This window comes from Novosphingobium sp. B 225 (genome assembly GCF_002198665.1).
In the GTDB taxonomy this organism is placed as follows: Bacteria; Pseudomonadota; Alphaproteobacteria; order Sphingomonadales; family Sphingomonadaceae; genus Novosphingobium.
In genome coordinates, this window is record NZ_MWLM01000039.1 from 1 (window position 1) to 54,436 (window position 54,436).

Here is a 54,436-nt window from a genome sequence, read left to right on the forward strand (position 1 = left end):
CGAAGGCGCGGTTAATAGGTCCTGACCCTAGGCCCTGACCCTAAATCCCGTCGACGCTCTTGCTGACCAGGATGTTCACCGAAACCCGGCGGTTCTGGGCTTTGCCCTCTGGCGTGTCGTTGCTGGCCAGCGGGTCGGCCTTGGCCATGCCGGTGGGGGTCAGCATGCGATAGGGTTTCCAGCGACAGGCCTGCTGCAGATAGTTGATCACGCTGCCGGCGCGCTTTTCGCTGAGGGTCTGGTTGTATTCATCGCTGCCAACCGAATCGGTGTAGCCCACTACCAGCATCAGCGCGTTGTCGGTCGCCTCGGCCATGCTGGCGGTGCTGCACAATTCGGCTTTGGCCTGAGGCGATAGCAAGGCCTTGCCGGTGTCGAAATAAACGTTGGTTGTGCTCTTGATATTGTACTTGTCGATATCGCCCATCCGGCCGCGCAGCGCCTCGGTCGCCGCGGTCTGCTCGGCAAAGCCTTGCGCGGTGGCGTTGCGGATCATGCTGGCGGTCTTGAAATCGCCGTTACGGAAAGTGACCTGACTGGCGATCAGCCCGTCCGGGGCCTGCAAGGTCTTGATCGTCACCGGCAGGCCATTGAGCAAGGCGTCGGTGCCCAGCTTGTTCTTGCCACTGCCAAACAGGCCGCCGCTGGTTTTGACCAGGGTTGTTTCGGTAAGGGCGATCGGCATGCTGGTGCCATCGGCAGTGGTGACCCGCAGCCGGGTGCCGGTGCGGGCGGAAATCACGCCTTTAACTTCGGGCCCGGCGGCCAGCTGAGCCAGATCAAGTGGCCGTTCGCCATTCACGATGATGCTGGGATCAGTCTGCGGCTGGGCGGCCAGTTGGGCCGATAGAGGCAGGGAAAGCATGGCCAGCAGGAACAGGGTTCCGGGCCGGGCGGGAATAGTACGCATCTGGTTCCTCCTTCAAGCTGCCCCTGCGGATTGCCTGTTCAGACAAACCTTGCTGGCAGATGAACAGCATGGGGCAGGGCCGGTCAAGAGCGGGCGGTTGGAGCGCGCCTTGCGGTGAACCGAACCGGGACAAACCCGCGTGTATACGTATACCCGGCGCTTGCCGAGCAGCCCGTCTGGTCTAGCCTGCCAGCAATCCGGTATCCGGAGCAGAGGGAGAGTTTGAAATGCAGCAGCGCAGAATATGGGCAGGCGCGGCGGCGGCGTTGCTGGCACTGGTCGCCGCAGGCACCGCTCTGGCTGCGCCAGCGGGCCGGTTCCAGTCCGAAACCCCGGCCCCGCGGGTTGATTACTGGCAAAAGCGTGCGGCGGACATTTCAAAGGAACTGGCTGCAAAGAAAAGCCTGCGGCCGGTGCGGATCCTGTTCGTCGGGGATTCGATCACCGATTTCTGGCACCTTGATGCCAACCCGTGGTTCCCTGGCCTCTATTGCGGCCGGGCGATCTGGGATGAAAGCTTTGGCGGCAAAGTGCCGGAAATGACCGCGCTCAACCTGGGGGTGTCGGGCGACCGGATCGAACATGTCCTGCACCGCCTGTTGCCAGCGGCCAAAGGCGGTCAGGGCTGGCTGGACCGGCGTGATCTGGCGCCTGACACGGTGTTCCTGATGCTGGGGATCAACAATTCGTTCGATGCCGAGGCGCCGGCGACTGACAGTATCTATCAGGGCGTGCTGGCCGTGGTTGCGCGCATTCAGGAACGCAAGCCCGGTGCGCGGATTGTGATCCAGTCGCTGTTGCCTACCGAGGACCCGGCCAAGAACCGCGATCTGGTGCAGCCCGTCAACGCGCGGCTGCAGGCCTATGTTGCCGCGAACAAGGGGCTGCGGTTTCTCAACCTCTATCCCGCGTTCACCGACGATCAGGGTTTGCAGCGGCGGGATCTGTTCAACGACGCCTTGCATCCCAGCCGTGCGGGCTACCGCGTCTGGCGGGACCGGCTGGTTGAATTCCTGAAGGACAAACCGGCCTGAACCGGGTCAGGCCAGCCCATAGCGTTCCAGCGCCAGCTGCGCCTTGAGCGCAAGTTCCGCGCCGCCTGGCCACAGGCGCAGCAGCGGCAGGGTAACGCCGCCCAGCGTGCAATGGTCCGCCGCTTGGATAAAGCGCGGGGCATCCCGATCCAGTCGCAGCACCAGCGCCGCCGGCACGTCCTGAGTGGTGGGGAAGGGCAGCAGGCCCAGGTTGCGCACTTCCAGCAGGCCGGTGATGCGGGGCGGGGGGCTGGCGTAAAGCCGGTCAGCGCGCCGTTCCAGCGTTACCCCGTCATCCCCCACCAGAGTGGCGCCGCGATCGATCAGGGCCAGCGCAAGCGTGCTCTTGCCGCTACCACTGGGCCCTTCGATCAATATGGCGCGGCCGCCAATCGCAACGCAGCTGGCCGCATGGACCAGGCTCATTCCTCGTCCTCTTCATCGGCCACGGTTGGCAAATTCAGCACCAGCCGCGCACCGCTCTGGCCATCGCGGCGATCGGTCGCGGTCAGGGTGCCGTCATGCGCTTCGGCGATGGTCCGGGCGATAGCCAGGCCAAGGCCGGAATGACTGCCGAAATCCTCTTCGCTGGGGCGCAGTGAATGGAAGCGTTCGAACACCTGTTCGCGTGCTTCGATGGGAATGCCGGGGCCCTGGTCGATGACTGCAAGCAGAACCCGGCCGTCGCGCCGTTCCAGCTCTACCCTGACTTCGCCCCCTGATGGGGAGAAGGACACCGCATTGTCGAGCAGGTTTTCCAGTACCCGTTCGAGCCGCGCGGCATCGCCTGGCACTTCAAACGGGCCGGGGCCCTGCGGCGCGACGGCGACTGTGCAGGTGCTGCCGGTCGCCCGTTCCGCCCGGGCGCGGACCAGCATGGTGGCGAGCGCACCAAGATCCACGGGGACAAACTGGGTGCGGCTCAATTCCGCGTCGATCCGGCTGGCTTCGGCGATCTCGGTTACCAGTCGGTCGATCCGGCGAACATCGTGGGCAGCGATCCGGGTCAATTCCTGGCGCAGCGCCGGGTCCTGCACTTTCTCAAGCGTTTCAAGTGCGCTGCGCAGTGATGCCAGCGGGTTCTTGATTTCGTGCGCGACATCGGCGGCAAAACTTTCGACCCCGTCGATATGGCGGCGCAAGGCGGCGGTCATATCGGAAATCGCGCGGGCGAGCAGGCCGATCTCATCACGGCGTTCGGGCAGGCGGGGCACTACCACGGCGCGGTCTCGCCCCAGGCGCACCCGCACCGCTGCCCGAACCAGCGTGCGCAAGGGCTGGACGATGGTTCGCGCCAGGAACAGCGAAAGCTGGATCGAGATGATCAGCGTAACCCCCAGCACGATTGCCAGCGTCTGGCGCGCATCGCGCACCGATTGGGTAATGTCGGTGGCGTTGCGGGTGGTCAGCAGCAACTCTCCCCGCACGCCCACCGGTGCGGCGGCGTTGATTACCGGGGTTTCGTCTGGCGCGGCGCGCTGCACCACCACGGCCTTTCCGCTGGCCATGGCCTGCGCCAGTTCGGGCCAGGCAGAGGAGCTTTCTTGCGGCGGATCGCGGTAGGGGGGCAGCGGCGGCGTGCCGAGCAGGAAATTCATCCCCCGGTCAAGCACGCGGCCACCCTTGAGGTACAGGCTTTCCCCCTCAGGATCGATGAAAGTAAAGGTCGGCCCGGCGATCTGGAAACTGTCGAGCAGCAGCTCGCCCTTGGAATTGTAGAGCCGCAGCCGCAATTTCTGTTCGCGCGCCACCCGGTCAATCAGGGCGCGGCGGCCGGATATCGGGGTTTCGGACAGGCCATCAGCGGTGATCGCCGCCTCGGCCTGGGCCAGCCGGAACCGCTCTGCCAGCAGCTGCTTGCGGTAGCTGTCGAGGTAAAACAGGCTTCCCGCCATCAGTCCCAGCGCGATGATGTTGACCGCCAGAATCCGCGCGGTGAGCGAAGTGCGGCGAGTCCAGAACAGCTGGATCGGGCCGTCGCGCGGTTCGGCCGGATCAGCCATCGGTAAAGGAATAGCCCGCGCCATACAGCGTTTCGATCGCCGAAAATTCGGGATCGGCGGCGCGGAATTTGCGGCGCAGGCGCTTGATGTGACTGTCAATCGTGCGATCATCGACGAACACGTCGTCACTGTAGGCTGCGTCCATCAGCTGGTTGCGGCTCTTGATCACGCCGGGGCGCGCGGCCAAAGCTTCCAGGATCAGGAATTCGGTGACGGTCAGCGATACCGGCTGTCCGGACCAGGTCACGTGGTGGCGGGCCGGATCCATCGCCAGCCGCCCGCGTTCCAGCGCGTCGCTCGGCGGCTCGCTGGGGGTTAGTTCCACTTCGCCGCGGATCAGTTCGGCCCGGCGCAGGATCGCACGGATCCGGGCGACGAGCAGGCGCTGGCTGAACGGCTTGGTGATGTAGTCATCCGCGCCCATGGCCAGGCCCAGCGCTTCGTCCGGTTCCTCGTCCTTGCTGGTCAGGAAGATCACCGGCAGGCCGCTCTTCTCGCGCAGCTGGCGCAGCAGTTCCAGTCCGTCCATCCGCGGCATCTTGATGTCGAACACGGCGAGGTCTGGCGGGTTTTCAAGCAGCGCCTTGAGCGCGGTTGCCCCGTCCGAATAGACCCGCGTGGCGAATCCTTCGGCCTGCAGGCCAATCGAGACCGTGGTCAGGATGTTGCGATCGTCATCAACCAGCGCGATCGTCTGCTGCGGAGTGGGGGCACTGTCGGCCATACGGCTCTTGGCATTGTTGTGCGGGGTGAACGGGTTAGCCTGTCTGGGGGCATGTGGCAAATGGCCATGCTGACATCGATGTAAACGATTGATTGACAGCCTTTTTGCCGGAATAGCCAAGCTTGTTTGACGGAATCGCCGCGCTCGACTATGCGCCCCTCGACTCTTCTGCATTCGTATGCAGCGGCCGGGCGCGCGGCGGTGTGCGCTCACAACCTGATTGACGGAGATGACCTTGACCGGTGCGCTTTCCTATCCGCTTGAAAAGCAGGGCATTTCAACCAACGCGAAGCTACTCGCCAACCTCGGCACCGCGCCGCTGGTGGAACATGCGTTGCAGCGCGGCGAAGGCCGACTGACCAAGGACGGTGCGCTGCTGGTCGATACCGGCAAGTTCACCGGGCGCAGCGTGAAGGACAAATTCGTTGTCCGCGACGATGCCACCGAAAGCACGATCAACTGGGGCAAGATCAACCAGCCGATGTCGGGTGAGCACTGGGCGAACCTCAAGGCCGATTTCCTCGCCGCGATCAAGGACAAGGACGAACTCTTTGTTGCCGACCTGTTCGGCGGCAGCCAGCCGGAATACCGTGTCGCCGTGCGCGTCATCACCCAGATGGCCTGGCACAGCCTGTTCGTGCGCACCCTGCTGGTGCGCCCGACGGCGGAAGAACTGGCCAGCTTTGCGCCCGAATACACCATTCTCAACCTGCCCAGCTTCAAGGCTGATCCGGAGCGTCACGGCTGCCGCAGCGACACGGTGATCGCGGTCAACTTTACCGAAAAGCTGATCCTGATTGGCAACACCGAATATTCGGGCGAAATGAAGAAGGGCGTGTTCGGCCTGCTCAACTTCCTGCTGCCAGCACAGGGCGTGATGCCGATGCATTGCAGCGCCAACATTGGCCCGGACGGCACCAGCGCGATCTTCTTTGGCTTGTCGGGCACCGGCAAGACCACGCTTTCGGCTGACGCCAGCCGCACGCTGATTGGCGATGACGAGCATGGCTGGTCGGATCAGGCCGTGTTCAATTTCGAAGGCGGCTGCTATGCCAAGATGATCAACCTTTCGGCCGAGGGCGAGCCGGAAATCTACGCCACCACCAAGATGTTCGGCACGATCCTTGAAAACGTGGCGATGGATGAGGCGACGCGCGATCTGGACTTCACTGACGCCAGCAAGACCGAGAATACCCGCGGCGCCTATCCGATCGAATTCATCCCCAACACCAGCGATGAAAACCTCGGCCCGCCGCCGTCGAACATCATTTTCCTAACAGCAGACGCCTTCGGTGTGCTGCCTCCGATCGCGCGGCTCACGCCCGAACAGGCGATGTACCACTTCCTGTCGGGCTACACCGCCAAGGTGGCCGGCACCGAAATCGGCGTGACCGAACCGGAAGCGACCTTCAGCACCTGCTTCGGCGCTGCCTTCATGCCGCGCCACCCCTCGGTCTATGGCAACCTGCTGAAGGAACGCATCGCCAAGGGCGGGGCGCAATGCTGGCTGGTCAACACTGGCTGGTCGGGCGGCAAGGCCACCATGCCGGGGATCAAGCGCATGCCGATCAAGGCCACCCGTGCGCTGCTCAACGCTGCGCTCGATGGCAGCCTGAACGAGGTTGAATTCCGCAAGGACCCGAACTTCGGCTTTGAAGTGCCGGTTTCGGTGCCGGGTGTGGACACCAAGCTGCTCGATCCGCGCGGCGCCTGGGCCGATGCTGCGGAATACGACAAGACGGCGCGTGAACTTGTCCGCCTGTTCGCGGATAACTTCCTCCAATTCGTTGATTACGTTGACGATAATGTAAAGGCAGCGGCACTGGTCGCTGCCTGACCTGACCCGGAAGCTGCCGGGTCGATAATGACCCGGAGCTTCCGATCATGTCCGACCATCCAATCCGATTTTTTGAAACCGCCGGTGCCATTCGCCATGTCGGCGAAGGCTTGCTCGCGCGCACCTTGCCCAAGGCCGAATGGACCCATGAAGCGCATCTGGCCGCCTGCCTGTGGCTGCTGCTCGAACGTCCTGACGTCCACCCCGAAGCCGATTTGCCCGGCATCATCCGCAGCTACAACGCAGCCGTGGGCGGCGTGAACGATGATACCCAGGGCTATCACGAAACGCTGACCCAGCTGTACATCACGGGCACACGGCGCTTCCTGGCGGGACTGGTAGAGCGCGACTTGCTGAGTTCTGTCAATATGTTGCTGGCCAGTCCGATGGCGCACCGCAACTGGCCGCTCAGCTTCTATTCACCCGATCTGCTGTTTTCGGTGCCCGCGCGGCGGGGCTGGGTGGAACCTGATCTGGCCGCGATTTGACTTGGAACTGCCATCTCGGGGGCGCATGATCGCGCCTTCCACTTTTCAGGAGTCGCAACATGGGTATTTTTGACAGCATCCTTGGCCAGGTTGGCCAGCACGCCGACGTTGGCAACCTTGCCAGCAAGCTGGGGATTGATCCGGCAATGGCCGAAAAGGCGATCGCCGCACTGGGCCAGTCGCATGAAGAGCCGGGCGATACGGTCGAAGCCGCTGCCGCCAAGACCGGGCTTGATGCCGGCATGCTCAACCAGATCGTTGAGCAGATCGGTGGCACCGGTTCGCTGGGTCAGTACGCGCAGATGCTGAAGGACAGCCCGATCGCTTCGGGGCTGCTGGGCCAGCTTGACCGTGACGGCGATGGCAATCCGCTCAACGACATTGCCGGCATGGCTGCCGGACTGTTCGGCAAGAAATAAGCGTGGGCCAGCGGCTGCTCCGCTGGTTTCTGGTTGCATTCGGGGCGGTGTGCGCAGCCATCGCCCTGGTGCACATTGCATTCGGACCGGCATCGATCCCCGGATCGGTGCCGGTCAACGCCATTATGGACAGCGAAGACCGGTTCTATGCCACGCTGTTCCTGGGGTTTGGCCTGGCCCACATCTGGGCCGCGCAGGACTTGTCGCAGCGTTCCGGCCTGGTGCTGGCGATGCAGGCCGTGTTCTTTGCGGGCGGTCTCGCGCGGCTGATTTCAGTCGTGGCGGTGGGCTGGCCGAGCGGGCTGTTCATCTTTCTTGGCGGGCTGGAACTGGTGATCCCGGTGGGGGTCTGGTGGGGGCTGAAAGGCAAGCCCTTCGTCTCAGACCCATAACCAACTGGGAAGGAAGGATTGATTTGTTTGCCCTCTCCGCTTGAGGGGAGAGGGTTGGGAGAGGGGAGTGCGCGGCGCTGCCCCTCTCAACTCCGGCCAGGCAGACAAGCTGCCAAGCCTGCGTATCTCTCACCCAAAGGGGAGAGAGCCACTTTCCCGACCAAACAAAAAAAGGCCGCCACGGTTTCCCGCAGCGGCCTTTCCTTTTGCTGTAATCGCGATCAGTCAAGCATGCTGGCGGGCACGCGGCCACCGTTGGCGGCCAAAGCGTTCATCACTGCCTTGTGCAGCGCGATATTTTCTTCGGCCGAACCCGAATAGTCGGCATCGCCAAGTTCGTGGGCCAGTGATTTGCGGTTTTCAAAGCTGGCATCGATGCCGAGCAGCTTCATCAGGTCAACAATCGAGCTCTGCCAGTTGAGATCGGCCGCGCCGGTCATGGCGTTGAGGCTGGCTTCAACGTCCACTTCCGCCATAGCGGCGGGAGCGGCCGGGGCAGCTTCAGGTGTGGTCATCGGGATCGCCGGGGCTTCTGCGGCCGGGGCGGGCGCTTCTTCCTTGTGGCCGAAGATGGCGTTCTTGATCTTGCTGAAAATCGACATGGGATGCGACTCCTAAGGCTGGGCGGCGAATCGGGATTGATCCGCCGGTTCCCCCTGATGGCAACTATTTAGCAGCAATTGGATGACAGCAAAGCGCTTCAACCAAGCTGTCCCGCGATGTAACGCGATACGTTCTGCGCCAGCACGTCCAGCGGCACATTCCCGCCGGTTACCACCGCATCGTTGAAATCGCGCAGGTCATATTTCGCACCCAGCGCTGCCCTGGCGCGTTCGCGCTGGGCCAGGATTTCGCTGTGTCCCATCTTGTAGCCGCAGGCCTGACCGGGCCAGGAACAATAGCGATCAACCTCTGGCGCGACCTCGCTCAGACCCGATCCATTGGTGCTGGCAAACCACTGCACCGCCTGATCGCGGGTCCAGCGCTTGGCGTGGAGCCCGGTATCCACCACCATCCGGCAGGCGCGGAAAGCGATCGATTGCAGATAGCCAAGCTGACCCACCGGATCGCCATCATAGGTGCCCAGTTCATCCCCCAGCGTTTCGGAATAGAGTGCCCAGCCTTCGCTATAGGCGTTAAAGGCGAGGATCGAGCGGATCAGCGGCAGGCTGTTGGCATATTCGCCCTGCCAGACGTGGCCGGGAATGCCTTCGTGAAACGCCAAAGTCGGCAGGCTGTAGCGGCTATGGCGATCGACATCACCAAGATTGAGCCAGATCTTGCCCGGGATCGTCCCGTCGATCGATCCCGCCCCGCCATAAGCCCCGGGCGCGCCGGCTTCTTCCGCCGGAGGCAGGCGGCGGATTTCCAGATTGCCCTTCATCAACGTGCGGAAGGCATCGGGCAGGCGGGTGCGGATAAAGGCAATCTTGCTTTGCATCAGCGCGATGATTTCGGCGCGGCCCTTGTCATCGTTGCTGAAGCTGAACCGTGGGTCCTTGCCCAGCGCGGTCATCCGATCGCCCACTGTGCCGCTGGTAAAGCCCAGCCCGCGCAGCAGGGGATCCATTCGGGCGTGGAGCAGATCGAGCTGTTCCAGTCCCATCTTGTGCACTTCGTCCGGGGTGCGGCGCGTAGTGGTGCTGGCACGCAGGCCCCAGGCGTACCATTCATCGCCGCGCGGGCGCGCCCACATGCCGGCATCGTCGCTGGCCTTGGCGCGCTGAGCCTTGAGCTCGGCCAGCTGGCGGGCCAGCGCGGCGGCGACCGGGCCTTTGGCAAGTTCGCTCGCGCGGCGCTCCCAATCACCAGGAATCGCCGTGCTGCGGCGGACCAGCGATTGCACGATATCCCCGCACGCGGCCGCATCGCCCTGGGCCAGCCCCAGTTGGCGGATCGCCTTGTCGAGCAGGAACGATGGCGCGATTGCACCGATCCGACCGGCTTCGATCAGCCGTTCCAGTTCACCATCAAGCTGCGCGGGCATGGCGCTGAGCCGCGACAGGTAAGCCTCGGCATCGGCCGCATCGCGCACCGGATGATCGCCATCGAGGAAGCGCGGAGTATCGAGATAGGCGCCGACGTTCTGGATCACCACATAGGGCGTGTTGCGCCACCCCCCGATTGCGACATCGCCATAGGGCAGGGCAAAGCCATCGAGGGCGACCGAAAACGCGCTGTTGACCACGGCCAGGCTGGTCTGGGTGGCAGGATCGAGCGCGCCGGGATCGACCGCTGCGACCTGTTTTAGCGCTTTGCGCAGCAGGGCCACAAGCTGAGCCTGCCCGGCCTTTGAGCGGTCCCCCAACTTGCCACGCAATGCCGCATGGGTGCCGGTATCGACGCCAAGGCTGGTCGCCTGTTCAGGGCTTGCTTCCAGCAATTGCCAGGCAATGCCATCAAGCAGAGCGGCAGCATCGCGCGGTGCAGGGGTTGAATGCGCGGTGGCCGCGCAGCCATCGAGCAGCATGGCGGCGCTGCCTGCGCCAAGCAGGGCAAGCGTATCGCGCCGGGTGGTGGTGAATTGCCTCGTCATGACGTCAGACTGCTGGCAGCTGTGCGGTGTGTCAAACCCTGCTCGACAAGCGCCGGTGTAAATGTCTAGATCACAGGCACATTGGCCACTCCCGGCCGCGAAAGGGTTCGCAGAACATGGCAGCTTCCGATCTTATCAACATCCTGCAACAGACCGGCGGGATTGGCGCAATCGCCGAACAACTCGGCATTCCCCCGGCCATGGCAGAGGCTGGAGCAGGCGCGTTGCTGCCGGCCGTGGTCGGCGGGTTCAACAAGACCGCACAGGCGCAGGGCGGCGGCGAAAGCGGATTGGGCGGCCTGATCAATATCCTCGGCTCGCTTGGCGGAGCAGGGCTCGCCACCAACGTGCTCGGGCCCGAACCGACCAATGTCGATGCTGGCAATTCCGTGCTGGGGCAGATCTTTGGTTCGAAGGATGTCAGCCGCACCGTGGCCGATCACGCCAGCGGGCAGACCGGGATTGATCCCGCGATTCTCAAAAAGATGCTGCCGCTGCTGGCGATGCTGGTGGCAGGCTACCTTTCGCACCAGGGCGGCGGTGCGCAGCAGGATCAGCAAGGCGGCGGGGGTCTAGGCGGGATGCTCGGCTCGGTGCTCGGCTCGGTCATGGGCGGCGGGCAGCAGGGCGGCGCGGGCGGAATGCTCGGTTCCGTGCTGGGTTCGGTGCTGGGCGGTGGGCAGCAACAGTCTGCCCCGGCAGGCGGCGGCGCGCTGGGCGGGCTTGGTTCGCTGCTCGATCTGGATGGAGACGGCAATCCGCTTGACGACATTATCGGCATGGCGGGCAAACTGGCGCGCTAAGCCATGTTGAGCACGGTCCTGTCGGTGGTGATGTTGGCGGTGCTGGGATTGCCGATTCTGGCAATTACCATGTGGCGCAAGGGCAATCGCCGTCAGGCCGTGCTGATGCTGATACTGGCCGTGGTTGCAGCGGTGAATCTGGCAATCTGGACGCTGCCTGACGCCACCGGGTCCAGCCCGGTGGCGCAGCAGCTGACGCGGTAGTTACCGGATCGGGCAATCCGGCGACAGGCGCATGTCGAGGTAATTGTCCACCGAACGCATCAGATCTTCCTGTTCGTTTTCGAAGAAGTGGTTCGCACGGGGGATTTCTTCGTGGTGGATGGTGATGTGCTTTTGCGTGCGCAGCTTGTCGACCAGCTTTTGCACCGCGTTCGGCGTCACCACCGTGTCCGCCGCGCCCTGAACGATGATCCCGCTGGCCGGGCATGGGGCCAGAAAGCTGAAATCATACATGTTGGCTGGCGGCGCGACCGAGATGAAGCCTCGGATTTCCGGGCGGCGCATCAGCAATTGCATGCCGATCAGCGCGCCAAAGCTGTAGCCCGCGATCCAGGTGGTGCTGGCTTCGGGGTGGATCGACTGCACCCAGTCAAGCGCGGCTGCGGCATCGCTCAGTTCGCCAATGCCGTTGTCAAAGCTGCCCTGGCTGCGGCCCACGCCGCGAAAGTTGAAGCGCAGCGTGGCAAACCCGCGCGCCTGGAACGTCTTGTACATCGCCATGGTGATCCGGTCGTTCATCGTGCCTCCGGCCTGCGGGTGCGGATGAAGGATCATGGCGACGGGCGCACGGGCGCGCGAAGCGGGTTGGAAGCGGCCTTCGAGGCGGCCTTCGGGTCCGGGGAAAATCACGGAAGGCATGAATTGCGTACCTGTTCCTGCTGGCGCCCCAGTCGCGGCGGGCGGTTATTCGCCATGCCGGGCCGGTTGGGGCTATGATCGGAAAGCAGGCGCTATATAGAAACGCAGGTCCGAAAAGCAACGATTGCGAACATGTCCGCGAAATTCATCTACCTTGACCACCAGGCGACCACGCCGCTGGCCCCCGAAGCCCGCGCGGCAATGCTGCCGTGGATGGGCGGGGCAGAGGGGATGGGCTTTGCCAATCCGCACTCGATGCACCGTGCGGGTCGCGCGGCTGCGGCGGCGGTAGAAGTGGCGCGAGAACAGGTCGCGGGGCTGTTGCCCAAGGGCGGCCGGGTAATCTTCACCAGCGGCGCGACCGAGGCGCTCAACCAGGCGATCCGCACTATGGCGCACACCCGCATCGCCTATTCCGCGATCGAGCATTCGGCAGTGGTCAACCCGGCGGTTTCGACCGGGGCGGAATTGCAGGAACTGCCAGTCGGGCCGGATGGGCTGGTCGATCCGGAGGTTGAGATTGCTACGGGCACCAGCCTCGTCGCGGTGATGCAGGTCAATAACGAGATCGGCACGGTGCAGCCCGTGGCCCGCCTGGCCGAACGCGCGCACGATCTGGGCGCGCTGTTCCTGTGCGACGGTGTGCAGGGCGCGGGCAAGCTGGCTCCACCGGAAGGGGCGGACCTGATCGCGGTCACCGCGCACAAGCTCTATGGCCCCAAAGGGATCGGCGCGCTGTGGGTGCGCGACGGGGTCAAAGTGGGGGAGCTGATCCACGGCGGCGGGCAGGAAGGGGGGCTGCGGTCCGGCACACTGTCACCCGCACTCTGCGCCGGGTTCGGCGCGGCGGCGGCCTTGGCGAAAGAGCGTATGGAGGCGGATTTTCGGCACCTGTCGGGGTTGGCGGAGCTCGCCCGGTCGATCCTCTCGCGCTGGTCTGTCAACGGCAGCGAGACCGCGCGCTGGCCCGGCAACCTCAATCTGCGGCTGGAGGGAGTGAATTTTCCCCGGCTGATGAGCGATTGCCGCGACGTGGCCTTTTCCGCCGGCTCCGCCTGCGGCAGCGGCACCGGTGCGCCCAGCCGGGTGCTCAGCGCGATCGGTCTGGAGCCAAAGGCCGCGCGCAATTCGATCCGGCTGGGGTTCGGGCGCTATACCACGCGCGAAGAAGTAGAAACGGCCTGCATGGCAATCGAAGCCGCAGTGCAAGCGCAGGGAATATGATGGTCAAGGTCACTTTCATTACCGCCAAGGGTGAACGCGTGGAAGCCGCGGCGGAGCCGGGCGCGCGCCTGCTCGAAGTGGCGCAGAGCGCCGACATGCCGTTGGAAGGGACTTGTGAAGGACAGATGGCCTGCTCCACCTGCCACGTCATCGTCACGCCCGACTGGTTTGGCAAATTGCCCCGCGCCAGCGAGGATGAGGAAGACATGCTTGATCTTGCCGCCGGGGTTACCCGCACCAGCCGTCTGGCCTGCCAGATCGTGCTGGACGCAGCGCTTGACGGGCTGGAGGTGCGGATTCCGGGTGAGAGCCGGGATATGCAGCGACGGTAGGTCCGGGCGCTTGATCGCCCTCGTTGGGCAGGATCAAGGTGGAACTACGCATTTGACCCTAACTCTCGCGCAGCCTCGCGCTAACCTTGATCGCCTATTCACCTTGGCCAACCGCGCAGTTCCGCGCCGTGGGGCCTGGCGATGGCAAAGACAAAACCGCAAGCCGATGAAGGGCTCGACAGCCTGCTGGGCGAACTCGATGCCATGTCCGCGCCGGCCGAAGCGCCAGCGGATGATCTGGACAGTCTGCTCGATGAATTGGGCGATCTTGACCTCGACACCATCGAAGTGCCTGAAGCCGAGGCAGACGTGGGCGTTGATTCCGCGCCGCCCGCACCCCTGCCGCCTGCCGCCAAGGCCAGGCCTGCCCGCCGTCGTCTGGCCCTGATCGCGGCCGCCATGCTCGCCAGCCATGGCGCGGTGTTTGGGCTTGGCTATTGGCTTGGTACCAGCAATGCGCCGCACCAGGAAGCGGCGGCCCACGGCGGCGAGGCTGCTCCGCTTGAAGGCGTGCTGCGCCATGTCGGCCATCCTGCGGATCTGCGGGTCGATGGCCACCTGATCTTCACAACCCCCGAAGTGCGCGATGCGGTGCTTGAACTGGCTGGGGGGCAATCATTGGCCGATGCTCTCGCCAAATTCTCGCGCCGGATCAAATCGCTTGGCCCGGTTACCCGCAATGGTGACCTGATCGAGGCCAAGGCATGCAACCCAGCGGCTTGCGCGGCCGAGGCGTTCAGCTTGCGCTATGACACCCACACTCGCCAGGTCTGGGTCTGCCAGACCGCACCTTATGCGGGCGGTGCCAGCCTTTCGTATCTGTATGGCGAGGAAGGCATGGAAGAGGTCGCGCGCTGCGTTGATGCCGGACCCATGCCGACCCAGCGGGTTCCGGCGGAGGATGCCGCTGAACCGGCACCGCAGGAAACGTCGGCCGAGCCCGAATCCGGCCACGCTGCCACGCATGAAACCAGCCTTGAACCGGCGCACCCACCGGCCCATTCACCAGGTCACTCACCGGCCGAACAGCCGCGACAGCTGGCCCGTCCGGGGCGCGCTCCGCCCGTTGCGGATCATTCCGCCGTGGATTGATCGGCTTGGGGGCTTGAACCGGCAGGGCCACTTGCTACGTGCTCTGCCGCAATGGCCGCTTCCGATATCACCGATCCCGATCCGTTTGACTCGATTGTCGACGCTCCGTTCGATGCGGCGCTGTCGGAGCGCTATCTGGTCTATGCGCTGTCCACGATCACCGCGCGCTCGCTGCCGGATCTGCGAGACGGGTTGAAGCCAGTCCACCGCCGTCTGTTGTGGGCGATGCGGCAGCTCAAGCTCAACCCGACCGATGCCTTCAAAAAATCGGCCCGCGTGGTCGGTGACGTGATCGGCAAATACCACCCGCACGGTGACCAGTCGGTCTATGACGCGATGGTCCGTCTCGCTCAGGATTTCAGCCTGCGCTATCCGTTGGTCGAAGGTCAGGGCAATTTTGGCAATATCGACGGCGATAACGCCGCCGCCTATCGCTACACTGAAGCCCGGCTGACAAAGACCGCGATCCAGTTGATGGCCGGGCTGGATGAAGGCACGGTCAATTTCAACCCGACCTACAATGGGGAAGAGGAAGAGCCGGAAATCTTCCCGGGGTTGTTTCCCAATCTTCTCGCCAATGGTTCCAGCGGGATCGCGGTGGGCATGGCCACCAATATCCCCAGCCACAACGTAGCCGAAATCATCGACGCGACGCTCCTGCTGATCGACAATCCCCATGTCGAACACGCGCAGTTGATGGAGGTTTTCAAAGGACCGGATTTCCCCACGGGCGGGGTAGTGGTCGATAGTGAAGCGGTGATCAGCGCGGCCTATGCCAGCGGCAAGGGTGCTTTCCGGTTGCGCGGGCGATTCTCCACCGGGCGCGAAGCCGATGGCAGCTGGGAAGAGAGCGGCGTAGAAAAGCTTGGCGGGGGGCAGTGGCAGCTGGTGATCAGCGAGATCCCGTACCAGTTGCAAAAGGGCAAATTGATCGAGCAGGTCGCGCAGCTGATTGCCGACAAAAAACTGCCGATCCTGGAAGACATTCGCGACGAATCCGATGAACAGATCCGCATCGTCTTCGTTCCCAAAAGCCGGAACGTCGATCCGGAATTGCTCAAGGAAAGCCTGTTCAAGCTGACCGATCTGGAAACGCGGTTCAGCCTCAACCTCAATGTGCTCGATGCCCATCGCACACCAGGGGTGCTGGGGCTGAAACTGCTGCTGCAGGAATGGACCCTCGCCCAGATCGACATCATGCTGCGCCGGGCGCAGCACCGGCTGGACAAGATTGCCGGGCGGCTAGAACTGCTTGATGGCTACATTATTGCCTACCTCAACCTTGACCGGATCATCGAGATCATCCGGACTGAGGATGAGCCCAAGCCGGTAATGATGGCCGAATTTCTGCTGACCGACCGCCAGGCCGAAGCGATCCTCAACATGCGGCTGCGCAGCTTGCGCAAGCTGGAGGAAATGGAGCTGCGGCGCGAGCGGGACGAGCTGATCGCCGAGCAGGAAGAGCTGCAGAAGCTGCTCGACAGTCCGGCCCGCCAGCGCACCCGGTTGAAGCGGGATCTGGGCAATCTGCGCAAGGATTACGCCGAAGACACGTTGCTAGGCCGCCGCCGCACCACGATTGCCGAAGCTGCCCCGACGGTCGAATTTTCGATGGATGCGATGATCGAAAAGGCGCCGGTTACCGTGATCCTTTCGGCCAAGGGCTGGGTGCGCGGCGCGAGCGGGCACGAGGCGTTGGACAAGGAATTCAAGTTCAAGGACGGTGATGGCCCCGCCTTTGCGCTCCACGCGCAAACCACCGACAAGTTGCTGATCGCCTGCGATAACGGGCGGTTCTACACTCTGGGCGCAGACAAGCTGCCCAGCGCGCGTGGATTTGGCGAACCGATCCGGACGATGCTGGATATCGATGCTGAAGCAGCGATCGTGACCTTGCTGGTCTATCGTCCCAAGGCGCAACTGTTGCTGGCCAGCAATGTCGGGCGCGGGTTCGCGGCAGAAGCTGACGAATTGCTCGCCGAAACCCGCAAGGGACGCGGCGTGATGAACACCAAGACGGGGGTCAAGTTGGCGGTGGTCCGCGAAATTCCGCCCGAACATGATCACATCGCCGTGGTGGGCGACAACCGCAAGCTGGTGCTGTTCAGCCTGGAAGAACTGCCAGTGCTGGCCAAGGGGCAGGGCGTGACCCTGCAACGCTACCGCGATGGCGGGCTGGCCGATGCCACCACGCTGAAGCTGGAAGACGGGCTTAGCTGGAAGATGGGCGGAGACACCGGCCGCACCCGCACCGAGAGTGACATGCGGATGTGGAAAGTGGCGCGCGGCGCGGCCGGCCGGATGCCGCCAACCGGCTTCCCGCGGGATAACAAGTTCTAAGGCTTTCGGCGCGCCTGCCTGTGCCGCAGCCAAGCCCCAAGGCTCATGCCGCCGAGCCATAGCGGGGTGATTCCGACGACCAGGAATACGAAGGCCAGCGTCCAGCCCACACACTGTGCAGGGGGACTGGCAGAAGTGCAGCCATCCTTGATCCCGGCCAGCATCAGCAAGGCATAAGGCACAGTGCCCAGTAGCAGGATCAGCGCCACTTTCAGGCCGGTGTGGCGCAAGCGCCAGACCAGCCAGCCAAGCGGCAGTCCGATGAGCGGCCAGATCCACGGGTTGTCAAAAGCCCAGGGGAAGATCAGTTTGATCATGAGCGCCAAACTCCGCTCATTGCGTGGCGGGGATCAGGTGCAGGTTACCATTTTCGACCCGCCAGGATTGCAATCTGGAAAGCAGGTCCATTCCGATAACGGCCTGCGGGCTTTCGGTATCGGGTATGACAGCCAGTTCGAGACCCTGCACGTTGATCGAACCGAGTTTGACCTGGTCGGCCAATGCGAACCGGGCCTGAATTACGCCATTGGCAGTTGCCAGATCAGCAGGCAGCCGGGATTGGCTGGGCCGCAGGTCAAGCGGTCTGGCTGTCGCAGCTTCCAGGGTGGTGAACGATGCGCCGGTATCGATCAGCATCGATACCGGATGCCCGTTGATTTCCGCCATGGCCCGGTAATGCCCGTCCGGGCCGAGCGGAATGACGGTTTCCTGCCCGACGATCCGCGCTTCGGTGCGGTCAACCAGTTCCAGTACGAAATCGGAATCCTTGGTGCGCCGGGTCACATCGATCACGATCAGCAGCGCCGAAACGCCAAGGGCAAGATAGCCGGCCGACAGCAGGTGCCCGCCCAGCCGGGCGCCCTGCCGCTCAAGACGCCAGCCTGACCCGGCAAGCACCAGTCCGGCCAGCGCGACCGCCACCAATGGCTGGCTTATCAGGTAGGCAAAGATTGAGCCCTGGTCAGTCACGCCTGTGCCTTCAGCTCCGTGTCCAGCAAGGTGGCGACGCGCGATTGATCCGGAAATCCTTCCGCGACCCAGCGGGCCTCCACCGCCTGCAGGATCCGCGCCACTTGCGGTCCGGCGCTCACGCCGCGCGCCACGATCTCTCCGCCTTTGAGTGGGAAGGTCGGAATTTGCCAATCCGTCAGCGCGGCGGTTTCGGCGCCGGTCAGCAACAGCCGGTCCAATGCCGCTTCACGGCCCAGCCGGTAGGCGAGCGCGCGGGAATCCCCAGGTACGGCGGAGCGCCCGGCGGCCATCGCCAGCCGTTTCTTCTGCGCCCCGGAAAGCCGGAACCGGCTGGCTACTCCTTCGGCCAACGGCACCTCGGCAGGCAGCAAGGCGGCCAGCCGCCGCAGGGCATCCGGCTTTGCCGCCTGGCGGTGTTCTTCCGCGATCAACCGGGCCAGTGCTGCCACATCCGCCTCGGGCAGAACCACCGCCAGCACGCCAAGCTCTGCCATCCGCGCCACGGTCGGTGCCGGATCGGGCAAGCCCAGGAGGTTCATCATCTCCATGCCCACCCGCTCACGCGACAGGCCTTTCAGCGTTGCGGCCAGTTCGGCGCAGGCCGCTTCGGCTTCCGGATCAGCCAGTTGGCTGCCAAATCTCGCCTGAAAGCGGAAGTAGCGCAGGATCCGCAAGTGATCCTCGCGGATGCGTTGGCGGGCATCGCCGATGAAGCGCAGACGCCGCGCGGTGAGGTCGTCGCGGCCGCCGAACCAGTCAAAAATCTCGCCGCTGGCAGGATCGGCATAGAGCGCGTTGATCGTGAAATCGCGCCGCGCGGCATCGTCCTGCCACTCGCTGGCGAAAGCCACCGTGGCGCGGCGACCGTCGGTTGAAACATCGTGGCGCAGGGTGGTGATTTCCACCGGCCCTTCGGCCAGCAGCGCGGTGACAGTGCCGTGCTCAATGCCGGTGGGAACCGAGCGGATCTGTGTGGCATTGAGGCGCGTGACAACCTGATCAGGCAGCAAGGGCGTCGCAATATCCACGTCCTTGACCTCGATCCCGAGCAGGGTGTCGCGCACCGCTCCGCCCACGTACCGTGCGTTTCCGGCCCCCAGGGCGGCAATGAGCGCGCGCAAGTCCTCGCGTTCCATCCATGGGGCACTAAGGCGCTCAGTCATGCCATGCGATCCGCCGTGCCAGGTTGCTGATGATCCCGGCGGTTACTCCCCAGATGCGATGTTGCTGCCATAGGATCTCAATGTAGCGCCTTTCGCGGCCCTGCCAAAACCCGGAATGCACGGTGTGGTTATCGCGATCAAACACGAAGTCGACCGGGGCTTCGAACCACTGGGCCACTTCGGTGGGGTTTGGGTTCAGGGTAAGATCGGGCGGAACCACGGCGATTACCGGAGTGATCTCGTATCCGCTGCCGGTGCGATAGATGTCGCTGGTGCCGATCACCTGGACGTCGCGTTCGTGGATGCCCAGTTCCTCCCAGGCTTCGCGCAAGGCGGCTTCGACCGGGGTTTCGCCGGGATCGATCTTCCCGCCGGGGAAGGCTACTTGCCCGGGGTGAGAGCGCATGTTGGAGGGGCGATGGATCAGCAGAAAGCCGGGACGTTCGCGCTCAGTCACTGCGGCTAGCACTGCGGCGGGGCGTAGGTCCTTGGTGGCGAAATCCACCTCGTCGCGGTGCTCTATTTCGCGCGCGTGGCCTTCGGTGTGGAGCCGGGTGAGGCGCTGAACCAGGCTCATGCCGGAACCAGCGAAAAGCGCTGCCCCTGGCTGGTCACACCCAGATCGGCATCGGCCAGTTCGACCAGTTGCAGCCATGTGCTGCGATTGATCCGCGCCTCGGTGCCGTGGCGGACCGCCAGGTATAGCGCCGGCAGCTCTGGATCACCGCGCGCAATCAGCGGGTGCTGCGCCCCTGCCAACACCAGTTCGTCGGTATTGAGCTGGAACGCCAGTGTGCCATCCTGCCGGACCACATCGATGGCGATGAACGCCGCATCCTCAACCGCGATCGATTGTTTTTCATGCGGGGTAACCAGCCAGTGCTGCCCCGCCGGGTCGCGCCACAACAGGCTGGCAAAGGCGCGGATCATCGCCGGGCGCTTGATCTCACCACCGTCATGGAGCCAGCGGCCGTCAGACCGGATCGTCATCAGGCTATCGCTGATGGTCTCTGGCCGCCACTGTTCCACCGGCGGCAATTTGCGCGCAGCGACCAGTTCGGCAATCTCGGCCAGTGACAGTGCGGCAAGATCGGGGGGGACGTCGTAAGGCACCAGACCGCGATGCCAGATCGGTTCAGGCTTTCCAAGGCCCCAGCATGCCTTCGCGGGGCAGCACGGCGGGATTGTCGGTACGAACCAGCAGGCGGCGCTGCTCGAACGGGCCGGGCAGGTCCCATTGGCCGGTCCAGTCATTGGTGAACTGCCAGAACCGCCCGTAGTATTCCGGATCGCCGATCATCACCTGTGGCAGCGGCGCTTGCGGGCTGAGTGCGGACAGGGCTGCGGTCATCAAGGCCTGGCCATAGCCCATGCCCTGCGCCGCCGGTTCGACCGCGACCGGACCGACCATGATCATCGGATGCCGCCGCCCAGACTGATCGGTCAGCGCGACCGGCCAGCACTGAATCGTGCCGACCAGATGCTCTTGTTCGTCCAGCGCGGCAAAGGACAGGGCTGGCAGCCAGTCCATCCCGTCGCGCACTTTGTAAGCAGTGCGGCTCTGCCGGCCCGGCTCGAACGCACGGTCGAGCAGCGCTTCGGTCAGCGCGGGATCGACATTGTCGAGCGGGATGAGTGTGGCCTGAGACATAGGCCGCGCCCGTTAGGGCAGGGGGGGAGGAATGTCGATGCTATTTGCGTGTCAGGCGCAGCAATCGCGCGTCCTTGCCGTCTTCCAGCGCATAGAGCGAACCGTCACTCGCTTCGCGCAGATCGCGGATGCGGTTGCCCAGCGGATAGCGCGCTTCCTCCCGCATGGTCTCACCTTGAACTGAAACGCGGACGAGCCCGGCACTGCCCAGTCCCGTGATCAGGGCCTGATCCTTCCATTCCGGCCAGAGCTTGCCCGAATAGAACAGGAAATTGCCCGGCGCGATCACCGGGGTCCAGCTGATTGCCGGAGCAGCCAGATCCGGGCGGGTCGAATGGCGCGGGATTGCCCGGCCATCATAGTGGTCACCGTTCGAAACCAGCGGCCAGCCATAGTTTTGCCCCGGCTTGACCAGGTTGATTTCATCCCCGCCGGCCGGGCCATGCTCCAGGTCCCACAGCCGCCCCCTGGCATCAAAGGCGAGGCCCAGCACGTTGCGATGGCCATAGGACCAGATCTCTGCGCCGACCCCGCCTTTGTCAGCAAAGGGATTGCCGGGGGCAGGGGTGCCATCCAGGTTCAACCGCAGCACCTTGCCCAAATTGACTGTCAGGTCCTGCGCCGGGGTGAATTTCTGCCGCTCACCAGAGGCCAGGAACAGAAACTTGCCGTCCGGTGAAAAGGCGATGCGGTGCGAATAGTGCCCGCGCCCGCTGACCTTGGGGAACTGCCGCCAGATCACCTGCAGATCGCGCAGGAACGGCTTTGGCCCTGGTACAAAGGTCGCGCGGCCCAGTGCCGCCCCGCGCAGCTCTCCCTCTCCGGCTTCGGCCCAGGTGAGATAGACCTTGCCGCTGGCGGCAAAGTCAGGCGCCAGCGCTACGTCGCCAAGGCCGCCCTGACCGCCATAGGCCACTTGTGGCACACCCGTTACCGCCACTTTCTGGCCATCGGTCAGCGACACCACCCATAGCGTGCCGTTTTTCTGCGTGACCAGCGCTGCGCGCTCGCCGGGCAGTATAGCCATGGCCCAGGGTTCATCGATCCGCGCCACTTCCGTCGTGGCAAAGGCATCGACAACTTTGGTAGCCGTGGCGGCAGGGCTATCCCCAGCGGTGGACGGACTGCAGCTTGCCGCAATCAGGCCAAGCGGAGATAGGGCGGTCAGGAGTTTTCTGCGCATGCCAGCTACCATCGCCCAGCCGTTGCAGCTTGCCAAGGGGGTGCGTGCGCCCGTGGTGATCGGGGTGGACGAAGCCGGGCGCGGACCGCTTGCCGGGCCTGTTGTTGCGGCGGCATGCTTGCTTGGGTCGGATTTTCCCGCGGGACTTGATGATTCCAAGAAGTTATCGGCGAAACGTCGCGCATTGCTTGAACCACAGATCCACGCCAGCTGCCACTGGGCGCTGGGTGTGGTCGAAGCGGACGAGATCGACCGGATCAACATTTTCGCCGCCACCATGCTGGCCATGACCCGCGCTGTCTCCGGTCTGATAGCTGCGCTTGGTGTGGAACCGGATCAGGTGCTGATCGATGGCAACAAGACCCCGGCCGGACGTGTGCCTGAATGGCGCTGGGCGGCGCGCGCAATCGTGGGCGGGGATGCACTGGAGCCGTGCATTTCCGCCGCATCGATCCTGGCCAAGGAACACCGCGACCGGGTAATGCGCGAACACGCCCGCTGCTGGCCGCACTATGGCTGGGACAGGAACATGGGTTACGGCACAGCAGAGCATCTGGCGGCGCTGCAATGCCATGGCCCCAGCCCGATCCACCGCCGGAGCTTCGCGCCGGTGGCGCAGCTTGTGCTGATTTGAGTCCGTCCCGGCGCGCAGATGAATTTTTTTGCGGCCAGAGTCCTCATGGCCACACCACCACATCTTGAGTCTACCGCGAATCCCGAGACTCCACATCCTGTGTGGGACTCGTTCTGTTCCGCCAATCTTCACCCCATCTTAACCATGAATCCCTAGGATTCCTGCGGAGTCTTTGCTTGACGCGGGACTCTGGATGACTCACCCTGTGGATAACTTTTAGGGGGTTCAAGGCGTATCATGGGTCAAATGCTGGTCGGCGAAAAGGCGCGGTTGCGCGCTGCAAAAGAGGTTGTGCGGCCTGATTTGCCGCTTGGCCGGATTCTTGACGGCGATTGCATCGAAGCGATGCGGTCAATCCCCGATGCCAGCGTCGACATGATTTTTGCCGATCCGCCGTACAACCTGCAACTGGGCGGTGACCTGTCGCGCCCCGATGGCAGCCATGTCGACGCGGTGACCGACCACTGGGACCAGTTCGACAGCTTTGCCGCCTATGACAAGTTCAGCCGCGAATGGCTGACCGAGGCACGCCGGGTGCTGAAACCCAATGGTTCGCTGTGGGTGATCGGGTCCTATCACAACATCTTCCGGCTCGGCGCGATGCTGCAAGACATGGGGTTCTGGATCCTCAACGACATCGTCTGGCGCAAGGCCAACCCCATGCCCAACTTCAAGGGCACGCGCTTTACCAACGCCCACGAAACGCTGATCTGGTGTTCGATGGGGGAAAAGGCGAAGTACACCTTCAACTACCGCGCGATGAAGACGCTGAATGACGAATTGCAGATGCGCAGCGACTGGGTGCTGCCGATCTGTGGCGGGCAGGAACGGCTGAAGCAGGGCGGGCACAAGGTCCACCCGACGCAAAAGCCCGAGGCACTGCTCTATCGTGTGATGCTGGCAACCACCAACAAGGGCGACGTTGTGCTCGATCCGTTCTTCGGCACCGGCACCACTGGCGCGGTGGCCAAGCGGTTAGGGCGCGAATGGATCGGGTGTGAGCGCGAAGGCGTATACCGGCAGGCCGCGCTGGAACGGATCGAACTGGCGCTGCCGCTTGATGAAAGCGCACTGACCACCATGCAGAGCGCCCGCTCTGCGCCCAAGGTGGCGTTCGGGACCCTGATCGAAACCGGCTGGATCGCGCCCGGCGCGCAAGTGTTCGACAAGAAACGCCGGTTCAAGGCTACGGTCCGAGCGGATGGCTCGCTGGTGCTGGGGGCTGACAGCGCGTCTATCCACGGTCTCGGCGCCAAAGTGCAGGGCGCACCCAGCTGCAATGGCTGGACTTACTGGCACATCGAACATGAGGGTGAGATGAAGCCGCTTGATGCGATCCGACAATTGTACCTGCTCGCGACTGAGGATTGATTTTGCCAATTACCCACTACCTGCGTCCAATCGCGCTGTGCGAGAGTCCGCAATGCGAGGACGGCGATGCGGTGCGGCTTGCGGGCGGGCTGGTTTATGCCAGCCGGTTCGCGCTAATCGAGCGCCAGAGCGGCAAGGTTACAGCCCGCACGCGGTTTGGCGCGGCTGAACTGCGCGCGGCGCTGCCTGGCCTGCCGGATGCAGTGCGCGAACAGTGGGACAATTTGCAGCGGAGCCATGCGCCATTGCAATGCGGCGCGCGGACCCTGCGGCTTGATCAGCCCCAGGTGATGGGCATTCTCAACGTCACGCCGGACAGTTTTTCGGACGGTGGGCAGTTCCTTGACGATCCCGAAGTCGCCAATGCCCACGCGGCGGCGATGTTGGAAGCGGGCGCGGCCTTGATCGATGTCGGTGGTGAAAGCACCCGGCCCGGCGCGGCAGCGGTGTGGGAAGGGGACGAGCTGAAACGCGTGATCCCGGCGATCGAGCGACTGGCATCGGCAGGCGCGGCGATCAGCATCGACACGCGCCGTCCGGCAGTAATGGAAGCCGCGCTGGCCGCCGGAGCACATGTGATCAACGATGTGTCGGCTCTGCGCCATGATCCGCGCAGCCTGGAATTTGCGGCTGGAAGCAGTGCGCCCGTGGTGCTGATGCACGCACCGGGAGAGGGCGACGATCTGCACGGCAATGCTGCCTATAGCGATGTGGTGCTCGATGTGTTCGATTGGCTGGCCGAGCGCCGCGACGCGGCCCTTGGCGCTGGGATCGCGCGGGAGAAAATCGTGCTCGATCCGGGCATCGGCTTTGGCAAATCGATGGCGGACAACCTGGCGCTGCTTAATGCTTTGCCGTTGTTCCACGCATTGGGGCAGCCGTTGCTGCTGGGGGTCAGTCGCAAGCGGATGATCGGTGCACTCAGCAATGAAGCTCCGGCGCACAAGCGGCTGGGCGGTTCAGTACTGCTTGCGGCCAAGGGAATGGACGCGGGCGTCCAATTGTTGCGGGTGCATGATGTGCCCGAAACAGTGCAGGCCGTGCACGTGTGGCGGGGGCTGCGCGATGCGGCGCTGACAGATTTCAGCCAGCTGGTTTAATCAACCGTAACGGGTTGCGGTATCGACCTGGGGGGGCGGCGCCGGGCGCGCCTGCACCGCGTGGATGTGCCGCGCAAATTCATCCAGCCGCATCGGACGGTCAAAGAACAGGCCGTGGGCAAAGCCATCGCGCCAGCGCACCTGGCCAAAGCGCAGCGGCAGGCCCGGCACTTCCAGTCGCACCACTTGCAGCGGGTCCAACTGGCTGCCCAGTTCGATCCGCGCGCCTTGTTGCGATAGATCGACCAGCTGTGCACGGTAATCACGCCCGCCGGTGGTCACCAACGCCGATCCGCGCAGCCGCACGCGCAATTGGCGGCGGGGGTGGGGGTTGGGTTCGGCGATGAATTGCGCAACGTCGATCGGTGCGGCGAAACGCCCGCCCAGCAGGTCGTCCTTGCGCCACATGACCTCGAGCGGATAGCGCTCGCCATTGGTCAGTTCGAGCAGCAGATAGCGGTCTTCGGGCAGATCGTGGAAAAAGCGCAGGCGCAGCCCCGTTTCCGATACTTCACGCACGTTGCAGACCCATTCACCCGCCGGGGTCAGCACCTTGGCGGCGCGCAGCATCAGCGAATGGCGGTCACTGGCGCGGCGTTCGATGAGTTGTACCATTTCGGGCATGAGCCTGTTCCTCGATTGAGACGGCCTTATGCCGCACAGGTGGTTATCGCCGCGTTAACCATGGCATCGCGCAGTTCGCGTGTGTGTGCGCGGTTGCCAGCGGTGAAACAGCGTCTAGACTGCGCGCCACGACCTTTTTGGGAGAGCATCAATGAAGCGCACCATGCCGCTGGTTCTGGCTGCCTTGATTGGCACCGCCGCACTCGCTCCGCTCGGCGCCAAACAGGCCGCACCGTTCGCCGCGCAAGTCACCCATGCGGAGCGGCCGGAAGCTGACAAGGCCCGCGATGCCGATCGCAAGCCGGGGGAGGTCATGGCCTTTGCCGGGATAAAGCCGGGACTCAAGGTGATCGAACTGGCCCCCGGCAGTGGATACTACACCCGCCTGCTGAGCCTGGCGCTGGGACCAAAGGGCAAGCTCTATCCGCGCGGGCAGCGCATTTCGCCGGCGGTGGAGGAATGGGCCAAGACCCACACCAACACGGCCCCCGCCGTATCGGGCGCCGATGGCCTGTCCGTGTCCGAGCCGGTCGATGTAGTCTGGACCACGCTCAACTATCACGATTTCAAGAACAACAAAGTGGGTGAAAAAAGCCTCGCCGACGTGACCAACGCCCTGGCCTTTGCCGCGCTCAAGCCGGGCGGGGTCTATCTGATCAACGATCACGCCGCCGCAGTTGGTGCGCCGGCTGATGTCACGTCAACGCTGCATCGGATCGATGAAGCCACTGTCATCCGCGAAGTGGAAGCGGCCGGCTTCAAGCTTGAGGCCAAAAGCGCGCTGCTTTCCCACCCATCTGACGATCACACGCAAAAGGTGTTTGAAACAGGGGTACGCGGCAAGACTGACCAGTTCCTGCTGAAGTTCCGCAAGGTCAAGGAAAAGGGCCGCCAGCACGTGCACCACTGATCATGGCGATCAGGGACGGCCGGTGCTCCAGACTCGTTGCACTTCGCCGTCCGGTTCTGGCGGCCAGCCCCGCGTCGTTGCGAACGCGGCATAGTGGCGATGGCGCAGTTGCCAGTAGTCTGCGTAGCGAACCATGGCTATGCGACCCGTCAGATGGCCGTTGGCCTGTAGCAGGGCAAGCAGTGACGCTGCCACACGATGTTCTGGGCAGATAGCCTCGGTGTAGGTCCCGATAACAATCCGGTCAGGGAAAAGTTCGCCCTCGACCTGATAACTCCCCTGCGGAGATTTGAGGTCAACGCCAAGGCGATCGCCGTCGTGAGAGTGGTGCAGTTTAAGCTCGGCTTCGTCGCTTTCGGCACAGTAACTGACCCATGTGCCCCATAGCGAGCCGCCGCTGATCCGGCTGACCCGCCCCGTGCAGGCCTCGGCCAGGACCTGAATCCGCATTTCGGCTTCGCAGGCGGCTTGTACCTGCGCATCGGTCTCAAACGCCCGCCAATGTTCCTGGTCGAGTTTCCGGGCGCGCTGTTCGCGGCGTTCGAATTCGGCGCGCGCGGCGTGGCGGGCGCGGTTTTCGTCGGCTTCCTTGGTGCGCTGGCTTGGGGATTTTCGGAATTCAGACCAGACACTCCAGCCAAGCATCGCCACCGAGGCAGCCGCCATCAGCGCTATCTGCTCATTGGAATATGTGCGCGGGTTCTCGTTCAAGCCGCGTCACCAATCCCCAGCTCGGTGAGCTTGCGGTACAGCGTCGAGCGGCCGATCCCCAGACGACGGGCGACTTCGGTCATGCGGCCGCGGTAATGGCCGATAGCCAGGCGAATCACGTCGGCTTCGATGTCTTCCAGCGGGCGCAGGTTGCCATCCGCGGTATAAAGCATCACGCCCATGCCTTCCTGGACTGGCTGCTGCTGGGTGCCCTCGCTGCCCAGCATGTCGGACAGTTGCGGGAAATCGTCAGCGGTCAGCGCGTCGCCATCGCAGAACACTGCGGCACGGAACAGTACGGCCTGCAGTTGGCGGACATTGCCCGGCCAGTCGTAAGCAGCCAACAGCGCCAAAGCGCCATCGGTGATGCCCAGTGCCCGCAGCCCCGGCTGCTCCCCGATCCGGGCAAGGAAGTGGCGCGCCAGTGCGGATATATCGCCCGCGCGCTCGCGCAGTGGCGGTACGGCAACGATAGTGCCCGAAATTGCCTGCAACAGTTCCGCCAGGAAATGCCCACCCGCGACGACTTCCTTCAGCGGCAGGTTGCTCGCCGCGATCAGCCGCACGTCGATCCGGAACGAATGGCGCGCACCGATCGGGCGGACATCGCCGCGCTGGATCGATTCGAGCAGGCGCTGCTGGACGTTCAGCGGCAGGCGGTCGATTTCATCAAGCGCCAGAGTGCCGCCGTCGCTGTGCTGCAGTGCGCCGATATGGCGATCGAATGCCCCGGGGAAGGCACCCTTTTCGTGGCCGAACAGCGCGCTTTCAACCGAGTTGGCAGGGATGCTGCCGACGTTGAGGATCCGGAACGGTGCCTTGGCGCGGGGGCTGGCGGCCTGCATGGCGCGGACCAGCATTTCCTTGCCGGTGCCGCTTTCACCTTCGATCAGGACCGGCCCGTGGCCGCGTGCGGCCTTGGCTGCCACAGCCAAGGCGGCGCGGAAAGTGGGGGCGGCCCCGATCATCGCGTCGAAATCCGGGGTGGACGGCATCTTTTCCGTCAGCGGCTGCAGTTCGTCGCGCGGGGCCTCGCGGGTGGTGGCCATGCGCAGCGCTTGCATCAGCCGGTCGGGTGCGACTGGCTTTACCAGATAATCAGTGGCCCCGGCACGCATGGCTTCAACCGCCAGCAGCGGTGATGCACTTTGCGTAAGCATCAGGATCGGCAGGGCAGGGCGGCGTGCTTTCAGCTCGGCGATCAGATTGCAGGCATCATCACCGGGGACCCATTGATCGAGCACGATGGCATTCAGCTGCATTCCCTGGCGCGTGCCCAGCGTGGCAATCGCGGTTTCCGAATCGCGGACCACCAGCGTGCGCCAGCCGTCCCGCGCAGCGAGCGCAGTGATCAGCCGGCTTTGCGCCGGTTCATCGTCGATCAGCATCAACAGGCGCTGTTCGATTTCCGCCATTTTCGCTTTCAAGGCCCCCACAGGTTCGACCTGCGGCATAACGAGGTTGGGTAAAGACGGGATTAAGGCTGAAATGCAGAAGCAGATTTCCGGATATTCCCCCTTTCCCGCTTGAGCGGCGCGGTTTCAGCCGATAGAGGGACCGCGAACATTCATTCCACATCCTTTCCGGGGGTAATGACCATGGCCAGCGGCAACGACATGAAGGCACACAAGGCAACCTACGATGGCTTCATCGGCCTGACAAAGTGGGGCACGATCGCCTGCGTGCTGATCACCGCGCTTGTCATGTACCTGATCGCCTGACGGGCGGGTGAGCGCTTCGATGCGGATCGCGGTCCTCCTGGAAACCGCGAACGGGGAAAGCCGCGTAGCGGCCACGCCGGAAACGGTGAAGAAATTCATCGCATTGGGCGCCAGCGTTGCTGTGCAGCCCGGGGCTGGGGCTGGTGCCTCAATCTCCGACGCAGACTATGCCGCTGCCGGGGCCGAACTGACCAGGGATGCGGTCAAGGGCGCGCAGATCGTGCTGGGGGTGCAAGGCCCCGATCCCAAGGCGCTTAAGGGCGCAGCAGACGGCGCGTGGATCGTTGCGGGACTTGATCCTTTTGGCCAGCGGGCGCGGATTGATGCCTATGCCAAGGCAGGGTTTGAGGCACTGGCGATGGAATTCATGCCGCGCATCACCCGCGCGCAGAGCATGGACATCCTGTCCAGCCAGTCAAACCTGGCCGGTTACAAGGCGGTGATCGAAGCGGCGGGCCAGTATGGCCGTGCCTTTCCGATGATGATGACCGCGGCAGGCACTGTTTCGGCGGCGAAGGCCTTCGTCATGGGCGTTGGCGTTGCAGGTCTTCAGGCTATCGCTACCGCGCGGCGGCTCGGCGCGCAGGTCAGCGCTACAGACGTGCGCAGCGCCACCAGGGAACAGATCCAGTCGCTCGGCGCGAAACCGATCTTCGTGGAAAGCGTGGCGGGAATCGAAGGTGAAGGCGCGGGCGGCTATGCCACCGAAATGTCCGAGGAATACCAGAAGGCCCAGGCCGAACTGGTCAGCAGCCATATCGCCAAGCAGGACATCGTCATCACCACCGCCCTGATCCCGGGCCGCGCCGCGCCGCGCCTGATTTCGGACGCGCAGATTGCGAGCATGAAGCCGGGCAGCGTGATTTTCGATCTGGCTGTGGCGCAGGGCGGCAATGTTGAAGGATCGCTTCCCGATCAGGTCGTGGTGAAGCACGGCGTCAAGATCATCGGCTTCTCCAACACCGCTACGCATCTCGCCGCCGACGCTTCGGCGCTGTTCGCACGCAACCTCTACAACTTCCTCAGCGCGTTCTGGGACAAGGATGCGGGGAAGCCCGTGCTGGACGAGGAAATCGGCAATGCCGTGCGGTTGACGCAAGGCGGCAAGGTTGTGAACGAGAGGTTGCTGGGGTGAAGCGAGCCCCGACACTTGGAGCGATCATGCGGTGGCTTGCATCGAGCTGCACGGCCTATATCGCTTCAACGGTCCCGGCTTTTGCAGGCAGCGGGATCAATTTCCAGACGATCTGGATGGTTGGTGATCCGATCGCATCACCTGACCTGCCAAAGGCAAATCAGGTTGGTGCCTTTCAGGTTTCTCGCGGCGATATTTTCATGGCGTCCCGCGTGTTGCCGCAAAGTGCGGCGCGGCTGACTGATGCGCTGCGGGATGACAAGGGCAACGTGCGGGTTTCACAGGATGCAGAGCTGTTCGCCCTCAAATCGGATGCCGCAATTTTTTGCACTGCCCAGCAGGATGCTGGCAGCAAGCTGATCGGTTTTCTTGCCGGAGGGCAGACGTTCGGGCATGTCTGTCTGGTCGATGCAGACCGCAATGGCCGCTTCGAAAGCGCGTTTGACGTGATAGGACAGGTCAAGGGGTTGCCCAGCTTTGCTGGTGCAGTTCCCAAGTCTAGCAAGCCGCCGATCGATCTAGGGTATATGCAGTTGAACCCGCGGGACATGCGGACGGTCTATTTTGTCGGATTGCAGTACCTGTCAAACAAGAACCTGTTCAAGAATGAGATTTTTGAAGTTGTGTTCGGATCGACTGGTAATCTTGGTCATTTAAGCGAACGCCTGATGATCAAGAAGAAGGACATTCCCGGCGGCCTCGGACTGCTTGGGGGAGATTTCAGCTTGTTGTCATCGACGGAAGATGGCGCACAGATTCGCGTCAATCACCCCTTCGCGCGCTGGACCTTCAACGTCGAACGCCGCGTCACTTACAAGTTCTATTGAACCGGAACCCACAAATGGACTTCATCTCAATCCTCTCGATTTTCGTGATGGCCTGTTTCGTGGGCTATTACGTGGTGTGGTCGGTCACTCCGGCGCTGCATACGCCGCTGATGGCGGTGACCAATGCGATCTCCTCGGTGATTGTGGTCGGCGCGCTGATCGCGGCGGCGGCGGCGGGTAGTGCGAGCTCGAAGTGGCTGGGGCTGCTGGCGGTGGTGCTGGCCAGCGTCAACATCTTTGGCGGCTTCGCGGTGACGGCGCGGATGCTGGCGATGTACAAGAAGAAGGAGAAGAAGTGATGGAACACGTCGCCACTCCTTCGTGGGCCATGCTGGCCTATCTGATTTCGGGCGTGCTGTTCATCCTGGCGCTTCGCGGGCTGTCCAGTCCGGCGAGCAGCCGGACGGGCAACCGTTATGGCATGATCGGCATGCTGATCGCGGTCGTGACAACCCTGGTGATCCATTCGATCGCCAGCCTGCCGGAAATCGTTGCGGCGATTGCCATTGGCGGCGGGATTGGCTGGGTCATTGCCAAGCGGATCGCGATGACCGACATGCCGCAGCTGGTCGCGGCGTTCCACTCTCTGGTGGGCCTCGCCGCCGTGCTGGTCGGTTGGGCGGCTTACCTCAATCCCCAGGCTTTCGGGATTGCCGGGGTGGATGGAGTGATCGAGGCGCAGAGCCGGGTTGAAATGGGCCTGGGCATTGCGATCGGGGCGATCACGTTCAGCGGCTCGGTCATTGCCTTCCTCAAACTTGCCGGAAAGATGAGCGGCGCGCCGATCCTGCTGCCGGGGCGACATGTCATCAACCTGGGTACGCTGCTGGCAATTCTTGGCCTGGTTGGCTGGTTCACGCAGGATCAGGGGCTGTGGGTGATCGCCGCCGTCACTGCGCTGTCGTTCCTGATCGGCTTCCTGCTGATCATCCCGATCGGCGGGGCGGACATGCCGGTGGTCGTCTCGATGCTCAACTCGTACTCGGGCTGGGCAGCGGCGGCGATGGGGTTCACGCTGCACAATACCGCGATGATCATCACCGGGGCTTTGGTTGGCAGCTCGGGCGCGATCCTGAGCTACATCATGTGCAAAGCGATGAACCGCGGGTTCCTTTCGGTGATCGCCGGCGGGTTCGGTGCAGAAGCTGCGGCCGGCGGCGGCGAAGTGCGCGAACAGCGCCCGTGGAAGCGCGGCAGCGCCGAAGACGCGGCCTATATGCTGAAAGAGGCCGAAAACGTCATCATCATCCCCGGTTACGGCATGGCTGTGGCCCAGGCGCAGCACGTGCTGCGCGAAATGGGGGACCAGCTTAAGGCCGCCGGGGTCAACGTGAAATACGCGATCCACCCGGTTGCAGGGCGGATGCCGGGGCATATGAACGTGCTGCTGGCCGAAGCCAACGTGCCCTATGACGAAGTGTTCGAACTGGAAGACATCCAGTCCGAATTCGCCACCGCCGACGTTGCCTTCATCATCGGCGCGAACGACGTGGTGAACCCTGCGGCCAAGACCGACAAGAGCAGCCCGATCTATGGCATGCCGGTATTCGATGTGGACAAGGCCAAGCAGGTGTTCTTCATCAAGCGTTCGATGGGCGGCGTGGGCTATGCTGGGGTGGACAACGACGTGTTCTACATGCCGCAAACCACCATGCTGCTCGCCGATGCCAAGAAAATGGTTGAGGATATTGTGAAGGCCTTGGCGCATTAATCCTGCGGCAAGCGATCAGTCACCATGGCCGTTCGTGTCGAGCCCGTCGGCTGGCGGCTTAGCAGCCGAAGGGCTCAACACGAACGGAGGTCAGTTATGTTTGGCAGGATTTGCCTTCTTGCAGGATTTGCCGCCATCGCCGCCTGCTCGCCCAGCAAGCTGGCCTATGGCCAGGTCAAGAGCGCGATGATCGATGCGGGGTTGAGCGAGGCCAATTCGGCCTGCATGGCCACGCGGATGACTGACCGGCTCAGCCTGGTCCAGCTTAAAAAACTCAAGCAGCTCAAGGGCGAAAAGCGCGGGCTGATGGACTATGTCAGCGCCGTGCGCCGGGTAGGCGATGCCGAGGCATTGCAAGTCACTGCCAGCAGTGCGGCAATGTGCGCGAGCGGGCTGGCGGCGGAGAAGAAGTAGCTCTTATCCCGCCTCAACCCCTTCCGGCAGCACCGTAATTTCCACCTTGCCAGTCACGGTCAGGTATTGCCGGACCAGTTCTTGCAACCGTTCTGGCGTCACCGCGTTCAGGCGGTCCTTGGCCTTTGTGAAACGTTCGATCCGGTCAGCTTCGGTCTGGGCGCGATCGACAAAGCTTAGCCAGCCGCCGTTGCTTTTCAGCGCATTGTCATAGTTTTCCAACAACGGCGCACGGGCGCGCAGCAGGACGTCTGCGGGAACCGGGCGGCTGCGCAGTTCGTCCAGCGTGGCCAGCATCGCCGCGCGGGTTGCCGCCACTTCGTGGACGTCCACCGAAGCGCGTAGCATCAGCGTGCCGTAGCCGCGCCAGCTGCGCCCGGCATAGCTCTGCACGCCGGGGGAATAGGCCTTGCCCAGTTGCTCGCGCAAAGTATCAGTCAGTTCTATCTGCAGCACCCGGTCAAGCAGCTGTAATTCAAGGGCGGCCACCGGGTCTTCCCCGTCACGGGTTGACCAGGTCATGGTCACCAGTGCCTGATCTTTCACCCCGGTGTGGCGCAGCACATGCGCGCTGCGATCGGCGGTGAACCGGCGCTGGCGCTGCTCGGTCCAGGGCCGGAACTCCGGCTCGCGCGCGGGCAGGGCGCCAAAGGTGCGGGCGGCGATTGCCACAACCTGATCCTCATCCAGATCCCCGACCAGCCCCAGCTCGATCGCGCCATTTTGCAGGCGATCCGCAATGTCCTGCTTCAGCTTCGCGAAAGTCAACTTGCGCCAGGCTTCGACCGGCGAGAGGCTGAAGCGCGGATCGCCGCCCGACAGGATCCGGCCCTGGTCCGCCGTCAGCGCCGAAGCGGGGGTGGCGCGCAGGGCCTGGAACATGTTGTTGATCGTCTGCCGAAACAGCACTTCGCCTTCGGGTCGGTAACCGGGATCGGTGATCTGCGCGGCCAGCAATTGCAGCTGCAATTCCAGATCCGCAGGCGTGGTAACGGCCTGGGCGATGAAGCTTTCATCGGTGGAGGCGAGGTTCGCTGAAACGGTCCGCCCGGCCAGCAGTGTGTCGAGCTCATCCTTGCTGTGCTTGCCCAGGCCGCCTTGCGACAGGACGGAAACCATCCGGGTCGCATCGGGGTTGGCCCCAGTCAGCAGCATATCCCCGCCATCGACCGAGAGCTGGACCAGCAATTTGCCCTTGTCGAGTTCGGTGCGTTTGAGGTTCAGCCGCACCCCATTGGCAAAGCGCAGCTGGCGAATGCCGAGCACCGGTTCGCGCGTGTCGCTGATTACAGCGCCTGCGGGACCGAACTGGGTGTAGCCAAAAGTCGCAGCGGCCTTGGCATCGGGCGGACTTAGCGGCGCGCGCAATGCCTCGGCCCAGGCCTTGGCAATCGCCGATGCACCCCCTTGCGGCGCGCGGCGGCCTTGAAACCGCAGCAGCGGCTGATCCAGCGGCACCAGTTCAAAGCGCAAGGCGGCCATCACCCGATCCGGCGTGATTTCCGGGATGAACGCTTCCAGTCGGGCGAGCGAGCGGGTGGGCGTATCGGGGACAATGTCATTGTTGATCAGCGCCATGACCGCGCCCAACAGCGCCGCGTTGGGGCGGGTGTCCGCGCTCTGCGCTTCGTTGCGGGCGGCGGTGCGGATCGCGGCGACCTGTTCTGCGATCTCTGCCGGGGTAAAGCCGAACTGGATCGCGCGGCGATATTCGGTCCCGGCAGCGATCAGTCCGCGCCGCCACTTGCCATCAACCGTATCTACCGACAGCGAGGTGGAGCGCCCGGCCTTGAACAGATCGCTCGTGCCAAGGCCCGCACTGCGAAACGGCGCGTCGCCGCTGCGGGACAGGCGCAGCAGACGCCGGTTGATGATCGCATAGCCGATCTGACGCAGCAGGTGTTCGCGGCGCACGGTCACGCTGTCCGGCTCTTGCTGCCAGGTCCCGTGGCGACTGGCGGTGATCCGTTCGGACAGCGCCGGATCGACATAGATATCCTGCCGGTCTGCCAGCCGGGTGGGAATAGGGCCGGGGCTGGGCTGCGGCTCTGTTGCGGCAGCGCGCCAATCGCCAAAGCGGGCCTTGATTTCGGCCTCGACCAGCGCCGGATCGATATCGCCGACCACCACCACGCTGGTCTGCGCAGGCACATATTCGCGCTGCCAGAATGCCTTCAAGGCCTGTGCCGTGGCCCCGTGCAGCGTCTCATCGGTGCCGATCGGCATACGCCGGGTAAAGTGCGCGCCGGGAAACAGGAACTGCGCCTGATCGATGTAATTGCGATAACCAAAATTGTTGCGATCACGCTTTTCCGAAAGGATCACCCCGCGCTCCCGCTCCACAGCGGCGGGGGAAAAGGTTAGCTCGCTCGCGGTCTCGCGCATCAGCATCAGTGCTGTTCCCAGCAGCGCGGGATCGTTGCGCGGCAGGTCCAGCATATAGGTGGTCTTGTCGAAATTGGTGCTGGCATTGGTATCCGCGCCAAAAGCCAGCCCGTCGCGCTCCAGCAGCTTGACCATTTCGCCCTCCGGCACACGGGTGCTCCCGTTGAAGGCCATATGTTCGACATAGTGGGCAAAACCCTGTTCGCTTTCCCCTTCGTCCAGCGACCCCGCCTCGATCTGCATCCGCACCAGCACGGTGCCCTTGGGCGTCTGGTTTGGCCGGATCGCATAACGCAGCCCGTTGTCCAGCCGCCCGAAGTGCCAGGCGGGATCGACCGGCACGTCGCTTTGCTCGAAGGCCCAGACGGGATTTGCCGCCGGCGCGGATGCACTCGCGATGGTCCGCTGCTGCGGCGCGCAGGCGGCAAGGGCAAGGGCGGACAGGGTGAGGGGGAGCAGAAACCGGGTGCGAAGCATCGCCGCTAGGTGCGGGAAAGTCGCACCGGGTGCAATCATTTCCCCTTATCGGAGGGCACCTGACTCAGACAGGCGTCTGAACTGACGACCCAATCCTGATCGAAGGTCGTTGGAATGCGCTGCCCCGGCTTGATGTTATCAGCGCTGGAGGGGTCGTAATAAATCCAGGCCATCGAGTTGTCGAAGTCAGCTAGCCGGGCATTGTCCCTGGCGGCTGCGTCGCGACCGATTTCAGTCTGTGTGGTCATGAATGAGCGAACCATGGTGATCTGACCATCGCGGCGATCAAACTTTCGGTGATAGACGGCGCCATACATCAGGTTGTCGTAAGCTGTATTGTAGGACCAATCCTTCAAGGCCGTGGCTTTCGGCATCCGCACCGTGGTCACGTTGCAATCAAAATCAGGCTTGCGGTAAAATGGGACAGACAGATGCTGTACTGCAGTACGCTGGCGCCGTTCGGGGGATGAAAAGCCGCCGCCTGGCAATGAGATCGAGCGCGAATTGCGCCCCTCTTTGTCCCAGTCGAGCGGGCCAGTACCGGTGATTTCCAGCACGCTGGCCTGTTCCTTGACATCGAACCGCCAATTGATCTTGTCGATCACGGACCATGTCGATCCGCCGGACAGGCTTTGACGCAATGCAGCGTCCAGTTGGTCGACACTAACCGAGGAGAACTGGAGATATTCAACCAGAGCCGCGGCCCCCCGCCGGATCGTAACGTGCCGTTTTTGCGAGTCAGTATCAAACCCGGCGCTTGCGTCGATTTCGAACAAGGTAAGGTCGAGCGGCTTGGTCGGAAGCTGTTGCGGCATCCGTTCCAGTCCCGATCCACCCACGGTCAGTGGCAAGACCCAGCGATAGGGCAGGATCGGATCCCTGGCTGGTCCATAGACCGGGGGCAGCGTGCCATCGAGCCAAAAGGGTTTGCCGTCGAGTTGCGCTCTGACGAGCACGTGATCGAAGTAACTGGGCCCCGGCAAGCGCGCATCGATCCCGTCGTCCGTCCCGGCGTTGTTGGCAAGCACTGCCTGCGCCGGAATGCCAAGCTCGCGCAGCAAGGCCAGCAGCAGCACGGTTTTACCCTTGCAATCTCCATAGCGCCGCTGCCAGGTATCATCAGCGCTGACGGGCGTGAGGTTGCCCCCGTTTAGGCCGACATAGACATAGCGCACCTGCTGTTCGACCAGAGCGAGCGCAGCAGCAGCACGATCATACGCGGATTGGTGGGTTGTCGCGATCATCGTCGCTTCGCGCTTGACTGCCGATGTGGTCGAAAGCGCAGCCGCCTGGTCATACAGCGGCGCAAGTCGGCCCGAGAGGGCCTGCCATGTGGTGAAATCGCTGTATTCGATGATCCGCTGCCAATTGTACCGTGGCGGCGCGTCCCTGGGTGGGTTCAGGGTCGCAGGATTGTCCAGGCTGACAGAAAATACGTCCGCCTCGCGCTTGAGCAGCGGTTCAAGGTCAGGCGCTACCTGGATTGCGGGCTTCTGTTCTGGAGCCCAACTCAGAGCGAGCCGGTAGCGACCGGAAGGGGGCGAGGAGCTCAGGAACAGTAAACCCGAGCTGGTGCTGCCCAGAGTTGGGTCCTGAATGTGCCGTGTGTAGCTGACTTCCAGTTCGTCACCCACCCGCAGGTCGGGAACCCGCAGGACGGCAGTCATTTCCCCGTCAAGTGTCGCTTGTTCCAGCTGCGCTTCACGCCGAAGCACCTCGAACTGCGCCGATTCCAGGACGTCCCGCGCCACGCCGTCACGATAGACCTTCACGGAATGAACAATCGGTTTTCCGTTGGCCGGATTCCAGGACAGCGAGATGTTGCCGAGCTGCAGGCCATTGTTGTTCAGGATACGGAACAGGGTGTTGGAATAGGCATGGTCGCCAGATGCATCGAAGTGCATCTCGATATCCTGGCGGCGAATGAAGGTTGCCCCCCGTGCGTCCGCCGGAACCGGCAGTGGTTCTGACAGCAACGCCCACTTGGGTGGGGTCGGCTCAAACGTGATCGGTCCCTCGTCCGCATTCTTGGCGATGGCCGGGTCGGCGGAATTAAGCAGCAGTGCGACAGCAAACGCGGCAAACCTGATCATCCCGATCCTTCCCTCTTCGAAAGGTCGGGGTGCCACGAATTATCCTGCGATCACAAGCCGTTTTGGCCAGCTTGTGCGGATTTACCAAACGCCAGCCTTACTTCCCCCGCAGCTTGCGGTGGGCGGTCAGGTCAAACACCTGGCTTGGGCCGTTGTCCTCTTCCAGCAGGCCGAGGCGGCGGGCGACTTCCTGATAGGCTTCTTCTTCGCCGCCCAGATCGCGCCGGAAGCGGTCCTTGTCGAGCTTTTCGCCGGTGGTCATGTCCCACAGGCGGCAGCCATCGGGGCTGATTTCGTCGGCCAGGATCACCCGGCTGTAATCGCCGTCCCAGATCCGGCCGAATTCAAGCTTGAAATCGACCAGACGGATGTTGATCGCGGCGAACATGCCGCACATGAAATCGTTGACCCGGATCGCCATGGAAGAGATGTCCTGCATCTCCTCGTTGCTGGCCCAGCCGAAGCAGGCGATGTGTTCTTCGGCGATCATCGGATCGCCCAGCGCATCGTCCTTGTAATAGTATTCGATCAGGGTGTGGGGCAGGGGCTCGCCCTCGGGGATGCCCAGTCGCTTGCTGATCGATCCGGCGGCGACATTGCGCACCACCACTTCGATCGGGACGATTTCCACTTGCCGCACCAACTGTTCGCGCATGTTCAGGCGCTTGATGAAGTGCGTCGGGATGCCGATGTGGTTCAGGCGCGTAAAGACATATTCGCTGATGCGGTTGTTGATCACGCCCTTGCCGTTGATCGTGGCTTTCTTCTCACCGTTGAAAGCGGTGGCATCATCCTTGAAATACTGGATGATGGTGCCGGGTTCGGGGCCTTCGAACAGGATCTTGGCCTTGCCTTCGTAGATCTGACGGCGACGGGACATTGCGGTTCCTCGAAACATGAAGCCCCGGCGCTGGCGAGTCGGATAAAGACTCCCGCTGCCGGGGCGGACAAGCGGCCCTTACGCGAATTCGCGCGCCCGTGCAAACCCGCCCGCAAGGGTGCTTTCCGGATTAACCCCATGCCTGAACCGGGCTTGGCAAGCGCACATAAACCGCGTGCCGCAATGCTGCATCAAGTGTGGATCTCCACGATCTGAAAAGGGTGTTGGCATGCATAAACGGGTGCGGCGGGTCTGGCGGCTGTGGCAGGATCAGGCTGGTGCGACCGCGATCGAATATGGCCTGATCGCGGCGCTGATCGCGGTTGCCGCGATTGCGGCGATGAACGGGTTCGGCAACCAGTTCCAATCCACTTTCAACACCGCATCGGGCGCGATGAGCAAGGCGAACGGCAAGGTCTGAACCCGCACCAGCCATGCCCCTGCTTGATCGGGGCATAAGAAATATCGAACTGGTGCAACCGGGCGTTGCCGCCTGCCGTTCTGCGCGGTAGTCGGCGCGGGATTGCCACGTTGGAGATCCCGATGGACCGTGCCCAAGCGCTTGACCTGCTGACCCGCTATTACGCCGCTTTCAACGCGGGCGATTGGGAAGGGATGCTCGATTGCCTGGATGATGATGTGGCGCATGACATCAATCAGGGCGAAACCCAGCGGGGCAAAGCCGCGTTCCGCACGTTCCTGGCGCATATGGAACGCTGCTATCGGGAACGGCTGGACGGCATGGTGCTGATGGCCAGCGATGATGGCGCGAGCGGGGCGGCGGAATTTACCGTCCACGGGGAATACCTGGCCACGGACGAAGGCCTGCCCGAAGCGAACGGGCAAACCTATGTCCTGCCCGCCGGGGCGTTCTTCGCCATGGCCGATGGCCGGATCACGCGGGTCACGGTTTATTACAACCTGGCCGATTGGACCGCGCAGGTGGTGGGGTGAACCTGGCCGTCCGCCCGCTGACCGGCGCGGAACTGCACGGCGCGATTGACGATCTGGCCGCGCTGCGGATCGCCGTTTTTGCCGCCTATCCCTATCTGTATGATGGCGATGCGGCTTATGAGGCGGACTATCTGAAGGAGTTCATCGCCGCGCCAGATGCGGTGTTGGTGGCAGCCTTTGATGGCGCGCGGATTGTCGGCGCGGCAACGGCCAGTCCGATGTGGGCCCAGAAAGACGAATTTCGCGCGCCGTTTGAAGCACGCGGGATCGATACGTCCAGCCTGTTCTATTTCGGTGAGAGCGTGCTGTTACCGAAATACCGCGGGCAAGGCGTCGGCCATGCGTTTTTCGACGAGCGCGAAGGGCAGGCCCGGCGCAGCGGCGCCGCCGCGGCGACCTTTGCGGCGGTAATCCGTCCTGACGATCATCCGGCGCGGCCTTCGGACTATGTCCCGCTTGATGCCTTCTGGACCCGGCGCGGCTATGCCCCGGTGGCCGGGTTCGTCACCGAACTGGGATGGAAGGAACATGGCGAGGCAGAGGAAACACTCAAGCCGATGCAATACTGGATGCGCAGCCTGTGACTCGCTTTACTCTGGCCGCGGCGCAATATCCGATCGACCGGCTGGACAGCTGGGATGCCTATGCCACGAAGCTGGCCAACTGGGTTGAACAGGCAGGAGCGGGCGGGGCGGCGCTGGCGTTGTTTCCTGAATATGGCGCGATGGAACTGGCCGCGCTGGAACCGGCCAGTATGGGCAGCCTGGCGGGTTCGCTGGCCAGTGTGGCGGCGTTGGGCGCACGCGTCGATGCGCTGCATGCTCAGCTGGCGTCACGGCACGGGCTGCACATCCTGGCCGCTTCGATCCCGGCCTTGGTCCTGGGCCGCTATGTCAACCGGGCGCGGCTGTTCTCGCCTTCTGGCAAAGTCGGAGTGCAGGACAAGCTGTTGATGACCCGGTTTGAGCGGGAGGAATGGCACGTTTCGGCAGGCATGCCGTTGCGGCTGTTTCAGACGTCACTTGGCCTGATTGGCGTGAATATCTGTTATGACAGCGAATTCCCGCTGCTCGCCCGGGCCCAGTGCGAAGCGGGGATGGAGCTGTTGCTGGTGCCCAGCTGTACCGATTCACTCCATGGCTATTGGCGCGTCCGGTTGGGCGCACAGGCCCGCGCGCTGGAGGGGCAGTGCTATGTCGCGCAGTCACCCACGGTCGGACTGGCAGACTGGTCCCCGGCAGTTGATGTCAATCGCGGGGCGGCGGGGATCTATGGCCCGCCCGATGGCGCGTTCCCGGCGGATGGGGTGGTTGCGCTGGGCCAGCTGGACCAGCCCGGCTGGACCTTTGCGGAAATAGATCCAGAGCGCGTTCGCCAGTTGCGCAGCGATGGGGGCGTGCTCAATCACCAGCACTGGTCAGAGCAACCGGGCGGCGAGGCCTTGCCCGAAATCGAACTTGTGGACTTGCGATAGCTGCGCCGAAGCGGCACCACATGGCGATGCGCTCTTACCCGATCTCCGCTTTCGCCCTGCTGTTTGCCCTGCCAGCCCAGGCGCAAACGGCTGTGCCTGCCAGCTTGCGGCAACAGGTAGAGGCAGTGCTGGCCAGAGCGCCTGCGGGCACGCGGTTTGGTGTGCTGGTGGTGGACAATGCCGGGCGCGAGGTCTTGGCGATCAATCCCGATCAGCGCTTCATGCCTGCCTCCAACACCAAGCTGTTCACCACCGCGCTGGCGTTTGACGTCATGGCGCGTGATCCGGCTGCGGCGATCGCGGGCGGGACCGTGCTGCGCTTGCTCGACAAGGGCAAAGGCGCACCTGACGTGGCAATTGCAGGCGGGGGCGGGGTCAGCCTGTCAACTGCGCCCGATTGCACCGCGCGCTGTCTCGGCAGCCTGGCTGACAAACTTGCCGCAGTAACCCGCAAAGTCGGCGATGTGATTGGCGATGACACCGCGTTTGTCGACCAGCACTGGAGCCCGGGGATGAGCTGGAACAACATCCAGACCGATTCCGGCACGGCTCCTTCGGCGCTGATCGTCGATGACAATGAAACCTTGCTGACTGTGACCCCGGCGGCGCCCGGCCTGCCGCCAGTGGTGCAGCTCTCACCCTATTTCACCTTGCGCAACGAAGCCGTGACAGTGGCAGCGGGGGAGACGCGGCTGGCGTTTGAGCGTGCGGTTAACAGCCGGGAAGTGCGGCTGCATGGCACGATTGCAGCCAGCGCGCCAGTATGGCGGGACCTGATGGGGATCGACAGCCCGGCGCATTACGCCGCCTGGGCGCTGCAACAGGCCCTGCAGGCGCGCGGCGTCAAAGTGAGCGGCAAGCTGCGGGTGATCCACCGACCGGTGCAGCTGCCCGGCAGGCCCGATATGGTCGCGATCCCGGCGGGCAAGACGCGGATTGCCTTTATCGAACCACCCGCCCCGCTGGCGGAAGAAGTAGCCACGATCAACAAGCGCAGCCAGAACCTGCATGCCGAAGCCTTGCTGCGCCGCGCCGGGCTGGCAGCGGCTGCGCAAACAATCTTTCCGACCGGCGAACCAGTGCAGGCCGGCTCACTTGAAGCCGGCTTGCAGGCGTTGCAGGCCATGTTGGGGCGGATCGGAGTGGCGCGGACCAGCTATGACTTTGCCGATGGTTCGGGCATGTCGAGCTATAACCGCGTTTCGCCGCGCGCCACCGTTGCCTTGTTGCGTTGGGGTGCGAATCAGGCTTGGGGCGGACAATGGCGCGCCTCGCTGCCGGTCGGCGGGCTCGATGGCACGCTGCGCCGCCGCTTTGCTGGCACGCCGCTGGCTGGCAAGGTCTTTGCCAAAACCGGCACGCTTAACGCCACAAATGCCCTGTCAGGCTATCTTGTTGCGGCCAGCGGGCGCGAGCTGACTTTTGCGTTCATGGCCAATGATGTCCCTGGCGATAGCGGGGCGGGGGCTGTGATCGACGCTGCTTTGGCCACCATCGCCCAGGCCAATTGAAATCGCTTCCAATCTGATTGTTGCAGCGCGGCAACAGATTCGAGCCAATGCAGCAAAATCGGTTGTGCCGGGCGGGTTGAAAGTAGGTTCAACTCTGGCGCGGCGGCGCATCTGCGTTACTCTTGCTGCGACGGTCCTTGGGGGGACCGGCTCATTTGTTTGGGGGTCTAACCATGAAGTCTCGCAGCCTTGCCATTTCGATTCTTGCCAGCGGTGTTGCGCTGGGCGTGTTCGCCTCGCCCGCCATGGCGCAGAGCGCGCCGGACATCACCTCGGCCAACAGCCCTTCCGGTGATGAAGAAGGCGGCCGCGCGATCATCGTTACCGGTTCGCGGATCAAGCAGGACCCGGGCAAGAGCGCGCTGCCGCTGACGATCATCACCAATGACGATCTGAAGCAGAACGCCATTTCCAGCCCCGAACAGCTGACCATGTTCCTGCCTTCGAACGGCACGGGCGCAGATAACCTAGCCTCCAACTCTGACGTCACCACCGGCGCGCAGCGCGGCACTAATGGCCTGTCCGCCGCCAACCTGCGCGGGCAGGGCAGCGCCGCGACGCTGGTTCTGCTCAACGGTCGTCGGGTGGCCGCGCACGGCCTGTCGGGCAGCGCGGTGGACGTCAACCAGATCCCCTTCGCCGCGATTGAGCGGGTCGAAATCCTGAAGGACGGGGCCTCGGCGATCTATGGCACCGATGCGATTGGCGGGGTGATCAACTATATCACCAAGAAGAACTACACCGGGATCGGGGCCCAGGCCTTCACCGATTTCACTGAGAAGTCGGGCGGCAACATCTACAACGTGTCGGGCATTGCCGGGTACGGCGATCTCAAGAGCCAGGGCTTCAACGTCATGGCCGCCGTGTCGATGCGCTGGAACGAAGGGCTGCGCGGCGATGACCGCAGCTTCGTCAACACCAACCAGCCCAATCGCGGCCTGTCGGTCGATACCCGCGGAACCCCGATCGCCACGGTGTTCAACATCGGCGCGAACGCCTTCCAGACCCCGCTGGGAACGCTGACCCAGGGCCTGACGCTGACTGCGCCCAACGGCGGCAACGCGGCTGCGGGCGGGATCAACACGCTGGCCCTGCCGGGGCAGGCGGGCTGCACCAGCATGGATGGCGGTCTGCCTTATGACTATGCGCTGTGGAACGCGCCGAACAACTATTACGCCTGCGCCTGGGATACCGGCCGCGCGGCAGTGATCCAGCAGCCGATCCGCACCCTGACCTATTATGGCCGGGCCACCGTGGAACTGGGCGCGAGCGAGTTTTACGCCGAAGTCACAGGGTCTGACGCCCATTCGGCCAAGAGCTTTTCGCACAACCAGCTTTCGGCCAATGCCACCAGCCTGCCGCTGGCCTATCCGCTCAACAGCCTGACTGCCGATACCTACAATTCGGTGTTCAATTCGATCAAGACGGCTTTCGCCGGCAATCCTGCCCAGGCGGCAGCGCTGCAGGCCCGCTATGGCCGCCCGATTGCCTTCCGCTGGCGCTGCATTCCCTGCGGCGTGCGTGAATATGTGACGGATTCGAAAACCCTGCGTGCCGCCGCCGGGGTCGAAGGCCCGCTGCCGCTGGCCAATTGGGATTACCGCGCCGGGGTTTCCTGGGCTCGCAGCGAAGTGAGCTCGGTGCTGGGCACGGGTTATTTCTACCGTGGCACGCTCAACAACGGCGCCAATGACCCCAACGCCCCGATTGCCCCAGGGGCCACCGCGCCGGGGATTGTCGGGCTGATCAACAGCGGGATACTCAACCCCTTCACCCTGAACCAAAGTCAGGCTGCGCTGACCGGTCTGGCCGCGATCTCGGCTGACGGGACGACGCTGTATGGCGGCAGCTACAAGACGCTTCAGGCCGATGCCTCGCTTTCGGGGCCGCTGTTCGCATTGCCGGGCGGTGATGCGCAACTGGCGGTGGGTGTGGACTATCGCCGTGAAACCTATGGGTTCAACGGATCGGCCGCCGCTGCGGCGACCGCACCGGTGATTTTCAACGCGGCGTTTGACAACGTCAACGCGCTGCTGCCCAAGAACCGCACGGTCAAGGCGGCTTACGCGGAAATCAACCTGCCGGTGATTGACATGTTCGAACTGACCGGCGCGATCCGCATCGATGACTATTCGGGGTTTGGTTCCACCACCAATCCCAAGGTCACGGCCAAGTTCCAGCCGGTTGATTTCTTCATGCTGCGCGGTTCCTATTCCACCGGCTTCCGCGTGCCCAGCTTCAACCAGATCTTCAACGGGGTGACCATTTCGCCCTATTCGGGCAGCGATATTGCCGATCCGGTCAAGTGCCCGGGCGGGGTTCCCAACCTGACCAACCCGGCCTGCGCCTTCATCCGGCCCGATGTGGCCACCGGCGGCAAGATTGATCTGGGGCCGGAAACGTCGAAGATGGCCAGCCTGGGCGTGGTGCTGCGGCCCACTCCGCGCTGGATGCTGTCGGCAGACTGGTGGTCGATCAAGGTTGAAAACACCATCCAGCTGCTGTCGCTGCGCCAGTTGATCGACAATGCCTCCCTGTTCCCCGAACGCTTCATCCGCGACGGGGCGGGCAATGTGACCGTGATCGACGATACTTGGGCCAATGCCGGTGCGCGCGATACGCAAGGGATGGAATTCACCGTGCGCGGCGGATTTGACCTGTGGGGCGCGACCAAGCTGGACGTCGGGTTCGACGGTTCGATGCTGCTGCGCAAGAAGGAAAAGCTGACCCCGACTGCCGCGTGGAGCGCCAGCCAGATCGGCATTTTCAGCTTTGCCGGGGATCTGGGCCTCAAGTGGAAGCACAATGCCTGGCTAACCTATCGTAATGACAAGGTTTCGGCCACGCTGACCCAGATCTTCCGCAATGGCTATCAGAACCAGGCGCTGCCGGGGATCGCGGCGGGGACCATTGCCCGGCCCGACTTCAACCCGCGGGTCAGCAACTACACCACCTACAACCTGTCGGTCAGCTATCTGGGGCTGATGGATCAGGGCTTCAAGCTGACCGCCGGGATCAAGAACCTGTTCGACAAGGATCCGCCGTTCGCCATTACGTATGATGGCAACACCGGTGCGGGCAGCTCGTGGGAACCGCGCGTTGCCGATCCGCGCGGGCGCAGCTTCCAGGTGTCTGCCGAAGTGAAGTTCTGACCAGCGAATCGGGTGTTCGAATCAGGGGGCGTAGCCGCGGCTACGCCCCCTTTTTGCTGCATTTTTGGGCGAACCATCTGTGATCAAACACCAATTCGTTCTTAACGGGTGGTTTACCCCAGTGTGGCAGTTTCCTGTGTAATCGAAGCAGTTGTTTCCGGATGCGACCTCATGGAAATGCCAAGTCAGCAGCAATTCGCAACGACAAGCGGTCGGCGTGCCGACCGTGCGCCGTTCGATGCCAGCGTCACCTTTCGCGCGGGAACGCGCAAGGCTGCGGTGCGCGTGCGTGACATTTCCACTTTGGGTGCCCGGATCGGCGGAGTCTTTCTGGTCCATGTCGATGACCGCTTTTTCCTGACCCTGCCCGGGCTGGAATCGATCGAAGCGCGGGTTGCTTGGGTGACCGATTTCGAATTCGGCTGCGAATTTGCGAAACCGATTAATCCGGTGATCCTTGAAAGCCTGATGCGCCGGATCCGCTAATCGGGATTGCCCCTTAAAGCGGGCGGCGTCATAAGCCCCCCGCATGACCGCACAAGGGCAGAACGGCAGGGGCGCAGCACTGATTGCGGGCGGAAAACCGATTGGCATCGGCTTGCCCTGGCTTGCCCGGATCTGGGCGGGCGGTTTTCACAAATTGTTGGACCGGATTGACCGGGGGCTGGCCAGCGGAGCGATCCACGCGCGCTTGCCCGATGGCACGCGCCGGGTGCTGGGCGGCCGCGCACCGGGTTTTGAGCCGGTGGTTGAACTGCACGATTGGCGCGCGCTGGTGCGGCTGGCAACGGGTGGTTCGATCGGCTGGTATCAGGCCTGGGAAGCCGGGGAATGGTCCAGCCCGGACCCGGTCCCGCTGTTTGCCTTGTTCATGGCCAATGCCGAAACCCTGGGCGGGACGGCGCGGGCGCGGGGGCCGTGGCGGATGCTGGCGCGGGGTCTGCACTGGCTGCACCGCAACAGCAAGGCCGGCTCGCGCCGCAACATCCACGCACACTATGATCTGGGCAATGATTTCTACGCCCAGTGGCTCGATCCGGCGATGGTCTATTCCAGCGCGCGGTTCGATAGCGGGGCGCTGGATTTGCCCGCCGCGCAGCAGGCCAAGCTGGCCAGCATTGCCGAGCGGGTGAGCGGCGCGGAAACCGTGCTTGAAATCGGCTGCGGCTGGGGTGCGTTGGCGGCACATCTGGCCGGGCAGGGGGCGGCGGTTACCGCGATCAGCCTGTCGGACGAACAGCTGGACTGGGCCCGCGCGCAGCATCACGGCACTATCGATTTTCGCAAGCAGGATTACCGCGATGTCAGCGGCCAGTATGACGGGATCGTCAGCGTCGAAATGGTCGAGGCGGTCGGGCGGGAATACTGGGGCGCCTATTTCGATTGCCTGGCCCGCAATCTGAAGCCCGGCGGGCGTGCCGCGATCCAGTATATCGCGATCCGGGATGCACTGTTCCCGGCCTATGCCGCCAGCGCCGATTTCATTCAGGCCTATGTCTTTCCCGGCGGCATGCTGGTGAGCGAGGCGGAGTTCCGCTTGCTGGCCGCGCAGCGCGGGCTGGACTGGACCGATCAGGTCGATTTCCCGATCGACTATGCCGAAACGCTGCGGATCTGGCGCGAAAACTTCGATGCGGCGGTGGCCGATGGCCGCTTGCCGGCGGGGTTTGACCAGCGCTTTGCCGATCTGTGGCGATACTATCTGATGTATTGCGAAGGCGGCTTTCGCGGGGGCGGGATCACCGTGGCCCAGGTAACGCTGGTCAAGGGTTGAGCCCCCGCCCGGACGCGGTTGGCGGAGCACCTGCTATGGGGGGCACAGGGCGGGGCCGCAGCTTGCATCCGGACGGGGACTGCGATTGGGGGCCGTGCGGCCCCGCAACCGATCAGGAGATGGGGGCCACTCAGGTCAGCGGGCGGAACGTCGGTGCGTTGCTGTAACGCGTCAGGATGTTGTCGTGGATCACCGGGCTGAGCAGCTGTTCGAAGGCACAGCCGGCCAGGCTGTTATCCCACCAGATCACTTCGCTTTGCAGCGATTCGAGCCCGGGCAGGGTCAGCCAGCAGATCATACCCGGCTGCAGCCGGTTCACTGCAGCGGCGCAGAACCCGCTCAGCGACAGATCATGCACCACCGTCTGAAAGCCCCGCCCGCCTGACATGCGCAGCGTGGCCGGGATCGATATGCGCGTGCGCGGGGCACTGCGATCTTCCTGCGCGGCCGCGAAATAGGGGTCCCGCGTCTGGATCAGATAGTCACTCATGGCCTGCAACCCTCCTGCTTGTCCTGCCAATGTGTTGCCGGGCAGGCTTTGCAAAGAATGGCGGTTGCTGGTTGCGAGGGGATTATGAGGGCTGGTTAACCCGCAGCCGGTGCGGAGAGGCGAATTGTTCACCAAGCAGCGAAACCACGCTGCTCGCCACCACTTCCGGAAGCTTGACCGTGGCGGGGTCTTCGCCGGGATAAGCGCGGGCGCGCATCGCGGTGCGGGTGGCGCCGGGATCGACAATCGCAACGCGTACCTTGCTGATATTGCGCACTTCTTGCGCATAGCAATCGACCAGCACTTCGCCCGCGGCCTTGCTGGCGGCATAGGCACCCCAGTAGGCCCGCGGCGCGGTGGCGACCGACGTGGTGAGGTAAACGAAGCGTGCGTCGGGGCTGCGGCGCAGCAGCGGATCGAATGCCCCGATCAGCGCCTGGGTGGCCAGCGTGTTGGTGGTCAGCGCCTTGGAGAAGGCCGGCTGGTCAATATCCGTCACCGGGGTGAGCTGGGGGAGAATCGCTGCGCAGTGGACCAGCATGTCGAGCTGCTGCCAGCGCCCGGCGAGCGCGGTGGCGAGGCGGGAGATGCCGTCGCTTTCGCCCAGGTCCACCGGGGCAATCGTCGCCGCGCCGCCGCTGGAGAAGATTCGTTCCTCCACCGCTTCCAGCGCCTTCACATCGCGCCCGGTCAGGATGACGTGCGCCCCTTCGGTCGCCAGCGCTTCAGCAATGGCGGCACCGATCCCGCGGCTCGATCCGGTGACGAGCGCGACCTGGCCTGCAAACCCGCTCACGCAGGCAGCCCGACCGGGAAGGGCAGCTGATCGACATCGGCCTCCCGCTCGGCCAGGTCGGTCAGGCGGGTGGGATAGTCGCCGGTGAAGCAGGCATCGCAGTGCTGCGGGCAGCCCGTGTTGCGCTGCTTTTCACCCACCGCGCGGTAAAGCCCGTCGATCGAAACGAAAGCCAGACTGTCCGCGACGATGAATTTGGTCATCTCCTGGATGTCCATCCGCGCGGCGAGCAGCTTGTGCCGTTCGGGCGTATCGACGCCATAGAAGCACGAATGGCTGGTCGGCGGGCTGGCGACGCGGAAGTGGACTTCCTTGGCCCCGGCATCGCGCATCATCTGCACGATCTTCATGCTGGTGGTGCCGCGCACGATCGAATCGTCGATCAGCACGATCCGCTTGCCTTCCACCAGCGCGCGGTTGGCGTTGTGCTTGCGCTTGACATCGGCATGGCGCGCGCCGTCGCTGGGCTGGATGAAAGTCCGGCCGACATAGTGCGAACGGATGATCCCCAGGCCAAACGGAATCCCGCTTTCCTGCGCATAACCGATTGCCGCGGGCACGCCGCTGTCCGGCACGGGGACGACCAGATCGGCCTCTACCGGGGCTTCACGCGCCAGTTCCGCCCCGATCCGGCGGCGCACTTCGTAAACCGAGTGACCGCCCATCACCGAATCCGGGCGGCTGAAATAGACATGCTCGAAAATGCAGGGGCGCTGCGGGTGGTCGCCGAACGGCCGGTGGCTGCTGATCCGGCCGTCCTGGCGCACTTCAACAATTTCGCCCGGCTCTACCTCGCGCACGAAATCCGCGCCGACCACGTCAAGCGCAACGGTTTCGCTGGCGAATACGGTGGCATCGCCGATCTTGCCCATCACCAGGGGACGAATGCCGAGCGGATCGCGGCAGGCGATCATCCGCTTCGGCGTCATGCAGATCAGCGAATAGGCGCCTTCGACCATCCGCAGCGCATCGACGAACCGGTCAAGCAGGGTGGGATAGCGGCTGGTCGCGATCAGGTGGATGATGACTTCGGTGTCAGAGGTCGACTGGAAAATCGCCCCTTTGCTCACCAGCTCCTGCTTGAGGTGCATGGCGTTGGAAATGTTGCCGTTGTGCGCAATCGAGAACCCGCCGCGCGCCAGATCGGCGAACAACGGCTGGACGTTGCGCAGCCCCTGGCCTCCAGTGGTCGAATAGCGCACATGGCCCGATGCCATCGCGCCGGGCAGTTCGGACAGGATCGCCCCTTCGGAAAACACCTGCGCGACATGGCCAAGGCCCCGCCGGGCATAGAATTCCGCGCCGTCCCAGCTGACGATCCCGCAGGCTTCCTGCCCGCGGTGCTGCAATGCGTGCAGGCCAAGCGCCGTGGTCGCGGCCGCTTCGGGAGTGCCGATCACGCCGAAAATGCCGCATTCCTCGCGAAGCTTGTCACCGTCCGCGTCGAGGAAAGGATGTGTGATGTTCATGGATTCACCTGGGCCGTGGTGACGCGCCTTTGGCCCCTGTCGCGCGCGAAAGCAAGCGGGTGCTGCGGCTTTTGCGACGCTTAGCACCAGGCAGCACTTGCCCGCCGCAGCGTGAATGGTGCAACACCTTCAAATTCCACCACGGAGGACCCCGATGATACTTCGATTGCTGACCGGTGCCGGGCTGCTTCCGCTGGCGCTGATGACCGCGACCGCACAGGCCGCCGCGCCTGCACCGGGCGAAATTTCGCTGCACATCGAAACCACCGCCACCGCCGTGCCTGACACGGCTTTCGTGATTATCCGGATCACGGGGCAGGGCCCAACGCGCGAGGAAGCCCGCGCCGCACTGGACGCCCCGCGAGCCGAAATGAACCGCGCGCTGGGCGAACTGGGCGTGGCCGAGAAAGACCGCATCAAGCTGCCGGAGACGGTGGAGGTCAGCATGGTTGAATCCGTCGAAGCGGTTGCCATTATTCCCGATGCCGACTGCGGCGCCAGGAAGTGCAAATCGCGCAAGGGGCAGGAACCAATGGTTGCTCCGCCGCGGTCGGTATTTGATGCCAACGAGGAATGGCAGATCACCATGCACCAGCCGCAGGGCATGGCCAGGCTAAGCGCGATCGAGGGCGAGAATCTGCGCGTTACTCCGGTCGAAGGCGCAGGCACCTTTTACAGCGATCCGGCCAAGGCCCGCGACGAGGCCGTGGCCAAGGCCTTCGCCGACGCCCGCGAAGAGGCTGATCGCTATGCCCGGGCGCTGGGTTACAAGGTGGTGCGGATCGAACGGGTCAGCAACGCCAAGCCTGCGCTCAACATGCCTGACATCATCGGCACTTTCGCCATGCTGGACAAGCGCGCCGCACGCGAAGCGTTCTTCCAGCAAGGCACCATGGCCGTCGGCGTCGCCATCGATTTCGTGATCGCGCCGAAATAGACCTCACGCCCCGCCTTGCCACTGGGCGGGCGGGGGCCTACATCGGCGCGTGATGTCGCACCCAGCCGGACCAGCCGCTTGATCCTCTCCCCCTTCGAATGGACCATCGCCAGGCGCTATATGCTGCCCGGACGCGGCGAGGCGGTGATTGCCGTGGTCGCCGGGATCGGGGTGGGCGTGGTCATGCTCTCGGTCGCCATGCTGGTGATCGTGATGAGCGTGATGAACGGCTTTCGCGCCGAACTGTTTGACAAGATCGTCGGGCTGAACGGCCATGCGATCATTCAGGGCTATGGCGGGCGGCTGGATAACTGGCGCGATGTGCTGAAGGAAGTGCGCACCGTGCCCGGCGTTACCCGTGCTTCGCCGCTGATCGAACAGCCACTGCTGGCCAGCTTCAACGGCCGGGTCGAGGCGATTTTTGCGCGCGGGCAGACGGCCGAAGATATTCAGCGGCTGGGGCCAAAGGTTCAGGCCGGGGCGCTCGCCAGCCTGCAGCCAGAAGCCGGCAATGTCGCGCTCGGCAGCGAACTCGCCGCCAATCTGGGCGCGCGGGTGGGCGATACGATCACGATCATCAATCCGCAGGGGCAAAGCACACCCTTCGGCACGGTCCCGCGCCAGATCAGCTATACCGTCAGCGCGATTTTCGAGATCGGGGTCTATGATCTGGATGAACGGTTCGTCGTGATGCCGATGCAGGATGCGCAGACCCTGCTGCTGCTGGGGGATAGCGTGGGCATGATCGAAGTATCGGTGACCGATCCCGATCACGTGGCCGAACTGCTTGGCCCGCTGGCGCAGAAACTGTCCGGGCAGGCGGTGGTGACGGATTGGAAGCAGATGAACGCCAGCCTGTTCGAAGCCTTGCAGGTGGAACGCGTGGCGATGTTCTTTGCGCTGTCGATCATCGTGCTGGTGGCGGCGTTCAACATCCTGTCATCACTGATTATGCTGGTCCGTTCCAAAAGCCGCGACATCGCGATCCTGCGCACCATGGGGGCAACGCGGCGTTCGATCCTGAAGATCTTTGTCACCACCGGATCGGTGATCGGGCTGACGGGGATGCTGTCGGGGCTGGTGCTGGGCTTTATCGTACTGTTTTTCCGCGGCGGGATTGTGCGGGCCATCGAATTCGTGACCGGGCAAAACCTGTGGGATCCCAAGATCCGCTTTCTGACCGAATTGCCCAGCCGCACCGATCCAGTGGAAGTGCTGGCAATCTGCGGCATGGCCATGCTGTTCAGCTTTCTTGCCACGCTTTACCCGGCCTGGCGCGCTGCCAGCACCGATCCTGTGCAGGTGCTGCGTTATGAGTGAGGCGATCGTCCAGCTGACCGGGCTGACCCGCAGTTTCGAACAGGGCGGGGTGCGGATCGACGTGCTGCGCGGCGTGAACCTGACCGTCGCGCCGGGGGAGATCGTGGCGCTGCTTGGCCCTTCGGGTTCGGGCAAATCGACCTTGCTGCAAGCGGTGGGCTTGCTTGAAGGCGGGTTCGGCGGGCGGATCGATATTGCCGGAACCGATGCCACCGCGCTGTCGGCGGATGAACGCACCACTTTGCGGCGCGACCGGATCGGCTTTGTCTATCAGTTCCACCACCTGCTGCCCGATTTCAGCGCGCTGGAAAACGTCATGCTGCCGCAACTGGTGGCGGGGAAATCCCGCGCCGAAGCCGATGCGCGGGCGCGGGACTTGCTGGGTGCACTGGGCTTGGGCGAACGGCTGAGCCATCGCCCCAGCCAGCTTTCTGGCGGCGAGCAACAGCGCGTCGCCGTCGCACGCGGCCTTGCCAACAAGCCCGCGCTGGTTCTGGCGGATGAACCGACCGGCAATCTTGACGAGGCAACCGCCGACAAAGTGCTTGGCCAGTTCCTTGAACTGGTGCGCGGCGAGGGCAGTGCGGCGCTGGTCGCCACGCACAACGAACGACTGGCCCGCGCGATGGACCGCGTGGTCCGGTTGCACGAAGGCGTTGTTGCTTGACCGGGATCGGACCGGCCTGAAAACTGGCCGGATGGCGAATGTCTGTGCGGTTCCTGCCGTACTATCTGCGGACAGGGAGTTTGCTTCATGTCGATTGCTGCCGCTGTTGTTCTGATTGTCCAAACCGCTGCCGCGCAGGCTGCTCCACCGCCGTGCGCCACGCCAGCCCATGCCCAGTTTGATTTCTGGGTGGGCGACTGGGATGTCTATCCCAATCTGAAAGACCCGGCCAAAGCGCCCTTGCTGGCGCACAGCAAGATCGAACGGCTCTATGCGGGCTGCGCAGTGCGGGAAAACTGGATGCCGCTGAAAGGGCCGGGTGGAGGAAGCCTCAACGCCCTGGATCCAGTCAGCGGACGCTGGCATCAGACATGGATAGGAGCCCAGCCAGGCCAGGTTGAGTTCGAAGGTGGCATGGCTGGACGGGTAATGGTTCTAACCGGATTTTGGGCCGGGGTGAACGGCCCGGGCAAGGATGCGCTGATCCGGATGAGCTATAGCCCGATCGATCAGGATACCGTGCGCCAGCATGGCGAACAGTCGGTCGATCAGGGGCTGACCTGGACCACCAGTTTCGATTTCATCTATCGTCGTAGCAAGCCTGCGGGTTGACGGCACCTGCACGGTCCTTAGGCTCTTTGCCAGAACAGCACCGGGGAGATAACCATGAAAACCATCGCCGATTTCAGTGCGAAGCTTCCCGGCGGGGAAATGCTGAGCCTTGCGGACAAGCTGGGCAAAGTGCTGCTGGTGGTCAACACCGCCAGCAAATGCGGCTTTACCCCGCAGTACGAAGGGCTGGAGGCGCTGTACAAGAAGTACGCCGATCAGGGCTTTGAAGTGATTGCCTTTCCCTGCAACCAGTTCGGCGCGCAGGAACCCGGCAATGCCGCAGAAATCGCCAATTTCTGCAGCCTGAAATACGATGTGACCTT

Annotated in this window: 57 protein-coding genes (1 of these 57 cut by a window edge); 34 read left to right on the top strand and 23 right to left on the bottom strand. The window is 63.5% G+C overall.

The features are described from left to right. Nucleotides 1-40 precede the first annotated feature (40 nt). Entirely contained in the window at nt 41-910 is an 870-nt protein-coding gene (locus MNBBLIKP_RS06650; protein ID WP_088308737.1) for an OmpA family protein, read from the bottom strand. 227 nt (nt 911-1,137) lie between these two features. Between MNBBLIKP_RS06650 and MNBBLIKP_RS06655 the strand changes: the two genes are divergently transcribed. After that, a complete protein-coding gene (locus MNBBLIKP_RS06655; RefSeq protein WP_088308739.1) occupies nt 1,138-1,944 on the top strand; it encodes an SGNH/GDSL hydrolase family protein in 807 nt (268 codons plus the stop codon). A 6-nt stretch (nt 1,945-1,950) separates the two neighbouring features. On the opposite strand, the gene MNBBLIKP_RS06660 is transcribed toward MNBBLIKP_RS06655, so the two are convergent. The 3 genes from MNBBLIKP_RS06660 to MNBBLIKP_RS06670 are packed head-to-tail and all read right to left on the bottom strand — an operon-like array spanning nt 1,951 to nt 4,671. Then, the gene (locus MNBBLIKP_RS06660) at nt 1,951-2,370 is read right to left on the bottom strand and encodes an HPr kinase/phosphorylase (protein WP_088308741.1); all 420 of its coding nucleotides are present in this window, start codon (nt 2,368-2,370) and stop codon (nt 1,951-1,953) included. Further along, complete coding sequence (locus MNBBLIKP_RS06665; protein ID WP_088308743.1) at nt 2,367-3,947, bottom strand: sensor histidine kinase; 1,581 nt, start codon at nt 3,945-3,947, stop codon at nt 2,367-2,369. Before MNBBLIKP_RS06665 ends, MNBBLIKP_RS06660 begins: the two co-directional genes overlap by 4 nt. Beyond that, nucleotides 3,940-4,671: a response regulator transcription factor gene (locus MNBBLIKP_RS06670; RefSeq protein WP_088308745.1), complete on the bottom strand. Its 732-nt coding sequence runs from the start codon at nt 4,669-4,671 to the stop codon at nt 3,940-3,942. The genes MNBBLIKP_RS06665 and MNBBLIKP_RS06670 overlap by 8 nt, the downstream gene beginning before the upstream one ends. Nucleotides 4,672-4,900: 229 nt before the next feature. On the opposite strand from MNBBLIKP_RS06670, the gene MNBBLIKP_RS06675 reads away from it, so the two are divergent. Genes MNBBLIKP_RS06675 through MNBBLIKP_RS06690 form a run of 4 tightly spaced genes read left to right on the top strand, consistent with a single transcriptional unit; the run spans nt 4,901 to nt 7,807 of the window. Next, nucleotides 4,901-6,508 carry a phosphoenolpyruvate carboxykinase gene (locus MNBBLIKP_RS06675; RefSeq protein ID WP_176399695.1) on the top strand — a complete coding sequence of 536 codons (1,608 nt, stop codon included), beginning with the start codon at nt 4,901-4,903 and terminating at the stop codon, nt 6,506-6,508. Nucleotides 6,509-6,555: 47 nt separating this feature from the next. Beyond that, nucleotides 6,556-6,996 carry a hypothetical protein gene (locus tag MNBBLIKP_RS06680; protein WP_176399696.1) on the top strand — a complete coding sequence of 147 codons (441 nt, stop codon included), beginning with the start codon at nt 6,556-6,558 and terminating at the stop codon, nt 6,994-6,996. Nucleotides 6,997-7,055: 59 nt separating this feature from the next. Then, nucleotides 7,056-7,415, top strand: coding sequence for a hypothetical protein (locus tag MNBBLIKP_RS06685; protein ID WP_088308747.1), 360 nt, complete (start codon nt 7,056-7,058; stop codon nt 7,413-7,415). 2 nt (nt 7,416-7,417) lie between these two features. After that, nucleotides 7,418-7,807, top strand: coding sequence for a DUF4345 domain-containing protein (locus tag MNBBLIKP_RS06690; protein ID WP_176399697.1), 390 nt, complete (start codon nt 7,418-7,420; stop codon nt 7,805-7,807). A gap of 221 nt (nt 7,808-8,028) precedes the next feature. On the opposite strand, the gene MNBBLIKP_RS06695 is transcribed toward MNBBLIKP_RS06690, so the two are convergent. Together MNBBLIKP_RS06695 and MNBBLIKP_RS06700 are read right to left on the bottom strand one after the other, a co-directional pair. Further along, nucleotides 8,029-8,409 carry a DUF3597 domain-containing protein gene (locus MNBBLIKP_RS06695; protein WP_088308751.1) on the bottom strand — a complete coding sequence of 127 codons (381 nt, stop codon included), beginning with the start codon at nt 8,407-8,409 and terminating at the stop codon, nt 8,029-8,031. 98 nt (nt 8,410-8,507) lie between these two features. Then, the gene (locus tag MNBBLIKP_RS06700) at nt 8,508-10,343 is read right to left on the bottom strand and encodes a DUF885 domain-containing protein (protein WP_088308753.1); all 1,836 of its coding nucleotides are present in this window, start codon (nt 10,341-10,343) and stop codon (nt 8,508-8,510) included. A 116-nt stretch (nt 10,344-10,459) separates the two neighbouring features. Between MNBBLIKP_RS06700 and MNBBLIKP_RS06705 the strand changes: the two genes are divergently transcribed. Together MNBBLIKP_RS06705 and MNBBLIKP_RS06710 are read left to right on the top strand one after the other, a co-directional pair. Continuing rightward, nucleotides 10,460-11,146 carry a DUF937 domain-containing protein gene (locus MNBBLIKP_RS06705; protein WP_088308755.1) on the top strand — a complete coding sequence of 229 codons (687 nt, stop codon included), beginning with the start codon at nt 10,460-10,462 and terminating at the stop codon, nt 11,144-11,146. A 3-nt stretch (nt 11,147-11,149) separates the two neighbouring features. Next, nucleotides 11,150-11,350 (top strand): hypothetical protein, encoded by a 201-nt coding sequence (locus MNBBLIKP_RS06710; protein ID WP_254912942.1) that lies wholly within the window; start codon nt 11,150-11,152, stop codon nt 11,348-11,350. On the opposite strand, the gene MNBBLIKP_RS06715 is transcribed toward MNBBLIKP_RS06710, so the two are convergent. Continuing rightward, entirely contained in the window at nt 11,351-12,007 is a 657-nt protein-coding gene (locus tag MNBBLIKP_RS06715; protein WP_088308757.1) for an alpha/beta hydrolase, read from the bottom strand. 132 nt (nt 12,008-12,139) lie between these two features. On the opposite strand from MNBBLIKP_RS06715, the gene MNBBLIKP_RS06720 reads away from it, so the two are divergent. The 4 genes from MNBBLIKP_RS06720 to parC all read left to right on the top strand — a co-directional run bounded on the left by MNBBLIKP_RS06720 (nt 12,140) and on the right by parC (nt 16,995). Beyond that, nucleotides 12,140-13,231, top strand: a complete 1,092-nt coding sequence (locus tag MNBBLIKP_RS06720; protein WP_088308759.1) for a cysteine desulfurase family protein — start codon at nt 12,140-12,142, stop codon at nt 13,229-13,231. Then, nucleotides 13,231-13,563 (top strand): 2Fe-2S iron-sulfur cluster-binding protein, encoded by a 333-nt coding sequence (locus tag MNBBLIKP_RS06725; RefSeq protein ID WP_088308933.1) that lies wholly within the window; start codon nt 13,231-13,233, stop codon nt 13,561-13,563. Before MNBBLIKP_RS06720 ends, MNBBLIKP_RS06725 begins: the two co-directional genes overlap by 1 nt. A gap of 141 nt (nt 13,564-13,704) precedes the next feature. After that, entirely contained in the window at nt 13,705-14,655 is a 951-nt protein-coding gene (locus tag MNBBLIKP_RS06730) for a hypothetical protein (RefSeq protein WP_088308761.1), read from the top strand. Between the two features lie 51 nt (nt 14,656-14,706). Next, nucleotides 14,707-16,995, top strand: a complete 2,289-nt coding sequence (gene parC, locus MNBBLIKP_RS06735; RefSeq protein WP_088308763.1) for a DNA topoisomerase IV subunit A — start codon at nt 14,707-14,709, stop codon at nt 16,993-16,995. On the opposite strand, the gene MNBBLIKP_RS06740 is transcribed toward parC, so the two are convergent. From MNBBLIKP_RS06740 to MNBBLIKP_RS06770, 7 genes are read right to left on the bottom strand one after another with little or no spacing between them, the layout of a single operon-like run. Continuing rightward, nucleotides 16,992-17,312 carry a hypothetical protein gene (locus MNBBLIKP_RS06740; RefSeq protein ID WP_088308765.1) on the bottom strand — a complete coding sequence of 107 codons (321 nt, stop codon included), beginning with the start codon at nt 17,310-17,312 and terminating at the stop codon, nt 16,992-16,994. The genes parC and MNBBLIKP_RS06740 overlap by 4 nt on opposite strands. 16 nt (nt 17,313-17,328) lie before the next feature. Then, a complete protein-coding gene (locus tag MNBBLIKP_RS06745; protein ID WP_088308767.1) occupies nt 17,329-17,964 on the bottom strand; it encodes a retropepsin-like aspartic protease family protein in 636 nt (211 codons plus the stop codon). Beyond that, the gene (locus MNBBLIKP_RS06750) at nt 17,961-19,130 is read right to left on the bottom strand and encodes a CCA tRNA nucleotidyltransferase (RefSeq protein WP_088308769.1); all 1,170 of its coding nucleotides are present in this window, start codon (nt 19,128-19,130) and stop codon (nt 17,961-17,963) included. Before MNBBLIKP_RS06750 ends, MNBBLIKP_RS06745 begins: the two co-directional genes overlap by 4 nt. Further along, nucleotides 19,123-19,707, bottom strand: coding sequence for a CoA pyrophosphatase (locus MNBBLIKP_RS06755; RefSeq protein ID WP_088308771.1), 585 nt, complete (start codon nt 19,705-19,707; stop codon nt 19,123-19,125). The genes MNBBLIKP_RS06750 and MNBBLIKP_RS06755 overlap by 8 nt, the downstream gene beginning before the upstream one ends. Further along, on the bottom strand, nt 19,704-20,243 hold the full coding sequence (locus tag MNBBLIKP_RS06760) for a DUF1285 domain-containing protein (RefSeq protein WP_088308773.1): 540 nt from the start codon (nt 20,241-20,243) through the stop codon (nt 19,704-19,706). The genes MNBBLIKP_RS06755 and MNBBLIKP_RS06760 overlap by 4 nt, the downstream gene beginning before the upstream one ends. A 22-nt stretch (nt 20,244-20,265) precedes the next feature. Further along, on the bottom strand, nt 20,266-20,781 hold the full coding sequence (locus tag MNBBLIKP_RS06765; RefSeq protein WP_088308775.1) for a GNAT family N-acetyltransferase: 516 nt from the start codon (nt 20,779-20,781) through the stop codon (nt 20,266-20,268). Between the two features lie 40 nt (nt 20,782-20,821). Continuing rightward, complete coding sequence (locus MNBBLIKP_RS06770; protein ID WP_088308777.1) at nt 20,822-21,964, bottom strand: PQQ-dependent sugar dehydrogenase; 1,143 nt, start codon at nt 21,962-21,964, stop codon at nt 20,822-20,824. Between MNBBLIKP_RS06770 and MNBBLIKP_RS06775 the strand changes: the two genes are divergently transcribed. The 3 genes from MNBBLIKP_RS06775 to folP all read left to right on the top strand — a co-directional run bounded on the left by MNBBLIKP_RS06775 (nt 21,963) and on the right by folP (nt 25,069). Further along, nucleotides 21,963-22,598: a ribonuclease HII gene (locus MNBBLIKP_RS06775; RefSeq protein WP_088308779.1), complete on the top strand. Its 636-nt coding sequence runs from the start codon at nt 21,963-21,965 to the stop codon at nt 22,596-22,598. The genes MNBBLIKP_RS06770 and MNBBLIKP_RS06775 overlap by 2 nt on opposite strands. Nucleotides 22,599-22,835: 237 nt before the next feature. After that, nucleotides 22,836-23,969 carry a site-specific DNA-methyltransferase gene (locus tag MNBBLIKP_RS06780; protein WP_088308781.1) on the top strand — a complete coding sequence of 378 codons (1,134 nt, stop codon included), beginning with the start codon at nt 22,836-22,838 and terminating at the stop codon, nt 23,967-23,969. A gap of 2 nt (nt 23,970-23,971) precedes the next feature. After that, nucleotides 23,972-25,069, top strand: coding sequence for a dihydropteroate synthase (gene folP, locus MNBBLIKP_RS06785; RefSeq protein ID WP_088308783.1), 1,098 nt, complete (start codon nt 23,972-23,974; stop codon nt 25,067-25,069). Here the strand turns inward: folP and MNBBLIKP_RS06790 are convergent, their stop codons facing one another. Next, a complete protein-coding gene (locus MNBBLIKP_RS06790; protein ID WP_217896664.1) occupies nt 25,070-25,684 on the bottom strand; it encodes a PilZ domain-containing protein in 615 nt (204 codons plus the stop codon). Between the two features lie 160 nt (nt 25,685-25,844). On the opposite strand from MNBBLIKP_RS06790, the gene MNBBLIKP_RS18000 reads away from it, so the two are divergent. Next, nucleotides 25,845-26,603, top strand: coding sequence for a class I SAM-dependent methyltransferase (locus MNBBLIKP_RS18000; RefSeq protein ID WP_088308787.1), 759 nt, complete (start codon nt 25,845-25,847; stop codon nt 26,601-26,603). A 9-nt stretch (nt 26,604-26,612) separates the two neighbouring features. On the opposite strand, the gene MNBBLIKP_RS06800 is transcribed toward MNBBLIKP_RS18000, so the two are convergent. Further along, nucleotides 26,613-27,314: a hypothetical protein gene (locus tag MNBBLIKP_RS06800; protein WP_088308789.1), complete on the bottom strand. Its 702-nt coding sequence runs from the start codon at nt 27,312-27,314 to the stop codon at nt 26,613-26,615. After that, nucleotides 27,311-28,729 (bottom strand): sigma-54-dependent transcriptional regulator, encoded by a 1,419-nt coding sequence (locus MNBBLIKP_RS06805; protein WP_088308934.1) that lies wholly within the window; start codon nt 28,727-28,729, stop codon nt 27,311-27,313. The genes MNBBLIKP_RS06800 and MNBBLIKP_RS06805 overlap by 4 nt, the downstream gene beginning before the upstream one ends. Before the next feature lie 177 nt (nt 28,730-28,906). On the opposite strand from MNBBLIKP_RS06805, the gene MNBBLIKP_RS06810 reads away from it, so the two are divergent. The 6 genes from MNBBLIKP_RS06810 (at nt 28,907) to MNBBLIKP_RS06835 (ending at nt 33,122) form a co-directional block, all read left to right on the top strand. Then, nucleotides 28,907-29,035 carry an aa3-type cytochrome c oxidase subunit IV gene (locus tag MNBBLIKP_RS06810; protein WP_254912943.1) on the top strand — a complete coding sequence of 43 codons (129 nt, stop codon included), beginning with the start codon at nt 28,907-28,909 and terminating at the stop codon, nt 29,033-29,035. Between the two features lie 19 nt (nt 29,036-29,054). Further along, complete coding sequence (locus MNBBLIKP_RS06815; RefSeq protein WP_088308938.1) at nt 29,055-30,170, top strand: NAD(P) transhydrogenase subunit alpha; 1,116 nt, start codon at nt 29,055-29,057, stop codon at nt 30,168-30,170. A 26-nt stretch (nt 30,171-30,196) separates the two neighbouring features. Then, on the top strand, nt 30,197-30,997 hold the full coding sequence (locus MNBBLIKP_RS06820; protein WP_088308791.1) for a hypothetical protein: 801 nt from the start codon (nt 30,197-30,199) through the stop codon (nt 30,995-30,997). Nucleotides 30,998-31,011: 14 nt separating this feature from the next. After that, nucleotides 31,012-31,296, top strand: coding sequence for an NAD(P) transhydrogenase subunit alpha (locus MNBBLIKP_RS06825; RefSeq protein WP_088308793.1), 285 nt, complete (start codon nt 31,012-31,014; stop codon nt 31,294-31,296). Next, nucleotides 31,296-32,708 (top strand): NAD(P)(+) transhydrogenase (Re/Si-specific) subunit beta, encoded by a 1,413-nt coding sequence (locus MNBBLIKP_RS06830; RefSeq protein WP_088308795.1) that lies wholly within the window; start codon nt 31,296-31,298, stop codon nt 32,706-32,708. The genes MNBBLIKP_RS06825 and MNBBLIKP_RS06830 overlap by 1 nt, the downstream gene beginning before the upstream one ends. Before the next feature lie 96 nt (nt 32,709-32,804). Further along, nucleotides 32,805-33,122 (top strand): hypothetical protein, encoded by a 318-nt coding sequence (locus tag MNBBLIKP_RS06835; protein ID WP_088308798.1) that lies wholly within the window; start codon nt 32,805-32,807, stop codon nt 33,120-33,122. Nucleotides 33,123-33,125: 3 nt separating this feature from the next. On the opposite strand, the gene MNBBLIKP_RS06840 is transcribed toward MNBBLIKP_RS06835, so the two are convergent. From MNBBLIKP_RS06840 to purC, 3 genes are all read right to left on the bottom strand, one after another. Further along, complete coding sequence (locus MNBBLIKP_RS06840) at nt 33,126-35,984, bottom strand: M16 family metallopeptidase (protein WP_088308800.1); 2,859 nt, start codon at nt 35,982-35,984, stop codon at nt 33,126-33,128. A gap of 35 nt (nt 35,985-36,019) precedes the next feature. Beyond that, nucleotides 36,020-38,077, bottom strand: coding sequence for a DUF3857 domain-containing protein (locus tag MNBBLIKP_RS06845; RefSeq protein WP_254912944.1), 2,058 nt, complete (start codon nt 38,075-38,077; stop codon nt 36,020-36,022). Between the two features lie 97 nt (nt 38,078-38,174). Then, nucleotides 38,175-38,957 carry a phosphoribosylaminoimidazolesuccinocarboxamide synthase gene (gene purC / locus MNBBLIKP_RS06850; RefSeq protein WP_088308802.1) on the bottom strand — a complete coding sequence of 261 codons (783 nt, stop codon included), beginning with the start codon at nt 38,955-38,957 and terminating at the stop codon, nt 38,175-38,177. Nucleotides 38,958-39,186: 229 nt separating this feature from the next. Here purC and MNBBLIKP_RS06855 point away from each other — a divergent pair, with 229 nt between their 5' ends. The 8 genes from MNBBLIKP_RS06855 (at nt 39,187) to MNBBLIKP_RS06890 (ending at nt 47,822) form a co-directional block, all read left to right on the top strand. Beyond that, nucleotides 39,187-39,378, top strand: a complete 192-nt coding sequence (locus MNBBLIKP_RS06855) for a Flp family type IVb pilin (protein WP_176399699.1) — start codon at nt 39,187-39,189, stop codon at nt 39,376-39,378. A 122-nt stretch (nt 39,379-39,500) separates the two neighbouring features. Beyond that, a complete protein-coding gene (locus MNBBLIKP_RS06860) occupies nt 39,501-39,911 on the top strand; it encodes a ketosteroid isomerase-related protein (protein ID WP_088308806.1) in 411 nt (136 codons plus the stop codon). Then, on the top strand, nt 39,908-40,495 hold the full coding sequence (locus MNBBLIKP_RS06865) for a GNAT family N-acetyltransferase (protein ID WP_176399700.1): 588 nt from the start codon (nt 39,908-39,910) through the stop codon (nt 40,493-40,495). The genes MNBBLIKP_RS06860 and MNBBLIKP_RS06865 overlap by 4 nt, the downstream gene beginning before the upstream one ends. After that, nucleotides 40,492-41,385 (top strand): carbon-nitrogen hydrolase family protein, encoded by an 894-nt coding sequence (locus MNBBLIKP_RS06870; protein WP_254912945.1) that lies wholly within the window; start codon nt 40,492-40,494, stop codon nt 41,383-41,385. Before MNBBLIKP_RS06865 ends, MNBBLIKP_RS06870 begins: the two co-directional genes overlap by 4 nt. 26 nt (nt 41,386-41,411) lie before the next feature. Beyond that, nucleotides 41,412-42,896, top strand: coding sequence for a D-alanyl-D-alanine carboxypeptidase/D-alanyl-D-alanine endopeptidase (gene dacB, locus MNBBLIKP_RS06875; RefSeq protein WP_254912946.1), 1,485 nt, complete (start codon nt 41,412-41,414; stop codon nt 42,894-42,896). 173 nt (nt 42,897-43,069) lie between these two features. After that, a complete protein-coding gene (locus MNBBLIKP_RS06880) occupies nt 43,070-46,048 on the top strand; it encodes a TonB-dependent receptor domain-containing protein (protein ID WP_088308812.1) in 2,979 nt (992 codons plus the stop codon). A 171-nt stretch (nt 46,049-46,219) separates the two neighbouring features. Beyond that, a complete protein-coding gene (locus MNBBLIKP_RS06885; protein WP_088308814.1) occupies nt 46,220-46,534 on the top strand; it encodes a PilZ domain-containing protein in 315 nt (104 codons plus the stop codon). 43 nt (nt 46,535-46,577) lie between these two features. Beyond that, a complete protein-coding gene (locus tag MNBBLIKP_RS06890) occupies nt 46,578-47,822 on the top strand; it encodes an SAM-dependent methyltransferase (RefSeq protein WP_088308816.1) in 1,245 nt (414 codons plus the stop codon). Between the two features lie 130 nt (nt 47,823-47,952). Here the strand turns inward: MNBBLIKP_RS06890 and MNBBLIKP_RS06895 are convergent, their stop codons facing one another. From MNBBLIKP_RS06895 to purF, 3 genes are all read right to left on the bottom strand, one after another. After that, complete coding sequence (locus MNBBLIKP_RS06895; protein ID WP_088308818.1) at nt 47,953-48,312, bottom strand: PilZ domain-containing protein; 360 nt, start codon at nt 48,310-48,312, stop codon at nt 47,953-47,955. A gap of 82 nt (nt 48,313-48,394) precedes the next feature. After that, nucleotides 48,395-49,108 (bottom strand): SDR family NAD(P)-dependent oxidoreductase, encoded by a 714-nt coding sequence (locus tag MNBBLIKP_RS06900; RefSeq protein WP_088308820.1) that lies wholly within the window; start codon nt 49,106-49,108, stop codon nt 48,395-48,397. After that, nucleotides 49,105-50,577, bottom strand: coding sequence for an amidophosphoribosyltransferase (gene purF, locus MNBBLIKP_RS06905; RefSeq protein ID WP_088308822.1), 1,473 nt, complete (start codon nt 50,575-50,577; stop codon nt 49,105-49,107). Before purF ends, MNBBLIKP_RS06900 begins: the two co-directional genes overlap by 4 nt. A gap of 154 nt (nt 50,578-50,731) precedes the next feature. On the opposite strand from purF, the gene MNBBLIKP_RS06910 reads away from it, so the two are divergent. The 5 genes from MNBBLIKP_RS06910 to MNBBLIKP_RS06930 form a co-directional block, all read left to right on the top strand. Further along, complete coding sequence (locus tag MNBBLIKP_RS06910) at nt 50,732-51,514, top strand: SIMPL domain-containing protein (protein WP_176399701.1); 783 nt, start codon at nt 50,732-50,734, stop codon at nt 51,512-51,514. Nucleotides 51,515-51,592: 78 nt separating this feature from the next. Further along, nucleotides 51,593-52,834: a lipoprotein-releasing ABC transporter permease subunit gene (locus MNBBLIKP_RS06915; RefSeq protein WP_088308944.1), complete on the top strand. Its 1,242-nt coding sequence runs from the start codon at nt 51,593-51,595 to the stop codon at nt 52,832-52,834. Further along, on the top strand, nt 52,827-53,501 hold the full coding sequence (locus tag MNBBLIKP_RS06920) for an ABC transporter ATP-binding protein (protein ID WP_088308826.1): 675 nt from the start codon (nt 52,827-52,829) through the stop codon (nt 53,499-53,501). Before MNBBLIKP_RS06915 ends, MNBBLIKP_RS06920 begins: the two co-directional genes overlap by 8 nt. Nucleotides 53,502-53,588: 87 nt before the next feature. Then, on the top strand, nt 53,589-54,113 hold the full coding sequence (locus tag MNBBLIKP_RS06925) for a hypothetical protein (RefSeq protein ID WP_088308828.1): 525 nt from the start codon (nt 53,589-53,591) through the stop codon (nt 54,111-54,113). A 54-nt stretch (nt 54,114-54,167) separates the two neighbouring features. Continuing rightward, on the top strand, nt 54,168-54,436 hold the 5' portion of the coding sequence (locus tag MNBBLIKP_RS06930; protein WP_088308830.1) for a glutathione peroxidase. 211 nt of this gene lie beyond the right edge of the window; the window shows 269 of its 480 coding nt (coding positions 1-269); the start codon lies at nt 54,168-54,170; its stop codon lies off the right edge, out of view.

Excerpts from the sequence above, each read along its gene's own strand:
- MNBBLIKP_RS06650 (WP_088308737.1), bottom strand. The coding sequence starts at position 910 with ATGCGTACTATTCCCGCCCGGCCCGGAACCCTGTTCCTGCTGGCCATG.
- MNBBLIKP_RS06655 (WP_088308739.1), top strand. The coding sequence starts at position 1,138 with ATGCAGCAGCGCAGAATATGGGCAGGCGCGGCGGCGGCGTTGCTGGCA.
- MNBBLIKP_RS06660 (WP_088308741.1), bottom strand. The coding sequence starts at position 2,370 with ATGAGCCTGGTCCATGCGGCCAGCTGCGTTGCGATTGGCGGCCGCGCC.
- MNBBLIKP_RS06665 (WP_088308743.1), bottom strand. The coding sequence starts at position 3,947 with ATGGCTGATCCGGCCGAACCGCGCGACGGCCCGATCCAGCTGTTCTGG.
- MNBBLIKP_RS06670 (WP_088308745.1), bottom strand. The coding sequence starts at position 4,671 with ATGGCCGACAGTGCCCCCACTCCGCAGCAGACGATCGCGCTGGTTGAT.
- MNBBLIKP_RS06675 (WP_176399695.1), top strand. The coding sequence starts at position 4,901 with ATGACCTTGACCGGTGCGCTTTCCTATCCGCTTGAAAAGCAGGGCATT.
- MNBBLIKP_RS06680 (WP_176399696.1), top strand. The coding sequence starts at position 6,556 with ATGTCCGACCATCCAATCCGATTTTTTGAAACCGCCGGTGCCATTCGC.
- MNBBLIKP_RS06685 (WP_088308747.1), top strand. The coding sequence starts at position 7,056 with ATGGGTATTTTTGACAGCATCCTTGGCCAGGTTGGCCAGCACGCCGAC.
- MNBBLIKP_RS06695 (WP_088308751.1), bottom strand. The coding sequence starts at position 8,409 with ATGTCGATTTTCAGCAAGATCAAGAACGCCATCTTCGGCCACAAGGAA.
- MNBBLIKP_RS06700 (WP_088308753.1), bottom strand. The coding sequence starts at position 10,343 with ATGACGAGGCAATTCACCACCACCCGGCGCGATACGCTTGCCCTGCTT.
- MNBBLIKP_RS06705 (WP_088308755.1), top strand. The coding sequence starts at position 10,460 with ATGGCAGCTTCCGATCTTATCAACATCCTGCAACAGACCGGCGGGATT.
- MNBBLIKP_RS06710 (WP_254912942.1), top strand. The coding sequence starts at position 11,150 with ATGTTGAGCACGGTCCTGTCGGTGGTGATGTTGGCGGTGCTGGGATTG.
- MNBBLIKP_RS06715 (WP_088308757.1), bottom strand. The coding sequence starts at position 12,007 with ATGCCTTCCGTGATTTTCCCCGGACCCGAAGGCCGCCTCGAAGGCCGC.
- MNBBLIKP_RS06720 (WP_088308759.1), top strand. The coding sequence starts at position 12,140 with ATGTCCGCGAAATTCATCTACCTTGACCACCAGGCGACCACGCCGCTG.
- MNBBLIKP_RS06725 (WP_088308933.1), top strand. The coding sequence starts at position 13,231 with ATGGTCAAGGTCACTTTCATTACCGCCAAGGGTGAACGCGTGGAAGCC.
- MNBBLIKP_RS06730 (WP_088308761.1), top strand. The coding sequence starts at position 13,705 with ATGGCAAAGACAAAACCGCAAGCCGATGAAGGGCTCGACAGCCTGCTG.
- parC (WP_088308763.1), top strand. The coding sequence starts at position 14,707 with ATGGCCGCTTCCGATATCACCGATCCCGATCCGTTTGACTCGATTGTC.
- MNBBLIKP_RS06740 (WP_088308765.1), bottom strand. The coding sequence starts at position 17,312 with ATGATCAAACTGATCTTCCCCTGGGCTTTTGACAACCCGTGGATCTGG.
- MNBBLIKP_RS06750 (WP_088308769.1), bottom strand. The coding sequence starts at position 19,130 with ATGACTGAGCGCCTTAGTGCCCCATGGATGGAACGCGAGGACTTGCGC.
- MNBBLIKP_RS06755 (WP_088308771.1), bottom strand. The coding sequence starts at position 19,707 with ATGAGCCTGGTTCAGCGCCTCACCCGGCTCCACACCGAAGGCCACGCG.
- MNBBLIKP_RS06765 (WP_088308775.1), bottom strand. The coding sequence starts at position 20,781 with ATGTCTCAGGCCACACTCATCCCGCTCGACAATGTCGATCCCGCGCTG.
- MNBBLIKP_RS06775 (WP_088308779.1), top strand. The coding sequence starts at position 21,963 with ATGCCAGCTACCATCGCCCAGCCGTTGCAGCTTGCCAAGGGGGTGCGT.
- MNBBLIKP_RS06770 (WP_088308777.1), bottom strand. The coding sequence starts at position 21,964 with ATGCGCAGAAAACTCCTGACCGCCCTATCTCCGCTTGGCCTGATTGCG.
- MNBBLIKP_RS06780 (WP_088308781.1), top strand. The coding sequence starts at position 22,836 with ATGGGTCAAATGCTGGTCGGCGAAAAGGCGCGGTTGCGCGCTGCAAAA.
- MNBBLIKP_RS06790 (WP_217896664.1), bottom strand. The coding sequence starts at position 25,684 with ATGGTACAACTCATCGAACGCCGCGCCAGTGACCGCCATTCGCTGATG.
- MNBBLIKP_RS18000 (WP_088308787.1), top strand. The coding sequence starts at position 25,845 with ATGAAGCGCACCATGCCGCTGGTTCTGGCTGCCTTGATTGGCACCGCC.
- MNBBLIKP_RS06805 (WP_088308934.1), bottom strand. The coding sequence starts at position 28,729 with ATGGCGGAAATCGAACAGCGCCTGTTGATGCTGATCGACGATGAACCG.
- MNBBLIKP_RS06810 (WP_254912943.1), top strand. The coding sequence starts at position 28,907 with ATGACCATGGCCAGCGGCAACGACATGAAGGCACACAAGGCAACCTAC.
- MNBBLIKP_RS06815 (WP_088308938.1), top strand. The coding sequence starts at position 29,055 with ATGCGGATCGCGGTCCTCCTGGAAACCGCGAACGGGGAAAGCCGCGTA.
- MNBBLIKP_RS06820 (WP_088308791.1), top strand. The coding sequence starts at position 30,197 with ATGCGGTGGCTTGCATCGAGCTGCACGGCCTATATCGCTTCAACGGTC.
- MNBBLIKP_RS06825 (WP_088308793.1), top strand. The coding sequence starts at position 31,012 with ATGGACTTCATCTCAATCCTCTCGATTTTCGTGATGGCCTGTTTCGTG.
- MNBBLIKP_RS06830 (WP_088308795.1), top strand. The coding sequence starts at position 31,296 with ATGGAACACGTCGCCACTCCTTCGTGGGCCATGCTGGCCTATCTGATT.
- MNBBLIKP_RS06835 (WP_088308798.1), top strand. The coding sequence starts at position 32,805 with ATGTTTGGCAGGATTTGCCTTCTTGCAGGATTTGCCGCCATCGCCGCC.
- MNBBLIKP_RS06840 (WP_088308800.1), bottom strand. The coding sequence starts at position 35,984 with ATGCTTCGCACCCGGTTTCTGCTCCCCCTCACCCTGTCCGCCCTTGCC.
- MNBBLIKP_RS06845 (WP_254912944.1), bottom strand. The coding sequence starts at position 38,077 with ATGATCAGGTTTGCCGCGTTTGCTGTCGCACTGCTGCTTAATTCCGCC.
- purC (WP_088308802.1), bottom strand. The coding sequence starts at position 38,957 with ATGTCCCGTCGCCGTCAGATCTACGAAGGCAAGGCCAAGATCCTGTTC.
- MNBBLIKP_RS06855 (WP_176399699.1), top strand. The coding sequence starts at position 39,187 with ATGCATAAACGGGTGCGGCGGGTCTGGCGGCTGTGGCAGGATCAGGCT.
- MNBBLIKP_RS06860 (WP_088308806.1), top strand. The coding sequence starts at position 39,501 with ATGGACCGTGCCCAAGCGCTTGACCTGCTGACCCGCTATTACGCCGCT.
- dacB (WP_254912946.1), top strand. The coding sequence starts at position 41,412 with ATGCGCTCTTACCCGATCTCCGCTTTCGCCCTGCTGTTTGCCCTGCCA.
- MNBBLIKP_RS06880 (WP_088308812.1), top strand. The coding sequence starts at position 43,070 with ATGAAGTCTCGCAGCCTTGCCATTTCGATTCTTGCCAGCGGTGTTGCG.
- MNBBLIKP_RS06885 (WP_088308814.1), top strand. The coding sequence starts at position 46,220 with ATGGAAATGCCAAGTCAGCAGCAATTCGCAACGACAAGCGGTCGGCGT.
- MNBBLIKP_RS06890 (WP_088308816.1), top strand. The coding sequence starts at position 46,578 with ATGACCGCACAAGGGCAGAACGGCAGGGGCGCAGCACTGATTGCGGGC.
- MNBBLIKP_RS06895 (WP_088308818.1), bottom strand. The coding sequence starts at position 48,312 with ATGAGTGACTATCTGATCCAGACGCGGGACCCCTATTTCGCGGCCGCG.
- purF (WP_088308822.1), bottom strand. The coding sequence starts at position 50,577 with ATGAACATCACACATCCTTTCCTCGACGCGGACGGTGACAAGCTTCGC.
- MNBBLIKP_RS06910 (WP_176399701.1), top strand. The coding sequence starts at position 50,732 with ATGATACTTCGATTGCTGACCGGTGCCGGGCTGCTTCCGCTGGCGCTG.
- MNBBLIKP_RS06920 (WP_088308826.1), top strand. The coding sequence starts at position 52,827 with ATGAGTGAGGCGATCGTCCAGCTGACCGGGCTGACCCGCAGTTTCGAA.
- MNBBLIKP_RS06925 (WP_088308828.1), top strand. The coding sequence starts at position 53,589 with ATGTCGATTGCTGCCGCTGTTGTTCTGATTGTCCAAACCGCTGCCGCG.